This window comes from Bifidobacterium sp. A11 (assembly GCF_000499185.1).
Lineage (GTDB): Bacteria > Actinomycetota > Actinomycetes > Actinomycetales > Bifidobacteriaceae > Bombiscardovia > Bombiscardovia mizhiensis.
The window spans coordinates 57,672-99,999 of record NZ_AWUO01000007.1 but is presented as its reverse complement, the minus strand read 5'-3'; the positions used below and the strand labels follow the sequence as shown (position 1 = coordinate 99,999).

The following is a 42,328-nucleotide window of genomic DNA, read 5'->3' as shown; positions in this document are numbered from 1 at the left end:
GGTGCCCTTGGTCTCGGGAACCTTCGTATCACCGTCCACATACTTATAGGCTTTGCCCGCCACCTGGAAGACATCGTAACGCTCCAGGGACAGCGTGGTGGGCGTAATGTCGACTTTCCACTCAATGGATGCCGGACCCGAGCGGATGTTCATCGGATTAACCATTTCAACGCGGAAATCATACGTCTGTGTGTCGTCGCCCCCGTTATAGCCGGTGAATCTGCCGGCGGGTATGTTCAGCGTCCAGGACCATGTGGATGCCGTTGTCTTGTTCAGGCCCAGCGTGAGGCCCGTCACGGAATCCGTGACGGAAGATGCGGTGTTGACCGCCGCACCCCTCTGGAAAGTGTTGGCAGGAGTGGTCACCAAGGGCGTCCAGTCCGAGGCAGTCTTCTGTTTCATCGAAACAGCCATCCTGGAATCCGTCATCCCCAGACCCCCCGAGGACCAGGCGAGATAAGTAGGTGATACTTCACCCTTGAATGTGACGGCTGAACCTGCGGGCAGGCTCCCGTTGACCGTATGAGGCACCGTGACCGAGAACTTGCTCGCGTCCGGAACGTTCTCCCCCGAGACGAAATACGCCGTCCCGATATTCGAGAAGAATGAAGTCAGGCCGAACCCGGAGATAGACTCGACCACCCAGGCATGGTACCGCCTATACCCGCTGTACCTGTTACCCGGGTCCGGAGACTGGTATTGCTTGTTCGTGTCCTGTATCTGCCAAGATCCTCCCTGCTTGCTCTTGGGATCGACCTCGCACGCAGCCTCGCCCAGCCTGAACCCCCACGTGTCCGCGGCTTTCACCAGATCCCCGCCATTTGAACCCTGACCGCCATCAATCGGATTGGCAGGATCCTCCCCATAGAGAACAACCTTGTTGGGACGCGCAGCATCCTTGGAAGGCGTGCACTCACCACTGACCACCGGATCAAGCTTAGAAGTATACACACTTCCCGAAGCATCCAAACCGGCATCCCCATCATTCTCGATCTTCGTGATCGTCGGATCCTTAGGACGGGGCACATCATACTTATAAAACGCCGTATTAATCGTCCAGCCCGCAGACAGATTTCGGTCTATATCCGAGCTGTTCATGCCGTCACGTATGCCGACGAGACCCTTCTTATCAGGGTTGTACACTTCAGGACTGACAGTACAAGTGTTGGCAGTGCCGGTGTCATTCAGATTCTTGGTCACAGGCCAGGTAACAAATTTGAAGTAGCCATCAAGATCCTGCTTCTCCTTGGCCTCTTTGAAATTGATGGAGCCGTCCGAATTCTGGGCAGGCATCAGATTGCCGTTCTTATCGGTCGCAAAAAGCACATTGGGGTTATTGAGATACCTCGGGTCCTTTGGACTCACGTTGAAAGCCGAATACCTGCTGACTTGATATTGCTTGCCGGTCGTTGTCGTTACCGAATTAGGAGACGGCTGCTGGCCTGTCACCAGGACCGGCTCAGGTGTCAACTCATCAACAGGCACCCACTCGCTATCCTTCAGAGCCACCCACTGGTAATAATAGGAATTGGTCTCGGAACATATGCCATCAGGGTTATAGATGGTACTGCCACGCGGATTCAGCCAGTACGCGAAGAAAGACCGCGATGGGGCTGTGCCCGGATCGGTGCCACTGATACTTCCAACACTGTTGTCAGAATAGGCCGGAAAGCCATAATCGGTCACCAAGCCCCAGTTAGACTGATTGCCTCCATAAAGATCTGGCTGGTCATCCCATCCAATCCAAGAGTACGGTCCACTGCACTGAAGATCATCGCCCTTGCCCACGCAGTCGCCCATATACAACTTAAAATTCTTTCCGTTCGCCGTTAAGGATGAAGTAATATTGGATGTCCTATCCGGCGCGTTGATCATCGTATCTGGCTTAAAGTTGCTGCAATCGCCAATATTCCAGCCCCAGGATAAGCCACCGCAAGACAGCGCGCCTTTCTGCTGTCCAACGACAGCAAAGACATTCAAGGGCTCGTCGGCACCACCTGGTTTATAATATGACGTATCGCTGGAGGTATCCCTGAGGTTCAGATCGCCCTCGATGGAAATGGTCAGATAGTCATATAAACCAGAATTGATGATCGTGTGAACGGTGAAATACTCGTCCCTGTTCTGCGCCCACTTCATGGCCCCGGTCCAAGGCGCATCCGAGGATGACTTTGAAGCAAAGGTGTTCAGATACTTCACCCTGCGATAGTATGACTGATTTGTTGAACCAAAGTATGGGTATACGAAGGATAAGTTGCAAGCACCCCTGGTATCGACGCCACTGGTGGCATTGGCGCAAGAAGGATCGAAATCGTTGTGTTTCACGCGCAGGATGAAGTCCATACGCAGCTCATCCTGGTAAGAATCAATCTTATCATTGTAGGCCAACATCCGATAAAGCAAAGGTTTTCTACTGGCCGTCTCGTCCTGTCCGTTGACGGCATTGGCCTGACTGGCCGACAGAGCGCTCAGCCCAAGCGGAATAACTATGGCCAGCGTCGCCATGAGGGTCACCAGAACGGCTATGACCTGACGCCTCATATGCTGTGGACGCTTGGCGCCTCGTTCCTGCATACGCTTCAATACAATACCCCCCCACCCAAAACCACGATGAAATCAAGCTCTAGACCAGATCGACTTTGCTTTTGACTTATCCCCAATTAAGCCAACTGTACATAGAGCACAAAAATGCAGTTTCATTTTTTATTACGCATCCCAAGAGTACAGAAATTAGAAGCATTATCTGGGATTCAGATAGAATATTCTATAATCGGCGTTTCGCGACCGTCCACGGTCTTGATTCTGGCTGGTCTGGATTGGGGGCTGGACCATTTTGGTTTAATTGACAGAGCGTCTGATTGGTAATGAGAAGATCCACTGTTCGATGCTGTCAAGCAGCTCTTTCACCAACCGTCTTTGGCAACGACAGGACACACCGTGGCACGAATGGTGTATTGGCACCCGCATGGAAGTTAAAAAACCAGGACCTGCCCTCACTTCCTAATTCCTAGGAGGTGAGGGCAGGTCCTGGCTTATGCTTTCGGGATCAGTGCCGGCTTTCCTGCTTGTTCCTCAAGCAGGCCACGAAGCCCACCAGGCCCAGGGCTATCAGCAGCATGATCTTGAGCATCGAAAGCGGCCAGCCGCCGGTAAGCGGCAGAGAGGATGTCGAAGGCCGGAACTCCAGCTCCTGCGACACCGAAGCCGACTGGTTCCCGCCCTGGAACCTGCCCTGCGAATCAGGGCCCTCGGCATCATCGGAAAGCACCTGGACCGCGACATCCCCCTGCTTCATCCCCTCAGGAGGAACCGCCTGCCATATGCCCTGATCCCCCACAGCCACATCCGTGCCGGTATTATCAGGCCAGGTCACATGCACCATGGTCCCCTTGGTCTCAGGAACCTTCGTATCCCCGTCCACATACTTATAGGCCCTGCCCGCCACCTGGAAGACATCATGACGATCAAAGGTCAGCGTGGTAGGCGTCATGTCGACCTTCCGCTCGACAGAGGCTGGGCCCGAACGAAGGTTCATCGGGTTGACCATCTCAACGTGGAAGGTATAGGTTTGCGTCTCGTCGCTGCCATCGTAGCCAGTGAACCTGTCAGCGGGTATGTTCAGCAACCAGGACCAAGTAGAAGCCGCCGTCTTGGTCAGGCTAAGCGTGAGGCCGGTCGTAGAATCTGAAATGGAAGATGCGGTGCCGACCGCTGCATCCCTCTGGAAAGTGTTGGCCGGAGTAGTTACCAAGCTGGTCCAGTCCGAGGCAGTGTTCTGCTTCATGGAAATGGCCATCTTGGAATCAGTCATCCCCAGCTTCCCCGACGACCAGGCCGTATACACAGGCGACACCTCGCCCTTGAATGTGACCACCGAATCCGCAGGCAGGCTCCCATTGACCGTATGGGGCACTGTGACCGAGAACTTGCTCGCATCCGGTACATTCTCCCCCGAGACGAAATAGGCCGTGCCAATATTCGAGAAGAACGATGTCAAACCGAACCCTGACGTGGACTCAACCACCCAGGCGTGATAGCGCCTGTAACCGTTGTACTTGTTGCCAGGATCCGGCGATGGATACTGCTTATTGGTATCCTGAATTCGCCAGGACCCTCCCTGTTTACTGCCAGTGTCGGCCTCGCAAACAGCTTCACCCAGCCTGAACCCCCACGTGTCCGAGCTTTTCACTAGGTCATCGCCATTTGTGCCCTGCCCCTCCGCAATCGGATTGCTGGGATCCTCGCCATACAGAACAACCGTATTAGGATGCTTCTCATCCTTGGAGGGCGTGCACTCACCACTGACCACTGGATCAAGCTTCGATGTATACACGCTCCCAGAAGCATCCAAACCGGCATCCGCATCATTCTCGATCTTGTTAATCGTCGGATCATCAGGACGCGGCACATCATACTTATAAAAAGCAGTATCAATCGTCCAACCCGCAGAGAGATTCGTATCCTTTTGCGCGGCAGACATGTTATCATTGATTCCCACAAGACCGGCACTCTTGGGGCTGTATACCTCTGGGCTGACGGCTGTACATTCCGTGCCATCAGAATTCCTGGTGTCAGGCCAGGTCACCAATTTGAAATAGCCGTCAAGACCCTGCTTCTCCTTGGCCTCCTTGAAATCAATCCCGCCATCAGCCTTCTGAGCAGGCATAGGATTGCCATCCTTGTCGGTCGCAAAAAGCACGTTGGTGGTATTTGCATACTTTGGGTCAGTCGGATTGACGTTATAAGCGGCATTGGTATTGACCATACCCTGCAGTCCGTAGGTGGTAGTCAAAGTATTAGGACTTGGCTGCTGGCCTGTCACCAGAACCGGTTCAGGAGTCAGCTCCTTAACAGGCACCCACTGGCTGTCCTTCAGAGCCACCCACTGATAGTAATAGGAACTGGTCTCAGAACATATGCCATTGGTTTTGTTGCCTGGACCACGCAAGTTCATCCAGTACACAAAGAAAGACCGTGCCGGAGCCGTGCCCGGGGCCGTGGCATTTATATTTCCAACCGTACCATCGCTATAAGCCGGAAAACCATAATCAGTCACCATGCCCCAGTTGGCCTGGTACATGTTATAAAGTTGTGGCCAATAGTCCCATCCAACCCAAGAATATGGGCCACTGCATTTCAGGTCATCTCCTCCGCTACCCAAGCAGTCACCCATATACACTTTCATCTGTTTATCCTTCGATAAACTCGCGGTGATATTTGAATATCTATCCTGCAAGTTGCTCATGGAGGCTGGATCGAAAGTTGAGCAGGTGGGGGTACCCCATGCCCACGAAGAGCTACCACAGGACAGGGCATCATTCTGTTCACCAACGATGGCAAAGACATTCAAGGGCTCAGGGTGACCGCCAGCCACGAATTTTGCGGGATCTGTAGACTTATCCGCAATGTTCATATCACCCTCAATGGATACGGCCAAGTAGTCATATAAACCTGAATTGATTATCTTATGAACAGTAAAGCGCTCCACATGATTCCCAGCCCATGCTACAGCTCCGTCATATGTATGCCCGTTTTTGTTATTTTCAAGGTAATTATCCGGAGTTATACTATTTATATATCTTATACGATAGTAATTTGCAGGGTTATCAGAACCAACATACTGATATATAAAAGATAAATTACATTTCGCCTTACCACCGGTGTCCGACTTGCCGAGGTCGACGCAATCCGGCTTGAACTCGTTGTGCTTCACACGCAGGATGAAGTCCATTCGCAGCTCATCCTGCCAGGAATCAATCTTGTCGTTGAAGGCCAACATCCTATAGAGCAGCGGCTTCCTGCTCGCTGTCTCGTCCTGTCCATCAACGGCATTGGCCTGATTGGCCGACAAAGCGCTCAACCCTAGCGGAACAACCATGGCCAGAGTAGCCAGAAGGGTTACCAGAACGGCGATGATCGAACGGTTCACATGCAGCGATCCCTTATTGTTCCGTTCTTGCAATTGCTTCAATACGAAACCCCCAAGTCTCGATAGAATCGTGCGCTATAACAAACTGACTCTGTTTAGTTCCTCCCCAATACCGCCGACTGTATCACAGAGATAAAAAAATCGCACCTTCGCGTTTTCTTTACATAATTCAAGCTTAACCGGGCACTCAGGGCATGATTATCGATGTTTCGCGACCGTTAACCGTACGGAATCTATAAGGATTTATCAGCCTCTAATATGGCCATCGCCCAGCACCCAGCTGACAAGAATCGGCATGATGGCCGCCAGGGCCTTGCCCCTGTGTGAAATGGCGTTCTTTTCATCCGAGGTCATTTCCGCCGAGGTCAACGGCTGCCGGTCGCTGGCACGCCGAGGCTGATCACGGGGCACGAAGATCGGGTCGTAACCGAACCCATTGTCCCCTCGTGCCTGACGGATGATGCTTCCAGGCATCTCGCCGACCCTGGTCACTTGAGATCCCCGGACTGCGTACCCCGGCACATCCGGAACGACTAGGGCGGCAGCACAGACAAACCGACCTCCCCTGTGGTCGTCGGGAATGTCGTTCAGCTGGTTCAGCAAGAGCTCCAAGTTGGCCTGATCGTCGCCGTGGCGGCCACTCCACCTTGCTGAAAGAATCCCCGGAGCGGCGCCCATCACATCAACGACCAGCCCCGAGTCGTCCGCCAACGCAGGTAGACCGGACTCCCGAGCGGCCTGCCCAGCCTTAAGAAGGGCGTTCTCCTGAAAAGTGGTGCCGGTCTCTACCGGATCGGACAGTCCCAGCTGCCCCGCCGAAACCAGCTCAATCTTCTGACCTCCATCGGCCAGGAAACCGTCGAGTATGCGACGAAGCTCAGCTAGTTTGCCCTCGTTGTGCGTGGCCACAACCACTCTTCTGGCCTGCCCCATACCGATCCTCCTCGCTGAAAATGCCTACCGTGGGCGTCAGTCAGATGCCAGAGCCTTGCGCTGAGCGGCCTGAAGCTCCTTGTTTCCTTTGGATGCCAGATCCAGCAAGATGCCAAGCTCCTGACGATTGAAGGGACGATGCTCCGCCGTTCCCTGTATTTCTATGAAATCGCCGGAGCCGGTCATGGACACGTTCATATCGGTCATGGCCCTGCTGTCCTCCAGATAGGGAAGGTCAAGCATGGGCTTGCCATCAATGATGCCCACCGAGACGGCCGAGACGCAATCCTTGGTCACCTTGTCGGCACTGCGGATGTGATGGTGGTCCTGGGCCCATCTGAGGGCATCGACCATGGCAACGTAAGCACCGGTGACCGAGGCTGTACGGGTGCCGCCATCGGCCTGAAGCACATCGCAGTCAAGCTGGATCTGATTCTCACCTAGGGCCTTCATATCCACCACACCGCGCAGGCAACGGCCTATCAGCCGACTGATCTCCTGGGTGCGGCCGCCGACCTTTCCCCGGACCGACTCGCGTGCAGTGCGGTCGCTGGTGGCCCTGGGGAGCATGGCGTACTCGGCCGTGACCCAGCCCAGCCCGGAGTCCTTGCGCCAGCGGGGCAGCGTCGGCGTGAAGGAAGCCGTGCACATGACTCTGGTCTTGCCGCACTCGATCAGCACCGACCCCTCGGGAGCCTCCGTCCAATGCCTGGTGATGACGACCGGCCGAAGCTCATCAGCCGCCCTGCCGTCAGGCCGCAGCACGGCACCCTCCTGAAGCATGTCCTTGATAGCAACCATCAGTGATGATCCTTTCCGTTCCGCCCAGGCTCCCCTGGTCTGGTCCCTATTATTCCGTCAGCCGTCTACCGATCAATGGTCAGCGGTGTCTTGGCCGGCAGGATGCGATCAATCAGGAAGATGACCAGCGACAGGGCAAAGAAAACGACCAGGTACTCAGCCAGGTTGACCGTCAATTGGGCCCAGCCCAGGTGCCCGAGATCCAAGAAGGCATAGGGGTAGGGATTACCGCCCGGCTCCGGTCCCGAATGAGGCCAGATGGCGGCCCGAATCAACACAAAAGCTACGTAGAAGGGGAAGTAGATCAGCCAGGTCAGCACGTTGTGCCAGTGGAAGCGACGATGAGGGTCGAACAAGAGGAAGTCCACCGTTGCCAGGATGGGGCTGATGACGTGAATCATCCATGTGGTCCGGATGCCCAGGACCAGCTTGTAGTCCGTGCTATTCAGCCCCAGAACCAGGATGGCCACCAGCCCGGTGATGACGATGTAGAGCGTCAGGCAGCCTTTGAGCCAGGCGGGAGGCTGAATGCCCTTGAGCAGGGTGGCCGCTCCGGCCCAGAGCATGACCAGACCTAGGGCGATATTGGTCTGGAAGGTAAAATAGACCCACTTGTTGCCGATCCCCAGCAGCCAGGCCTCGTAGGTGCCGCCCAGGCAGAAAAAGGCGATCAGCAATCGGTAGATGCCCACGACGAATCTCATGCGGACCAGCTTAGCCCGACCTTGGGAGGGCAGGGCGAGCCAAGTGGTCAGAGGATTAGACTGGGTGCCAACCAAGGGCTTTTCCACCCACAAAGGGGAAGATATGAACGCAGAAAACAATAGTAAGGACACCGGAACCTCGACGGCTCTGATGACCGACATGTATGAATACACCATGCTGGATGCCGCCCTGCAGGACGGTACGGCCGGGCGACGATCCGTCTTCGAGGTCTACACCAGACACCTGCCGGCAGGGCGCCGCTACGGAGTGGTAGCAGGCACCGGACGGATTCTGGATGCGCTGGCGGATTTCCACCCCAGCGAGGACGAGCTGCGCTTCCTGTCCGACCGTCACATCGTTAGCCAGACCACCATCGACTGGTTGGAACACTTCCACTTCACCGGAACCATCCGCGGCTACCGGGAGGGCGAGATATTCTTCCCCGACTCCCCCATTCTGCAGATCGAAGGCAATTTCGGCGAGTGCACCCTGCTGGAAACGCTGATCCTTTCCATACTCAACTACGACTCGGCTGTGGCATCGGCCGCCTCCCGCATGGTCACCGCGGCCAAGGGCCGGCCCTGCATGGACATGGGCGCACGCCGGGCCAACGAATATGCGGCCGTGGCAGCGGCCAGAGCGGCCATAGTCGGCGGATTCCAGGGGACATCAAACCTGCTGGCAGCCAAGCGATACGGCTTCAAGGCCATCGGAACCGCAGCCCACTCATTCACCCTCCTTCATGACAATGAACGTGAGGCCTTCCAAGGACAGATTCAGGCCCTAGGCAAGGGGACCACCCTGCTGACCGACACCTACTCCATCGAGGAGGCTGTCAGGACAGCCGTCGAGGTTGCCGGACCCGAGCTGGGCGGGGTTCGTATCGACTCCGGAGACCTGGGCTCGCTGGCCCAGCAGGTCCGCGCCCAGTTGGACTCCCTGGGAGCCACCAAGGCCACCATCACCGTCACCAACGATCTGGACGAGTACGCCATCGCCTCCCTGCAGGACGCCCCGGTGGACTCCTACGGGGTGGGCACCATGCTGGTCACCGGTTCGGGGGCCCCCACCTGCGCCATGGTCTACAAGCTGACCGAGCGAGAGAATTCCGACGGAGTTATGCAGGCCGTCGCCAAGAAGTCGGTGGGCAAGGCCTCAGTGCCGGGACGCAAGCTGGCCTACCGCTCCTACCACAACGGAGTGGCCGATGCTGAGCACGTCATCTCGGGCGCTGAGGATGCGCTGGCAGCCTATGCGCCCGAGCAGGACTGGCGGGATCTGCTGGTCACCTACGTGGATCATGGCCAGGGCAGGCCAGAGTTCCAGGGAGAGCAAGCCGTGTTGGACGCCCGGGAGCACCGGGCCAAGGCCCTTAAGGAGCTGCCCATCAACGCCCTGAGCCTGATGAAGGGCGAGCCGGTCCTGCCCACCGTAGTGAGGACCATCTGATGAGCACACAATCCGAAACCTACCAGCCCGACCCGAGCCGGTACGATTCCACAACCTACCGGCCCTGTGGCGACAGCGGTCTGAAACTGCCACCCATCTGCCTGGGCTGCTGGCACAACTTCGGCGACACCACGCCCCTGGATCGTATGCAGGAGCTGTGCACGACGGCCTTCGACCACGGCATTACCCACTTCGATCTGGCCGACAACTACGGGCCGGAACCGGGCGCCGCCGAACGCAACATGGGGATCATCCTGCGGCGATGCTTCAGCCACCACCGTCAGGAGCTGGTCATCTCCACCAAGGCTGGTTATGAAATGTGGCCCGGCCCTTACGGAAACCTTGGCTCACGCAAGCATCTGCTGTCCGGACTGGACCAGAGCCTGAAGCGGCTGGGGCTTGACTATGTGGACATCTTCTACCACCATCGCCCCGATCCGGACACACCCCTAGAAGAGACCATGGGCGCCCTGGCTCAGGCGGTCACCAGCGGCAAGGCCCTCTACCTGGGACTATCCAACTACGACGGGCCGACCATGACACGGGCTGCGGCCATCCTGACTGAGATGCACGTCCCCTTCGTCATCAACCAGAACCGCTATTCCATCTTCGACAGAACCATCGAGGACAACGGGCTCAAAGAAGCCGTGATGAAAGAGAAGAAGGGACTGATCACCTTCAGCCCGCTGGCCCAGGGGCTGCTGACCGACCGCTACCTGCACGGGATTCCCGAGGACAGCCGCATTCGGTCCGACGGTCGCTTCCTCAAGGAGTCTGCGCTGACCCCTCAGCGGCTAAAGCAGATTCAGAAGTTGAACGACCTGGCCCGTCAACGCGGCCAGAGTCTGGCAGAGATGGCCCTGGCCTGGTTGCTCAGGGACCCGGCTGTCACCTCGGTGCTCATCGGCGCCTCCAAGCCCGAGCAAATCCTGGACAATCTCAAGGCTGTCCAGTCAGCCGACTTCAGCCGGGAGGAGCTGGAGATGATCGACCGGATCGCCTTGGACAAGCAGTCCTGAAGCAGCCTGGGCCGCTCAGCAGTCCTCAGTGGCTGCCACCGGTCATCTGCTCGTAGATGCGCTTGCAGTCCGGGCAGACCGGGTACTGGGAGGGGTCGTGCTTGGGTACCCAGACCTTGCCGCAGAGAGCCACGACCGGTCGGCCGGTCAGCTTGGATTCGGCGATGCGCTCACGGGAGACGTAGTGGGCGAACCGGTCCGCATCGCCCTGGTCGTTCAGCCGGGTTTTCTCGGCGGTCTCGGTGTCCGGACGGTCCAGCACGGCCGTGCCAGTGCCCTGGTCGGGGTTCTGCTCCCGCTCCGGATCCTCCATGCGAATGCTCTTGCTTGCAGTCATGACATCTATGGTACGGCGGCGAGCTACACGTTCGCTCCCTATGACGCGCTACGCTGAGAATCATGACTATCGCTGTATGCCCTGGCTCATATGATCCGGTCACCTCCGGCCACATGGATGTGATCGAACGTTGCGCCTGCTTCTTTGAGACGGTCCACGTGGTTGTGGCCGTCAATGCCGCCAAGACCCCCATGTTCAGCGAACAGGAGCGGGTGGCCATGATCCGCCGGGCCCTGGATGAGGACGGATACCCGAACATCACCGTAGCCTCTACCGATGGCCTGATCACCGACTACTGCCGCAAGGTGGGCGCCTCGGTCATCGTCAAGGGACTGAGGCAGAACGGGGACTATGAAGCCGAGCTGGGCATGGCCCTGGTCAATCGCAAGCTGTCCGGGGTGGAAACGCTCTTCCTGCCAGCCGATCCGGTGAGGGAACACATCTCCAGCACCATCGTCAAGGATGTGGCCAGGCATGGAGGGGACATCACCGGCATGGTCCCCGACAGCGTCGTGGATGCACTGATAGACACCTTGCACAGGGACACACAGCACACGGAAAAGAGCCAATGATGAACGAGCAGACCCAGGAAAGGGACGATGACGAGCCTATCGACGACTCGACCAGAGCGAGCGCTCCCAGGTCCGCAGTCGACATGAAGGACCTGCCCGACCTGCAGGAGGATCGAAGCGAGAGCGGGAACCCCCGATCGGAATTCACCACCGTCTATGACATCATCGACAGGATCCAGGCCATGCTGGACGAGGCCAAGGCCCCCATTTTCAGCCCGGGACTGGTCAAGGTGGACCGGGACGAGCTGGCCGACGACCTCAACGAACTCAAAAAAATGCTGCCAGTGCAGTTGGAGCGGGCCTCGGCGCTCATGAGGGAGGCGGAACGCCGGCTGAATACGGCGCAGACCCAGGCCAACGCCACCATATCCGACGCTCAGAGCCGAGCTGCAGACATCGTCAAGGAGGCTGGCGAGCAGGCCCGCTTCCTGGCCGGTCAGGAGAACGTGGTGGCCATAGCCCGGCAGAATGCCCAGACCATCATTGACACGGCCCAGGCCCAAGCAGACCGTCTGGTCCAAGGGGCCGATGGGTATGCCGCCCAGGTCATGGGCGAGCTTGACACCCAGCTGGGCAAGATGAGTCAGGATGTGCGTGCCGGTCTGGAGGTTCTCCACCAGCGTGAGCAGGAGGCAGCGCGTAGCATGAACGCGTCAGTCTCGGATCAGGGAAAGGAGACGCAGGGATGAGCAGACCAGAGGATTCCCCCTGGGCGGTTTCAGTGGCCCAGGTGTCGACGCGGGCAGGGCAGAGCACCCAGCTGGATCGCGATTTTCCAGCCCCTGAGGGCATTGGCGACCAGGTAGTGGGCATCCCGGCAGGAACACCCGTGCACGTGAAGGGCGACATCGACTCTCTTGTGGACGGACTCTTATTGCAGGCCCACATCAGCGCGCCCCTGAAGACCGAATGCACCCGCTGCCTGAGACCCGTGGATACCAGTATCCAGGACGATCCGGTGGTCTTCTTCCCCTACAAGGAGCCCGAACCGGAGCCGACCCACGGCAAGGAGGAGATCCTGGCCGAACAGGAGGAGGCCAGCGGCCAGACCTATCCTCTGGCCAGCGGAGGCGCCTTCATGGATCTGGAGGCCCTGCTGCGCGACACACTTGTGGAGGCCCTCCCCCTGCAGCCCCTGTGCCGACCAGACTGCCGGGGTCTGTGCCCCCAGTGCGGCATGGATCTGAACGACCATCCCGATCACCACCACGAGATAATGGACGACCGCTGGGCAGCCCTGGCGGGACTCAAACAGCGCTTGGAGCAGGAGGAGAACCCCGGCAACGACGGCCAGGCTGGCGAATGACCGGAGGTTGCGGTAGACTGCACTACGCTTAAGCTCGAAGTATTCGATCGAAACAGAGGACAATATGGCACTGCCAAAGTACAAGACCTCGCGCGCCAACACCCATTCCCGGCGCGCCAACTGGAAGACCCAGGCCGCCGCTACGGTGACCTGCCCCAACTGCGGAGCCCCTGCGTTGCCGCACATGGCATGCCCCAGCTGCGGCATGTACCGCGGGCGCGTCTACCGCGACGCCATTCGCTCGCAGTTCAGCAAGTGAGCCAATCGGCGAACGATACACAATGAGAGAACCCCGGCCATCGACGGGTGGCAGGGGTTTTTCCATATCATCAGACGGCAAGGCTGAGAAAGCGAGAAAGGCCATGCAGACAGAGCAGTCCAGAAAGGATCAGGAAGACCATATGCAGCAGGAGGAACAGGAGCAAGTGGACCCCGGCAACCAGGCGGCTGAGGAGCTCTTCCAGGCCCTGGGTGGCAGGATCAGCCCGGAACTGCTGGTGCACGCCCTGACCCATCGCTCCTTCGCCCATGAGCACCCCGGCATGCCCAACAATGAACGACTGGAGTTCCTGGGCGACGCGGTTCTGGAACTGGTGGCCACCGAGACCCTATACAAGGTTCATCCAGACATGACCGAGGGCCAGCTGGCCAAAATGCGGGCCAAGGCGGTCTCCGAAGAGGCGCTGTCGGCCATCGCCCGGAAGAAACTGCACTTGGGGCAGTATATTCTTCTGGGCCATGGCGAGAGCGAAAACGGCGGGGCCGACAAGGACTCCATACTCTGCGACACCGTCGAATCGTTGATCGGGTCGGTCTTTGTGGAACACGGCATCGAGGGGGCCAGGACCACCGTCCATACCCTTCTTGACGACACCCTGGCCGAGGTAGCCACCGAGGGGCCGGCACTGGATTGGAAAACCTCGATCACCGTCAAGGCACACAAGCTGGGCTTGGGCGAGCCCCGGTACGCCATGGCGGTCTCCGGACCGGAATACGCCCAGGTCTTTACCGCCGAACTGCGCCTAGAGGACGGCGGGACCGTGATCGGCAAGGGCCGGGCCAGTAGCAAGCGGAAGGCCCAGCTGGCTGCTGCCGCCGAGGGGTGGAAGCGGCTGGACGACCAGGATCTGCTGGCGACCCTGCGCGCCGAGCAATCCTCCTGAGTATCCAACTGGAATTCCGGCATGCGGTACTGCGCCAACGCCCCGACCAGACCCCTGTTTAGACTATGGGCATAACCCGGAAGCACGCCGTCACGAACGGCACAGGTGCCTCCTCCTGATCGGGATTCGTCCGCCCACCCCGCCGACGCTCCGACAGGTTCGTATTTCGACATGCACGGCCGCAGGTCGGCGCGCAGTCTGGAGGTCGAGAGGAAACATGAGTCTGCCGACACCTCTGCAAGCATTCAGCTCGGTACCCAAGAACTGGGACCATGACGACAAGGATGTCCCCGCCCAAGGCGAGCCCATGACGGGAGCCCAGGCGCTGATTCGGTCCCTGGAGGATCTGGGGGTCACCCAGGTCTTCGGCGTTCCTGGAGGCGCTATTCTGCCCGCCTACGACGCCATTGACGAGCAGGTGCGCTTCAACTTCACACTAACCCGCCACGAGCAGGCAGCCGGCCACGCAGCCGAGGGCTACGCCGTCTCCACAGGCAAGGTCGGGGTCTGCCTGGTGACCTCCGGACCCGGAGCCACCAACATGGTCACCCCCATAGCCGATGCCATGATGGACTCAGTTCCCCTGGTAGTGGTGACCGGCCAGGTGGGTGTGGACTCCATCGGCACCGACGCCTTCCAAGAGGCCGACATCGTGGGCATCACCTACCCGGTGGCCAAACACTCCTATCTGGTGACCAAGGCCCAGGACATCCCCCGGGTCATGACCGAGGCCTACCACATCGCCTGCTCGGGAAGGCCCGGCCCGGTGGTGGTGGACCTGAGCAAGACGGCCCAAAACGGCAAAATGCTCTACTCCTGGCCCCAGGAGATGATCCTGCCTGGCTATAACCCGGTCACGCGAGCACACGGTCACGTCCTGGATGATGCCGCCCGGCTCCTGGTCCAGTCGCACAGGCCTGTCCTCTATGTGGGCGGCGGCGCAGTCCGGTCCGATGCCCGTCGGCAGGTCCAGGAACTCGTGCGAGCCACCGGTGCTCCCATGGTCACCACCCTGCCTGCACGAGGCATCGTACCTGACTCCGATCCTGCAGTACTGGGCATGCCCGGCATGCACGGCACAGTGGCCGCCAACGGCGCCATCCAGCACTCCGACCTGCTGGTGGCCATAGGCACACGCTTCGACGACCGGGTGACCGGCAGCCTTGAGGACTTCGCCCCTGTGGCCAGGGTCATCCACATCGACATCGACCCGGCCGAAATCGGCAAGAACCGGCAGGCTGATGTACCCATCGTCGGGGATGTGGGCCAGGTGCTGGACGACCTGATCCCGGCACTCAAGGCAGCCCAACGCACCTGGGGCAAGCCCGACCTCAAGCCCTGGTGGCGACTGATCGACGGCTGGCGGCACGACTACCCCACCACCTTTGAGCCCAGCCCGGACGGCACCCTGGCCCCCCAGTGGGTGGTCCAAACCCTGAGCAACAAGGCCGATCCCAACACCATCTGGGTATCCGGCGTGGGTCAGCACCAGATGTGGGCCAGCCAGTTCATCGACTTCGAACGCACCCGCTCCTGGGTCTCCTCCTGCGGACTGGGAACCATGGGCTACGGCCTGCCCGCCGCCATCGGCACAGCCATCGGCACCAGGGAACAGGAAGATCCGCGGCCCGTCTGGCTGATCGACGGGGACGGCTCCTTCCAGATGACCTCCGAGGAGCTGGCCACGGCCGGTCAGGCGGGACTGCCCATCCGCATCGCCATACTCAACAACTCGGTCTACGGCATGGTGCGTCAGTGGCAGACCCTCTTCTACGGCAGCCATTACTCCCAGACCAACCTGGAGGACGGCGGCGCCAAGCCCACAGACGGCAACGGCATCCCCGACTTCGTCAAACTGGCCGAGGCCTATGGCTGCCTGGGACTGCGTGCCTTTACCCAGGAGCAGGCCCTGGAGGCCATCGATAAGGCCAACGCAGTGACTGACCGGCCGGTCCTGATCGACTTCCGCGTCTGGAAGGATGCCATGGTATGGCCCATGGTCCCTGCAGGCGCCTCCAATGACACCATCATCTACAAGCCTGGCGTGCAGCCCCTGGCCGGCATCCGTCCGGAGCAGGAGCAGACCGAGCCGCATGAGCAGACCGGAGCCGACCGGGCAGCCATGGCCAGCGACGCCGCCGGTCGCATGAACAAGTAGGAAAGGGGCACCACATGGCCAATTATCCAGCATCCAAGCCCGGTTCCGAACGGCACACCCTTTCCGTCCTGGTCGAGAACCGCCCCGGCGTCCTGGCCAGGGTGGCCGGCCTGTTCGCCAGGCGCGCCTTCAACATCAACTCCCTGTCCGTCTCGTCCACCGAGCGAGACGACATTTCCCGGATCACGGTCACGGCAGACGTGGAGGCCGTCCCCCTGGAGCAGATCATCAAGCAGCTCAACAAGCTGCTGCATGTGCTCAAAATTGTCGAGCTCAAGGGCGACGAGGCCGTGGAGCGCGAGCTGGTCATGATCAAGGTCAAGGCCAACGAACGCAACCGCTCCGACGTGCTGGAGATCGTCAAACTCTTCCGCGTGCGCGTAGTCGACGTCCATCCCGAGTCCTTGACCATTGAGGCTACGGGGGCAGAGGGCAAACTGGAGGCCCTGCTGCGGCTGCTGCGGCCCTTCGGCATCATCGAACTGGTCCGGTCGGGCGCCGTGGCTGTTACCCGGGGTCCCCGGGCTCTGAGCGAGAAGGTGCTGGGCTCCCAGATCACCGGCCGCTGATTCCTCCTGTAATCCTGGAAGGTGGTGCGCATGGCTGACGATGTGACGGCGGGAATGAGCAGGACCGGCCGAATCGAATGGGAGCGGATGGTATCCGGTCAGGTCTATCAAGACACCCATCCCGACATCGATCGCCAAAGGGAACGTGCCGAAAACCTCTTCCTGGAGTACAACAGGACCGGCCCTGGGCAGAAGCAGGAACGGCGACGGATTCTGGAAGACCTGCTGGGCCAGGTGGGACAGGATGTCGTCATCAATCCGGACTTCAGATGCGAAGTCGGTTGCAACATACGGATTGGCAGTCAGACGCTGATCAATTACGGCGCCGTCATGCTGGACAACGCTCCGATCACCATAGGCAGGAACGTGTGGATAGGCCCCGGCGCAGGGCTCTTCTGCACCAACCATGCCCTGGACTATGAGGAGCGGAAGGCTGGCGCCTGCCAGGCCCGACCCATCGAAATCTGCCAGGGAGCCTGGCTGGGCGGCCATGTAGTCGTCCTGGGAGGAGTGCGGATCGGCCGTGGAGCCGTCATCGGAGCGGGGTCTGTCGTCACCCATGACATACCGGATCAGGTAGTTGCGGTCGGCAACCCCTGCGCTGTCCTGCGACCTATCACCGAAGCAGACAAAACCGGTTACCTGGACAGAATTCATCAGCGTGACCAGGAGAACGACTAGGACCAATAATCCCTCTCCCTCTGAAAAGCCCACAGCTCATTCCATCCAAGGCTGGCGGTAGATTGGGGAATCATGCCCATCTATGATCTCGGTCTGGAACACGTCGCTCTATCTTTCGCCACCAAAACCATCTTTACGGACGTGACGCAGGGTATTTTCGAGGGCGATCGGATCGGCATCGTGGGCCGAAACGGTGACGGCAAATCCACACTGCTGCATCTGCTGAAAGGCACCCAGGAACCCGATCAGGGCCGGGTGACCATGCGCAATGGACTCACCTTCGGCATGCTGGACCAACGTGATCCCCTGAAGGACGAGGACACGGTCCGCAAGGCAGCCTTGGAGAATCGACAAGACTACGAGTGGGCTGCCGACCCCAGATCCCGCGAAATCGTGGAGTCCCTCCTAGGTGGCATGGAGCTGGAGGCCAAGGTGGGTACCCTGTCCGGCGGTCAGCGCCGCAGGGTGGACCTGGCCCGGCTGCTGCTCCGGGATTGGGACATCCTGGCCCTGGATGAGCCAACCAATCATCTGGATCTGCTCACCATCCACTGGCTGGCCGAGCACCTGAAGAACCGCTGGGCCAAGAACTCCGGAGCCCTCCTGCTGGTCACCCACGACCGCTGGTTCCTGGACGAGGTCTGCACCTCAATGTGGGAGGTGCATGACGGAACCATCGACCCCTTCGAGGGTGGCTACAGCGCTTACATGCTCCAGCGGGTGGAGCGCGAGCGCCAGGCGGATCTGGCCGAGACCAAGCGCCGCAACCTGGCCCGCAAGGAACTGGCCTGGCTGACCCGAGGCGCCCGGGCCCGCTCGACCAAGCAGAAGTTCCATGTCAAGGCCGCGCAGGAACTGATCGCCGACGTGCCACCCATGCGCAACAGCCTGGAACTCAAGCGGATGGCCACCTCCCGACTGGGCAAGCAGGTGGTGGACCTGGTCGACGTGACCAAGATCTATCCAGGTGCCGACCCCGATACCGACGGAGACAAGGATGACCGGGTCCCCTCCCCTCACGCCGAGCGTCCGCTGATGGGCTCAGTGACCGTGGCTGCCGACCCCGACAAGAGTGGTGAGGACGGCCAGGACCGTCCGGGCACTGCAGCAGCCGACACCCTCACCATCAGCGGTCACAAGGTCCTGGACGACGTGACCTGGTTGATCGGCCCTGGCGACCGATTCGGCATCGTAGGTGCAAATGGAGCAGGCAAGTCCACCCTGCTGGGTCTGATTGACGGCAGCGTGGCTCCCACAGCAGGACACGTCAAAGTAGGTAAGACGGTCCGCTTTGCGGTGCTGACCCAACGTCTGGACGAGCTGGAGAAACTGGGCCGCTATCGGATCAAGGAGGTCCTCAGCCGCTACAAGCCCACCTATCTGGTGGAGGGCAAGGAGGTATCCCCTAGCCAATTGATGGAGCGCCTAGGCTTCGAAAACTCCCAGCTGATGACCAGGATCAGTGACCTGTCAGGCGGACAGAAGCGCCGCATGCAGCTCCTGCTCATCCTGCTGGACGAGCCCAACGCACTGATCATGGATGAGCCAGGCAACGACCTGGATACCGACATGCTGGCCGTCATGGAAGACATGCTGGACTCATGGCCGGGCACCCTGATCGTGGTCTCCCACGACCGCTACCTGCTGGAGCGGGTGACCGACCAGCAGTTCGCGCTGATCAACGGCAAGGTGGTTCATCTGCCCGGCGGTGTCCAGGACTACCTGGACATGGTCGAGTCGGCCGACCGTGAGGCTACGGATGCACCGGGCCAGGCATCAGCCAAGGAGACCGGGAATCACAATCAGGCCAAGGCCGAACGTGTTGCCAGGCGAAATCTGAGCAAGCAGGCCTCCGCCATTGAACGCAAGCTGGCCAAGCTGGCTGATCAACGCAAAGATCTTGAACGACAGATGGCTGAGCACGACCCTGGCGACTACCAAGGTCTCAACGAGCTCAACAGCAAGCTCAAGGATCTGACCGGACAGTCGGACCAGTTGGAAGAGGAGTGGCTGACCATCGGAGAGGAGCTGGAATAGCCTCAGTCGGCGGCCAGCTGAGCGGCCTGGGTCGAACACCTGGCCGCAAAGGCAGAAAAGATGGCATCGGCCAAGGGCTGCATCTGTGGCATCCCTTTGATAAAATCGTCGCGCATTTTAGCGATCTTGGACTTCTTCATCGTGCCGACCATGCTCGGCACCTGCATCCATTCCTCGAAGATGGGCGCCGTCACCTCCAGGTGGAACTGCAGGCCCAAGGCTGATCCAAGTCGAAAAGCCTGAACCTTGGTTGCCTGGGAGCGGGCCAGAAGCTTGGCCCCCGGAGGCAGAGTGACCTGGTCGGCATGCCAGTGCAGCACATCCGTGTTCTTGCTCCACATGGCCACATCGTCGTCCTGCCCCACCCAGCGGATGGGCCCCATGCCGTATTCGGGCTCCTGGTCCCGCATCAGGGTGCCTCCCAGGGCTCGCGCCAGAATCTGATGACCCAGGCAAATCCCCAGAATGGGCTTGTTGGCAGCCATCGCAGCCTTGGCCAGCTTGGTCTCCGCCTTGAGTCCGGGGTGATGCGCGTAGTCGTCAGCCGACATGGGCCCGCCCATCATGACCAGTCCCGCCAACTCCCGCGAGCGCGGCAGCTTGGGCTTCTTCTCGTCCACGATATTGGTGATCTCGGTATCCAGCCCGCACTCCTGGAGGTTGTCGAGAATGCGACCTGGCTTCTCCCAATCCACATGCTGGAGCACCAGCACCCTAGGTTTCGCCATGATTCCATTCTTGCACACATGCCGTCGGACCGGGTCTGCAGGCTCGGCATTTCCTCTTGGACGGTCAGCAAGCCTTGGTAGGCTCAAGGGTATGGATACGAGTTCGCAACCGCATGATTCCAAGGCTTCAGTCAGCCTGGCCGCAGCTGGTCTGCGTCTGTATGACACAGCTGATCACCAGGTGACCCCCTTCAGACCCATCGAACCGGGCAAGGTTGGCATCTACGTGTGCGGGGCCACGGTGCAGAGCTCGCCCCACTTGGGCCATATCAGGACCACCTTGGCCTTCGACGTGATCAGGCGCTGGCTGCTCAGACTGGGCTACCAGGTGACCCTGATCCGCAACGTGACCGACATTGACGACAAGATCCTGACCAAGGCGGCGGCCAACGGCCAGCGCTGGTGGGAGCGGGCCTACATCTACGAGCGCGAATTCACCCATGCCTATGAGACCATGGGAGTCCTGCCACCCACCTACGAGCCCCGAGCCACCGGGCATATCCCCGAGATGATCGACCTGATCCAGCGCATCATCGACCGCGGCCACGCCTATGTGGTGCCCGACGAACAGGGCCGCCCATCAGGCAATGTCTACTTCGACGTGGCCTCCTGGCCTGAGTATGGTGCCCTGACCCACCAGCAGACCGGCACCCAGCCCGCTGACGAGCAGGCCGCCGCCAACGACCGGCTAGGGCCCAGCATCGACACTGATGACCAGGCTGCCGATACCGATGAGGAGCCCGGCAAGCGAGACCCCCGCGACTTCGCACTTTGGAAGGCACCCAAGCCTACAGACCCGCCCACAGCTCGCTGGCAAACCCCCTTCGGCACAGGTCGGCCGGGCTGGCATCTGGAATGCTCAGCCATGAGTCACCGCTATCTGGGTGCGGATTTCGACATCCACGGAGGCGGCCTGGACCTGCGCTTCCCCCACCACGAGAATGAGATGGCCCAGTCGCACGCAGCTGGCTGGGGGTTCGCCCATCGATGGATGCACACGGCCTGGGTGACCCAGAAGGGCGAGAAGATGAGCAAGTCCCTGGGCAACGGACTGTCCGTGGAACAGGTATTGTCTCAGCATCCGGCCTGGGTGGTGCGCTACGCGCTGGTCTCGGTGCAGTACCGGTCCATGCTGGAGTGGTCCGACCAGTCCCTGCAGGAGGCCGAGGGCGCCTACGAGCGCATCAGCAATTTCGTGGACCGTGCCGGGCGGATCCTGGGCGCGCAACCCGAGCGTGACCGTGTGGCGGGACTGAGTGCGGACGATCTGCCAGAGGACTTCGTACAAGCCATGAATGACGACATCAACGTCTCAGGCGGTCTGGCCGCCCTCTATGCGCTGATTCGTCAAGCCAACGCAGCCATGGATGCGGACCCGGAGGCTCTGGACCGGCAATGGCTGGCCAATTCCCTGCTCCAGGTCAGAGCCATGCTGGATGTCTTCGGACTTGATCCCCTTGATCCTCACTGGGCAGGAGTCGCAACCGACCGTGACGATCGAGCCATGAACACTCTGGATACCTTGGTACGCCAGCAGTTGCAGGAACGTGATCAAGCACGGAAAGATCACGACTTCGCCCGGGCCGATATTATTCGGGATCAGCTGGCGGCGGCCGGCGTGACCGTGGCGGACACACCCGCTGGCAGCACCTGGGACCTTAGCCGCTGAACCCATGTCCGACATACGCGACGTCGCCAGAAGGGCCGGGGTCTCGGTCAGCACAGTCTCCTATGCCTTCTCCGGTAAACGTCCCGTCTCTCCGGAAACCTACCAGCGGATCATGCAGGCCGCTGACGAACTGGACTACGCCGCTGATGCCGGAGCCCGGATGCTGCGAGCCAAGCGCAATCAGATCGTCGCCCTAAGCGCCCCGCTGCGCCCCGGGCAGAACCGGGCCTCCTACGCAGATTACTTCATCGAGATGGCCAGCTGCGAGCATGCTCGTGGCTACGACTCCCTGCTGCTGACCGCTGAGAACGGCGTCGAAGATATCCGACGGGTCACCCGTAGCAATCTGGCAGACGGGGTGGTCCTGATGGATCTGGTGGACGATGATATCCGTGCCGCCCAGGCCGCCTCATACAGACGCCCCTGCGTGGCCCTGGGAGTGCCTCGGCAGCACGCGGCCTGCGCTTGTGTGGATTTGGACTTTGATCTGATGGGCCGCATGGCGGTGGAAGCCATGGCCCGAGCGGGACGCAAACGCCTGCTCTTTCTGGAGGATCTGGAGGGCGAATACCGGCGTGGGTCTGGTTTCCGCCTTATCCTGCTACGCAGTCTCAAGACCTGGGCCCGCCGCCTGGGCATGGATCTGCAGCTTCAGCCGGGACCTACCGGCAGCGATCTGGCCTACACCCAGCAGGTGCTGGATGTCATCCATCACGGCCACATCGATGGCCTGATTGGCCAGATCCGCCCCTCCCTGCTGGACACCGTGGTGATCCGCATGCGCTCGGACGGCGTGAGCATTCCCGACGACGTGGCCGTTCTGTCCTGCGCTGCAGGCAAGGTCAGCCCTACTCTTGAGCTTCAAGGAATCTCTGAGATTCCCCTTACACCCCGTTCACTGTGTGCCAAGGCTGCGGAGTTGCTGACCCAGGCTGTGGAGGAGGGAGCCTCCCTGGCCGGTCGAGTCCAACTGGAGCGACCAAGGCTGATCGACCGCTCTTCCATCAGCCGGTAGAAGCTGGAGGCCCCCAGAGTCGCTCAGCGAGGCCGACGATCCCGCTCTCCTGTCTCCAGCACATGTTGCGGGAAGGGCTGGTGGGGCTCCTGCTGGTACCAGTAGGCCACGCTGGCCAGGTCGTCCTGACGCTCGAAGTAGCCCTGTTCGTCCACGCCTATCTGCTGCAGGGTCACTTTGATATCGCTGGCGAAAATAATGGGGTCGGGGATGTGCCAGCGGTAGAACCCCCTGGTCACCGGGGTGTCGGCATCCCAGTACTGGGATTCGCGGTTGTCCAACTGCCTGGAGTGGAAGGGAAATCCCATGTAGGCCCCGCTGTAGGTGACCTCGTGCATGCGACCATCCGCGTCCTGCCCGGCAAAGCTCCAGGCGCCGCCGAAGTAGTCCTCACTGCCTGTGGAGCACCAGGTGGGATAGTCCTTGTCTCCGTCAAGGTAGACCTTGACCTCGCCCTCGCCCCACCAGCGGCTCTCCAGGGCAGTCAGAGCCAGATAGGTGCCCACGTAGGAGCCCCGGCCATGCACCCCGTCCAGGATCACGTAGTCCTGGCCCAGTTCGGTGACCCGCTGACGACGCCACTGGGCGTGGAAGGTCATGACCTCCTTGGGCAGCTCATCCTTCTCCACATAGTCGATCTGGTAGAAGAAGGCCTCGATGGGCTCGTTGTGGCGGTTGCGCAGGACGATCCTGGCCCCGTCATGGAAGGGCATGGGCCAGTAGCAGTTGAAGCCCCGGCGCGGGTAGACGGCCACAGGCACGGACTCCACCCGGCAGGCCTGGGCGTGGCCACAGCAGAAGAAGTCGCCCAAAGGCACGCAGACGGAGGGCGTCTGCTCGCCATCCCAGTAGCATTCCAGAATCAGATTGCGCAGGACGTTGGGCCCGGTGGGCGAGGTGGCATCGGTAACGGTCATCCAGATGTGACGGATCTCGCCCGCACCGGACAGGTCGGCCAGGACCATGTCCTGCCCGGGAGGAATGTTCCTCAGGCAGGGGGTCCCTTTTCTGGATGGACCGAGATTGCTGGCGGTCATGGCCGCCCTGCCCTTGCCTCCCCGAGGGTTCTCGGCGTTGATGCAGCGGGTGCGGTCTGTGGATGGGCGGGTCAGCGCCTCAAGAGCGTTGGTGATGTTCGGCATGGTCATACCCATGGTTGTGGTTGCCTTTCATATTCGGGCCGTCCGCTCCCCTCCCCTGCCTTCTTGCAGCGGACGGCCATGTTCAGTGTACTTGTCAACGGCGGTTTACTTGACAGCGCCAGCCACTATTCCCTGCGAGAGCTTCCGCTGGAAGAAGATGAAGAAGATGATGGTTGGAATGATGCTGAGCAAGGAGGCAGAGGCCAGGTCGGTAGCAGCCATGGTGTGCTGCCCCTGCATGGTTGCCAAGGCCAGCGGAATGGTCTGCGTTTTCTCGCTCATCAGGAAGGCCATGGGGATCATGTATTCGTTCCAGGTCCAGATGAAGAAGAAGACGAAGAGGACGCTGATGGTCGACCAGGACACCGGCAGCACGATCTTGCGCAGAATCTGCCAGCGCGAGGCTCCGTCGACGGTGGCCGCCTCCAGGATGGCCTGGGGGAAGGTCCCGTAGACCGAGGAGAGCAAATAGGTACCGTAGGCGCTCTGGATGATGGTGAAGATGATGATGATGGACCACTGGGAGTTATAGAAGCCCATCCACTTGAACATGACGTAGAGCGGATAGAGCAGGGCCTCCTGGGGGACCATGTTAGCCAGCATGATGAACAGGAGGATGACCGTGTTGCCCTTGACTCTGCCGATGCCCAAGGCGAAGGAATTGAGGACCGAAAGCAGGACCCCGACCACGGCGACCACCAGGGAGATCAGCAGAGAGTTGCCCAGCTTGAGCGGGAAATTGCTCTTGTTCCAGAAGGAGATGATGCCGTCCATGCTGAAGTGGGCAGGCACGGACAGGGGGCCTGTGGCGTTGTAGTCAGCAGTGGTCTTGAAGGCGTTCAGGACCAGAATCAGCAGGGGGAAGAGCATGATTACGGCTCCGGCGATCAACAGAATCAGACCGGCCCAGTCCCCCCAGGTGCGGATTTTATGGGCGTGCCGGGAGGACACCCGGGCGTCAGCTTGCAGTGTGGCTTGATTATTCATGATGTGCTTCCTAGCCTTCCTCAGGCGATGCTCTTTTGCACGCGCTTTTGCACGATGGTGAAGACGATGGAGAAGATGACGATGACCACTGTCAGGGATGTCGAGATGGCGGCGCCGTAACCCACCTGCTGCACCTGGAAGAACTGGTTGTAGGAGTAGTAGGAGGGAACCATGGTGGAGGTCCCGGGCCCGCCCTTGGTCAACAGATAGACCGGGGCGAAGGTCTTCAGGGCACCGATGGTGGAGGTGAGAATGACCACCAGCAGCTCGGGAATGATGGAGGGGAGGGTGATGACACGGAACTTCTGCCACCAGTTGGCCCCATCCAGGCTGGCGGCCTCGTAGAGCTCGGGGTCTACCCGCTGCAGTCCGGACATGAAGATGACGATGGGATAGCCCAGCTGGATCCAGATCAGGATGACCATGAGGATGGGCAGGGCCGTGGTGGTCGAACCCAGCCAGTTATGGGCCAATCCGCCCAGGCCGATCTTGGTCAGCAGGTCGTTGACCGCACCGTCTTCAGGCCGGAAGATCCAGCCCATGATGATGGTGGCCACGGCCACAGGCAGAACCTGGGGAAGGTAGTAGAGGGCCCGCAGGGTCGAGGAGGTGTGGGGGCCGAACTTCTTCTGGATCACGTCAGTCAGGGCCGAAGAGATCAGCAGCCCCAGGACGGTGGGAATGATGACGATGGCCACGATGATCCAGAGGGTGTGCCCAAAGGAAACCCAGAAGGTCGAGTCGCCCATGAGCCGTCGCCAGTTGCGCAGACCAACCCATTTGGTCGGCCCCACTCCCCTCCAACGTGTGAAGCTCAGGTAGATGTTCCAAAAGATGGGCACGATGACGATAGCCACGATGCCTATCAGACCGGGAATCAGATAAGGGACGAACCGCGAGGGCGCACTGCCCGGGATGCGGGACTGCGCCTTCTTCCTGCTATGTGTGTCAGACATGCTTCTACTCTCCTTGGCGGATTGACGCAGCTCAGTCGTCATCCAGATCGAGCTGGGCGACACCGTCGTCGTAGTTCTTATGCAGAGTGTCCAGAACCTGGTCGGGGCTCTTGGTGCCGTTGACCAGCTCTTGGAAGGCGGCCGGCATGGCGTCGGTCAAGTTGGGCGCAGGGTAGTCGGGATAGTAACTCATCCGGCTGGCGTCCGAGGCTTTGGTGTATTCATTGACCAGGTCACGACTCTTGGGGTTGGTGATGGCTGCCGTATCGGCCGCCACTGGCACGCCGCCCTTGTTGCCGATGTAGTTCTGAACCTCTTTGGACAGGACCACGTTGATATAGCGGGCTGCGGCATCCTTGTGCCGTGACTTCTGCGGGATGACCAGCAGGTTGCCCGCGCAGCCCTCGACCATCTTGGCCCCTGGGAAGATGGATGCCGTCCAGTCGAAGGCCTTCACCTGCTCCATGAAGCGGGTCTGGTTCCAGGTGCCGGTCTGGTAGATGGGATAGGTCCCCTTGATGAATGCTGTGGTCGTATCCTCGGCCTTCATGCCGGTGGCGTTCTTGGAGATATAACCCTTGTCGATCCAGTCGCGGATGGTGTTGGTGGCGAAGGTCAGCGGCTTGCTGCGCCAGTTGACTGGATGCTTGTAGAGTTGCCAGTCGTCAACGAATTGGGCATCGGCCTTGGTCATGGCCAGCTGCCACCAGAGCCAAAGCACCCCGTACTCCTGGGCATCGGCCGCTATGGGCGTGACCCCGTGGCTCTTGAAGGCTTTGAGGGCAGCCACGAACTGGTCAAAGGTTTGCGGAATGGGGATCTTGTACTTGGCAAAGAGGTCCTTGTTGTAGTAGACCCGCTGCATTTCCGCGTAGGAGGAAACCCCGTACCAAGTGTTCCCGTCCATGACGCCACGCTTGTCGTACTTGCCCACTGCTGCTGCCTGGCCACGCACCTTCTTGTCCCAGCCGTACTTCTGCACATAGGGCTTCAGGTCGGTCAGCAGCTGCAGGGTGGACAGGACCCCGGCCGAACCGTTGCCGCGATTGGACTCCATGACATCCGGGGCGTCGTCCGAGTTGAGGAACTGGCTGCCATTCTGGGCGATCTGAGTGAAAGACTTAACCTCGAAATCCACCTTGATGCCAGTCTGTCGGGTAAAGATATCGGCAGCCTTCAGCCAACCCCGGGCCTGACCGCTGCTGGGCTCCTCGTAGTACCAGATCTTGATGCTGGACGGGTGGGCTTCCTGGGGAGCATCACCCCCCGATCCGCAGGCCGCCAGCGGCAGGATCGACATGGCCAGGGCCAGGGCCGCCCCGATCCCTTTTCTGATCTTCATGATGGCTCCTAACTTCCTTGCATCCTTGCATCCATCTATAGCGATTCAATATGTCGAAAGGTTTCGACTTCGGGTGTATTGCAGGGCTCAAACCATCTCCGTCGATGCACTCAAGATATCGAATCGTTTCGACTCAGTATAGAAGCCAGTCGGGGATCATGTCAAGAAGACACAAAGTGGACTCATGTCTTTCTTTTGTGTAGCTACTCAGATCCTCTCGCTCCCCTCGTCATGATCCACATACCGATGTTCAATCAATGTTCCCGAACTTCTCAAGGGTAAAAGCACTACAACTGTTAGCCCAGCAATATCGAATTCTTCTGAACTGCCTATGTTTGTTTGGTCGGCTCTGGGCACGGGCCTTACGGAGCAACCGGCCAATCTCCCGGCTGACAGGTAGACTTGGGGCATTATGGCAGCATTTTCATCTTTGACCGATCGGCTCTCCCAGGCCTTCACCCATCTGCGTTCCAAGGGGAAGCTGACCGAGGCCGATATCGACGGCACAATCCGCGAGATCCGCCGCGCCCTCCTGGATGCCGATGTCTCCCTGGATGTGGTGCGATCCTTTACCGGACGCATCCGGGAACGTGCCCTGGGCGAGGAGGTCTCCAAGGCTCTGAACCCAGCCCAGCAGGTGGTCTCCATCGTCTACGACGAACTGACTGACATCCTGGGCGCGGGAGTGGACCGGCCGCTCAATTTCGCCAAGAACCCGCCCACGGTCATCATGCTGGCTGGCCTGCAGGGTGCCGGCAAGACCACGTTGGCCGGCAAGCTGGGCTACTGGCTCAAGGATGCCGGTCACACCCCCCTGCTGGTGGCGGCCGACCTGCAGCGGCCCAATGCGGTCACCCAGCTCCAGGTTGTCGGTGAACGCGCAGAAGTACCGGTCTACGCCCCCGAGCCGGGCGTGCAGACCAGCGGATCCGAGCTGGCGGCCCCGGGGCAGGTCACGGGCGATCCGGTCAAGGTGGCGGCCGACTCAATAAGGGTAGCTAAAGACAAGCTCTACGATGTGGTCATTATCGATACGGCCGGTCGGCTGGGCGTGGATCAGGAGCTGATGGAGCAGGCCCGCAATATCCGCGATGCCGTCCACCCCGACGAGATCCTCTTCGTCATCGATGCCATGATCGGCCAGGACGCGGTCGCCACAGCCAAAGCCTTCGACCAAGGTGTTGACTTCACCGGCGTGGTCCTGTCCAAGCTGGACGGCGATGCGCGCGGCGGCGCGGCCCTGTCGGTGGCCTCGGTGACTGGCAAGCCCATCCTCTTCGACTCCAACGGCGAGGGCCTCAAGGACTTCGAGGTCTTCCACCCCGACCGTATGGCCTCCCGCATTCTGGACATGGGCGACATCCTGACCTTGATCGAGCAGGCGCAGCGCCAGTTCGACGAGGAGGAGGCCCGCAAGGCCGCCGGGAAGATGTCTGAGGGCAGCTTCGGTCTGGACGACTTTCTGGAGCAGCTCCAGCAGGTTCGCAAGCTGGGCTCCTTCAAGAGCATCCTGGGCATGATCCCGGGCATGGCCCAGCACCGCAAGGAACTTGAACAGTTCGATGAGAAGGAAGTGGATCGAACGCAGGCCATCATCCAGTCGATGACTCCTCAGGAACGACGCGACCCCAGCATCATCGACGGCTCACGACGGGCCCGAATCGCCTATGGCGCCGGCACTACAGTCTCGGCTGTCAACGGCCTGCTGCAGCGGTTCGAGCAAGCGGCCAAGATGATGAAGCGCATGACCAATGGCAGCCGCTCGATCCCAGGCATGGGCGGCATGGGCGCTGGCGGCGGCAAGAAGGGCAAAAAGGGCAAGAAAGGCCGCAAGGGTTCCCGTTCAGGCAATCCCATGAAGCGTGAGGCCGAAGAGAAGGCTTTACGCGAGCGCCTGTCCGGCAAGGGCAAATCCTCCGGCGGCTCCGCCTTCGCAAAGCGCCCGGAGACTCCGCAGATGCCTGAAGGCCTGCCGGACCTGCCCCCCAATCTTGGCGGCGGACTGGGCGGTCTCTTCGGCGGCCGCTAAACCCCTCCCTCCTGCAGGAGACAATGGCACGTGAACACCCTTCTCTGGATTCTCCTGGGGCTCATCGCCTTATGGATGGCTCTGCGCTTCCTGCCTGCCGGAGCTGACTGGCATCGCCCTCTGGTGGAGCTGATCGCTCTGATCGACCTGTTGGCCGTTCCCCTGTTGGCCATCTTGGTCTGCGCCATTGTGATCCAGGCCTGGCCACAGTCCGCCCTGGCCCTGATTGAGCTGGCCCTGGTCACCTTGTGGAGACTTCAATACAGATTTCATTTGCCTTCTCCCATAGGCTCGGGGCACAGAAATAAGCTGCTTGATACAAGGAATCAAGCAGAGGCTGATGCGGACATTCACGAATCGCATCAGTTCAGTCGGGATATAACTGATCCTGCGCTCAGCCTGAAAGTCATGACGCTAAACTGCCGCTATGGCATGGCAGATGCACAGTCCATCATGAAGCAGGTTCAAAGCCATGATGTTGACGTTTTAGCCCTGCAGGAGGTGAACTCGACGCTGCTGACCCATCTTCAGAAAGCAGGGATGAGGCGGATCATGCCATACCTGGTGGAGGGACCACAGACCCAGAATGACAATGGCGGAAGGAACGCCCTCTTCTCTCGTCAGGAGCCCATTTGGTCTCAACCGGCAGGCCTTGATTTGGAAGCGTCAGCCGTCCCACTAATGCATTTGCATACCCTAGCTGGAATTGTCCGGGTGGCTTCAGTCCATCCGAAGTCGCCCCAACGCGGCGCCAGACAATGGGGCCTAGGCATCAGGCGTCTGGCTCTATTGAACGGCGAAAAGATGACGGCCGTCCCAGACGTGGAATCGCCTGCTTTTACCATCATCATGGGCGACTGCAACGCCAACCTGCACCATCCCACCTTTCGTGCCATGCTGCACTCCGGCAGGTTGCGTGATGCCTCCCTTTTTCTAGGCTGCGGGCCGCACCCGACCTTTCCGCATTGCCAGGCACTTCTGCCACCACTGATCGAAATCGACCATATCCTGGTCAGCCAGGGCATCAGGGTCGAATCGATGAAGGTGATTAAAGTCCCGCACACCGACCACTGTGGCCTTTTGGCTCAACTGCGTCTGTGAGGAGCAGGGGCTGCTCACTTAGGATCACCATGCAGGTAAGGGCCTGGTCCGGTGGACTGTCTACTGATTACCCTGAAAGGCAGAAAACGCGAACTCGGCTTGTCTGCGGACAGAAGGGCCTTGACCCCTTCCACCCCCATACGGTGAAAGGCCTGAGTAACGCTGGTTATGGTGGGCCTGACCATATCTACAATGTCCGTTCCGTCAAAGCTCATGACGCTCACGTCACCGGGCACATCCAACCCCTGGTCCCTAGCCTGATTGATGGCACCCATAGCCACCAGGTCGCTGGCACCGATAAGGGCAGTGATCTGTTCTTTCGACTTTAGACAGTGCTTCATGGCGGCTATCCCATCCTGGTACAGACATCCCCCACGGAAAACCAGACTTTCCCTATAAGGAATGCTGTTGTCCTCCAGACACTGCCGGTACCCACTGATACGCAGAGTTATTGACCCATGTTGAGGAATGCCAGCCAGCCCGATCCGTCGGTGACCCTGGTCAATCAAAAACTGCGTGGCCTTATACCCCATCTGATAGTCATCTGAAGTAATACAGGGCAGCCGTCCACCACCCACGAAGGATGAGAGTGATATGCAGTCCATCCCCACCTGTTCTATGGTGGCTATCAATGACTCCTGGAGCTCGAGGGAGACCAGAATAATTCCTCTGACAGCACGCTCTACAGCAGTGGTGATGGCCCGCCGCTGAGCTTGCAGATCAGCGTTGCCCGCATGCAGGATCAGAACATCCAGGTTCCGTTCCGCAGCTGATTGTTCGATCCCCTCGATGATTGAAGAATCGAAATTGGTCTTGGTGTTGGAGAGGATGACAGCCAAAGCATGGCTCTTACCCTGTACGAGGTCGGCCGCTGCTGTGTTGCGGATATACCCCATCTCCTTGGCGGTCTCCTTGACCAAACGTACGGTCTGATCCCTGTGTTCACCGGTGTCGGAAAGGGAACGAGAAACAGTGGCCGTCGACAGCCCCAACCGCTGTGCTATGTCCTTTAAGGTCACTCTGGAAGCTTCAGCCATGACCTCCATCTTTCCTTCTGGCGAGCCCATGCCGGGCCCAGTTTCTACGTCATCGGCCATCATAGCCACACGCCCGGGCATGATAAGAGATGAACAAAGCTGTATACTCATACCGTAAACGTTTACAGTAATTGTTTACAAAAGATCAAAGGAGATACCTTGAGCGCACCTCAAATGACGAGTGATGCCTCTATCAAGAAACGGCATTCGCTACCGGATATCACCATGAAGACCATGTTCGCCATTACTTTCGGCTACTGCGGCGTCAACATGGCCTTCTCCCTGCAGACCTCGCAGATGAGTCGCATATTCCAGACTCTGGGTGCCGACCCCAGCAAGCTTGGATTCTTTTTCATACTGCCGCCCCTGATCGGAATGATCATTCAACCAATTCTGGGACGCTTTTCCGACGGCCACTGGTCTCCACGGTTCGGCCGCCGGATGCCTATCCTGCTCTGGGCCGCTCCCCTGGCTGCCATCGTCATGGTCCTGCTGCCAAATTCCGGTTCCTTCGGATTCGGTTACGGATCCCTGACTGCTCTATGCTTCGGGGCAGCAGCCATCGTCCTTATGGATTTGTCCAACAACGCCTGCATGCAACCCTTCCGCATGATCATCGGCGACATGGTGAACGAGAAACAGAAGGACCAGGCCTGGTCCTGGCAACAGTCCTTCAGCAATCTGGGAGGCGTTCTGGCCAACCTCTGCCCCTTCCTCCTGACCGGACTGGGTATAGCCAACATCGATAAGAAGGGAGTGGTCCCCATGTCTGTGCGACTCTCCTTCTACATCGCCGCGGCTGTCCTTCTGGCCACCTCCATCTACACCATCCTCTCGGTCAAAGAATACGATCCTAAGACCTATGCCCAATACCACAACTTCGAATATGAGGAGAAGAAGCCTCAGAAGTCCTACTGGACACTTCTCAAGGAGGCCCCCAGCACTTTCTGGCAGGTTGCAGTCATCCAGTTCTTCGCCTACTTCGGTGTCCAGTACCTCTGGACCTACACCACCGGAGCCATAGCTCAAAACGTCTGGTACACCGCCGACTCTTCCTCAGCTGGATTCCAGGCCGCCGGCAATTGGTATGGCATCCTCACCTTCGTCCAGTCCATCGTGGGCATCATCTACGGATTCCTGGTTCTGTCCAGGACCAGCCAGTACAAGCGCAAGTTCTGGTACCGGATTGGACTGCTCTGCGGCGGCCTGGGAATGATCTGGACCGCTTTCACTCACAACCAGTACGCCCTGATCGGCTCCTTTACACTGATCGGCATCTGCTTCCTGACCATGCATGCCGAACCTTTCGCTATTTTCACTACGGAAACCGACGGGGCCAATGATGGAGCCTACATGGGACTCTTCAACATCTTCATCTGCCTGCCGCAGATAATCGCATCGGTCAGCAGCTTCGCGATCTTCCCGCTGGTAGGCAGATCGATGCCGACCATGCTCCTGATCGGAGGCATCTCCTGGCTGATTGGCGCAGCCCTGATGGACATCATCAAGAGCCGGAAACCCGAATCCAACGAGGCTTAAGAAACTTTACGAAAGGAATACGTCTGCCATGACGAACCTGCATTACACCGCGAAAGATCAGACCATCACCCTGAGTTCCGACCAGGGAGCATTGATCCTGACCGTGCTGACGGACCAAATCATCCGCGTCTTTCAGGACCGGGGACGCCACACCAACTCCTATGCCATCGAAGGCGAAAAGAAGGTAGAGACTCCCTTCGATCTGAAAGAGGTCAACGACCATCTGGAACTGTCTACGGAACAACTGACCGTCAAGGTCGGACCTGACCTGCTCTTAGACGTCTTCGACGCTCAAGGCAATCCGTTGATCCTGGACTACCGCGGCAAGAGACGTCCCATCGCTAAGACGATTGATGCCGCCCACCAGAGCATCATGCGGGCCGAAGGCCACGAAGTTTCCGGCGTGAGCCAGACTGAGGATCACTACTACCAGGTAGTCAAGGTCTTGGATCCGGACGAGCAATTCTACGGACTGGGCGACAAGACCGGGTATCTGAACAAGCGGTCCTATCAATATGACAACTGGAATTATGATGAGCCACGACCGCACATCGAAACCTTCACCAATCTCTATAAGTCCGTCCCGGTCCTCTTCGGACTGAAAAAAGGCCACCCTTGGGGTATCTTCTTCGACAACACCTACCGGAGCCATCTTGACCTGGGCAGGGAGAACGCCGACTACTACTTCTACTCGGCCGTCGACGGAAACCTGGACTATTACATACTGGGCGGATCCTCCTTGAAGGAGGTAGTCTCCAACTACACCTATCTGACCGGTCGGGTCCCTCTCCCCCAGCGTTGGATGCTGGGCTATCAGCAGTCTCGTTGGGGCTACAGCATGAGCCAGGACCGGGTGGAGCAGATCGTCGACACCTTTGCCAAGTATCACCTCCCCCTGGAAGCCGTCCACTTCGACATCGACTACATGGACGGCTACCGCGTCTTCACCTGGAACAAGAGCATCTTCAAGGATCCCGTCGGGTTCCTGGCGGATATGAAAAAACGGGGAGTTAGGGTCATTCCCATCCTGGATCCTGGAGTCAAAGAGGATCCCGACTACCCGATCTATCAGGAGGGTCTGGATAAGGGATACTTCGCAACCAACCCGGACGGTAGCGTCTATGTCAACAGGGTCTGGCCCGGCAAGTCCGTATTCCCTGACTTTGGCCGACCTGAGGTCCGCGACTGGTGGGCCGGGCATTGCCGTTTCCTGGTTGACAGCGGGGCAGCCGGCATCTGGACAGACATGAACGAACCCGCCGTATTCGACGGAGAGATACCGGAGGACACTGTCTTCAGCGATGAAGATCAGCAGTCCGATCTTGCCAGGATGAACAATGTCTACGGCCACAACATGGCCAAGGCCACCTATCAGGGCCTGAAAAAAGCCACCGGCAGACGGCCCTACGTCATCACACGCGCGGCCTACGCGGGAACGCAGAAGTATGCGACGGTCTGGACCGGAGACAACCAAAGCCTCTGGCCACATCTGCAGATGTCAATCCCTCAGCTCTGCAATATGGGGATGAGCGGATTCAGCTTCGCCGGGGCCGACATCGGTGGATTCAGCGCCGATACGACCCCGGAGCTGCTGACTCGATGGATCGAAGCAGGCATTTTCAGCCCGCTTCTGCGCAACCATTCCGCCCTCCAGGCACGAGACCAGGAACCTTGGGTCTTTGGCCCCGAGGTCTTGGACATCTACCGACACTTCCTGCATCTGCGATATCGCTTCATCCCCTACCTCTACGATTGCTTCGCCAAGCAAATGAACGATGGCCTGCCGGTTATGCGTCCCCTGGTCCTGAATTACCCGGAGGATGCGCGCACACGGAACTTGAACGACGAATACATGATCGGCGACCAAGTTCTGGTAGCACCCGTGGTAGAGCAAGGGCAGGTCTCCCGAATGGTCTATCTGCCCGAGGGCGACTGGGTGGATCTACGCACCATGGTCACTTTCGGTGGCCACCGAGATATTTTGGTTGAGGCTCCTCTGGACCAGCTGCCCATCTTTGTCAGGGCCGACTCCATGCTACCTTGGGGTCGACTGGTGGAGCATATGGACGACCAGCCCGAGGAGTCCATGACGTTCAGGCTCTTCGGCCAGCATGGCGACTACACCCACTACCAGGATGACGGATACAGCTTCGACTACGAGCAGGGGGCCTACAACCTCTATCAGATCCATATGGATAACCAGGGTCAGTGCTCGGTTACTGTACCCCATCATGGATTCAAGCCTCTCTATCGAAGGATCCACCTGGTTCTGCCTGAACAAACCCTGACCCTAAGCCTGGATGACAAGAGCCAGGCCCCGGTCTACAGGGAGACCGAAGCTTAGACCTCGGTCAAAACTGGTTGGAGCAAAACCGAACCAAGGGCCTGTTGGGGCGTATGCCACAGCAGACCCTTAATCCTAAGGTTGAGGTATACTTTTGCTGTTATTCATGTCCGGAGGAGCCCTCTCATTCCGACGGCCATGAGGAACACGCCAGGAGCGCCACCATGCCCCACATGGAGACGTCGCCGGGCACACCAAGTACCAAGGAGAGCCGTTTTGGCAACCAGAATTCGTCTGAAGAGAATGGGCAAGAAGTTCTACCCCTTCTACCGCGTGGTCGTGGTCGATTCCCGCAAGAAGCGCGATGGCAAGGTCATTGAGGAGATCGGCACCTACGATCCCAACACCCAGCCCTCTTCAATCAAGATCGACTCCGAGCGCGCCCAGTACTGGCTGGGTGTGGGCGCTCAGCCCAGCGACCCTGTCTTCAACCTTCTGAAGATCACCGGCGACTGGCAGAAGTTCAAGGATCTGCCCGGCAAGGAGGGCACCCTTAAGGTGCCGCAGGCCGAGGTGGACGCCCAGGCTCGCATCGAGCAGGCACAGAACGAAGCCCAGAAGCTCAAGGCCGCCAAGTCCGAGGCTGATGCCAAGGCCAAGGCTCAGGCGGAGAAGGAAGCTCCCAAGGCCGAGCAGGCAGCTGAGTAAGGCACATTCATCAAGGATTGGAAGGACCGGCTAACATGCTTGCACAGGCCGTTGAGCACCTGATCAGAAACATCGTGGACTTTCCCGATGACGTGTCGGTCAAGTCCCACGAGAACTCTCGCGGAGAGCTTTTGAGGGTGCGGGTCAACCCCGAGGATATCGGCCGTGTGATCGGCAGGGGCGGCAGGACCGCCAACGCCATCCGCACCGTAATCCAGGCACTTGCCGACCACAAGGTGCGCGTCGACATCATGGACGTGCGCCGGTGAGCCCCAGCCGGTCCACCAATCACGACCCGCAGGGTCCGGACCCTCAGCAGCCAAGGTTGCTGAGGGTCTGCCGTATCGGCCGCGCCCAGGGACTCAAGGGCGAGGTCAACGTATATGCTTACACCGACGAGCCTGAGCGGCGATTCGCCCCAGGTTCCCAGTTACAAACCAAGGACGGACAGGTTTTCACGGTAGCCTCCTCCCGCCGCTTCAAACAGCGTTGGATTGTCCTCTTCAAAGGGGTGGAAGACAGGAACGCCTCCGAAGCACTGAACGGCATCGAACTGTATGTCCAGGCTGATCCAGCCGAGGAGCTGGCACAGGAGGATGCCTGGTACCCCGAGGATCTGATCGGGCTCGAGGTTCGCATGGCCCCAGGCAACTCACTGGGTGAGCCTGCCGGACGAGTGGTCGGCCAAGTCAGCGACGTGCTGGACGGTGTAGCCCAGCAGCAGCTGCAGATCCGCATGACTACTGAAGAAAGCGACGACGATGCGGAAGGGCTGATACCCTTTGTCGAAGCCCTGGTGCCCCAAGTCGACATTGAAAACGGGTACGTGGCCATCGATCCGCCTGGAGGACTTCTGCCCGGTCTGGGCTGAGTCCATCTTTCAACAAAACCGTAAGTGGGGAGTCAACGCCCCTTTTCGAGCCGCTGACTCCCCACTTACGGGAATGCGCCTGCCTAAGCAGGAAATCTTATTGAGCTACATGTCTTCGACCACCAGATATGTCATATCCAGGGGGCCATGTACGCCCACCACGATCACCATCTCGATGTCACCCGTGTTGGAGGGGCCGGTGATGAAGTTGATGTTGGAGGTCTTGAGCTCGCCCGAGACCAGTGCTGGATCATAGTAGTCCATGGCCTGCCGAGTACGAGGTAGGATCTTCGATTTGCGGATGATGCTCAGATAGTGCACCGGCAGGAAGTGGAAGGCACGACCCTGACCCGGGGTGGTAGCCACGGTGATGGTGCCGGACTCGGCCAACAGGAAGTCCGCAAAGGCGATGGCCGTACCGGACTCGTCGGCGGTCTTGATGTTCTCTTCGCGGCTGGCTCCCGGCTTCCAAAAAGTAGCGGGCGGGTTCAGGCCGTCCCTCCACTCCTCCAGTCCGAAGTCTGCGAACAGGTCGGAGGTGGGCAGCATCACATGGTCACTGTCATCCTTGCGTGAATCGATGAACTCATCCAGAGCAGTGGGCAGGCCAGCCTTGGTGCAGGTGCGGAAGTCCACATGGACAGCCTCGCTGCTCTTCCGGGCGATCTCCAGCAGCTCATCCTGGGTGTGGCCAGACAGGGTGGTCTCCGGCAGATCGTTGACCGGCACCAGAGGATGATCCTTGAGCTGGTGGCGGGGCCGTCCGCTCTTCTTGGCCAGGTAATCCAGGAATACCTCACGATCGGTCATGCCTGCTGCTCCTTCTTGTGATGAGCGAACCAACTGCGGAAGTTCTGCCCGTGCTTGGGCGGATCCGGCAGATCACGAACCTTGGTCCATCCGCCGAAGACGAAGGGCATCCATTCCACGTGCCGATCACTGGCGAAGAGGTTCTTGGCTGTCTCCGGCTGCTTCTTGGATATGGGCGTCAGCATGGTGTGATCCACCCCTAGGGCGGTGCGGAAGAGCGAGGAATGGCCGGTGCCCAGGCCCATGACCCTCATGACTGTGTCGTCGATCAGATTGGCCTGGGACTGATCATCCATCATGATCCGCCTGTGCTCAATCATAAGCTGATGCAGGGGGATCTTGACCGGGCAGGTGGCCGTGCATGCCGCGCATAGGCTGCAGGCGTAGGGCAGGTCCCCGAAGTCGTCGTAGCCACCGTCTAGCACCGGCGAAAGCACCGAGCCCACAGGACCGGGATAGATGGATCCGTAGCCGTGACCGCCGATGTGCCGGTAAATTGGGCAGACGTTCAAGCAGGAGGCGCAACGAATGCACTGGAGAATGGGCTCGAAAACCGTTCCCAGAGCGTTGGAGCGCCCATTGTCCAGAATGACCACATAGACATCGTCCGGTCCGTCCGACTCCTGGCCGGTGCGCGGCGCAGTGTAGGTCAGATAGGAGGTCAGCTTCTGGCCGACAGCGGACCGGGCCAGCATGTTGTCCATGGTCTCGGCCTCTTTCATGGTCGGCACCAGACGCTCCATGCCCATGACCACCACCTGGGTCTTGGGAATGCACATGGCCAGGTCGGCGTTGCCCTCGTTGGTCACCAGGTTGATCATGCCCGTGTCAGCCACAGCGAAGTTGCAGCCGGTGATGCCCATGTCGGCCTCGAGGAAGTGCTTGCGCAGAACCTTGCGCGAGAAGCGAGCCATGTGCTGAGGGTCGTTGTCGCCCTTGTAACCCAGCTTCTTCTCGAAAACCTGACGAACCTGTTCGCGGTTCTTGTGCAAGGCAGGGAAGACCAGATGGGTGGGCTGGTCCCAGTCGTCCTCTTCCAGGATGAACTCGGCCAGGTCGGTCTCCAGCACCTCCAGGCCGGGCACCGTCATCAGCGTAGGATCCAAGTTGATCTCACTGGTCACCATGGACTTGCTCTTGACGACGTGCTTGGCCTTCTTCTCGATGGCGATCTGCTTGATGTACTGGGCAGCCTCATCGTCGGTCTGAGCGAAGAAGACATGACCACCGCGTTTCTCCACGTTGTCGGAGAACTCCTCCAGGTAGTCAGGCAGGTAGCGGATGACGTGCTGGCGAATCTGCTCGCCAAGGTCGCGCCACTGTTCCCAGTTGCCCAGTTCCTGGCGGGCGGCCTCACGCTTGACCCACTGCGCATCCTGGGCCTTGGCCACTGCCTGTTGAGCGAATTGGTCTTGCTCGGACTCTTTGACCCTGGTCAGGAAGGGAGCCTTGCTGGTCCGCAGATATTGTGCGGCCTTCTTGCCATTGACCATGCTGCTCATACCAAAGCCCCCTCTTCCTTGGCAGCCCTGACGGAACCCACGGCCCCATCGCCAGCAGAGCGGCCTTCTACATACTTGACGCGGCTCATGTCCACGTTGTGATTGAGCACCTCAGCCAGATGCATGATGGTGATCTTCTCGCCACGCCGATTGAAACGGCCGCCGATGTTCATCAGGCAGCCTGGATCGCAGGAGATGAGGACGCTGGCCTTGGTGCTGAGCACGTCATTGACTTTCTCGTCCACCATCTGCTTGGAGATCTCAGGCTCCTTCATGGAGAACATGCCGCCGAACCCGCAGCAATTCTCGATATGCGGCAGGGGAACCATGGTCAGACCCTTGACGTGGTCAAGCAGAACGAATGGGCTGGTCCGCTCCCCAAGTAGCCGTGTCATGTGGCAGGAACGATGGTAGGTGGCTACGGCGTTGAGTTCGGCGCCCGCATCCAGCACACCCAGCACACGATAGAGGAACTGCGAAAACTCATAGGTCTTGTCAGCCATGGTCTGAGCCTTGGCGGCATAGACCGGGTCGTTCTTGAGATGGAAGGGCAGCTCCTTGAGCATATTCACGCAGGAGCCCGCCGGACCCACGATGTAATCGGCATCTACGCTCAGCAGGGCATCGACCTCGTTGCGCATGACCTGCATGCTCTCCTTGACATACCCGCTGTTGAAGGTGGGCTGGGCGCAGCAGATCTGCTCCTTTGGAAGGTAGGTGTCGCAGCCGAACCGCTCCAACACTTCCACCATGGCCTTCCCCACGTTTGGAAACATGAGGTCCACCACGCAGGTGGAGAATATTACTACTTTCATTACCACACCTCTCTACAGCCTTGCACGCCAGGTCCGAACCATCTCCGGATCGCAGAGAAACCCAACATCACTTGAACCCCTAATCCTTCCAACGCATCGCTGCCTTGCGATCGACCACGCCCATGCGGACACCGATGTGCAATCCTGAAAGGACCCATCATTATCATGGTCTCGACCTGGAATTCGCACCGTCGGGAATCGCCCACCCTCAGCTTTTGAACGTGTGAGATTTACCACATATATGCTACCACGGCAGGCTGGGAAGCGGTGGCATGTCAAGGACGAGCGGCGACTCATCCATTCGCTACAGTGGAATACAACCCTGCCAGTTCGTCCTCGGGAAGGGGAATCACGGCATGACCAACTACTTCCAGCTCCTCCTGCTCTATGCACCCGCCATCATCTTCGGCCTGCTCTTCCTCTGGGACCTGCACAAGGAGCCACGGCAGTTCCGCAATGCCATCTGGTTCCTGCTCCTGCTGCTGACCCTGGGCGGAGCGCTTCTTCTGCAGTTCGGGATGCGCTGGCTGATCCTGCCCCTGGTCATCCTGCTCATTGCCTCTCCCCTGCTGGTGATCTGCTTCCTGCTTGCCAACACGGTCATCGTCATCCGACACGAGGGGATCTCCCTGACCACTCTGTTGCCTGGACTGCTGGCACTGGCCGTGGTGGCCTACATGATTCTTTCGCCCCTCCTAGCAGGGTTTGGCGCTCCCTCATGGTTGCAGAAGCTGGCTGGGCTGATCGACCTGGAAGCCACTTGGTTCTTCTTCTCCTTCCTGGCCCTGCTGCTCTATTCCAGCTTTTACAGGCTGCTGCCCCGCAAGCGTCGCTACGACTACATCATCATCCACGGAGCAGGTCTGCGCGGCGAAGAACCCACGCCTCTGCTCCGGGGACGGCTGGACAAGGCTGTAGACCTCTGGAAGCGGCAGGGACGCCTGGGGCGCTTCGTGGTCTCCGGCGGGCAAGGCCCCGACGAGGTCATCAGCGAGGCAAGGGCCATGGCTCAGTATTTACGCAACTCCTGTGGAGTGCCAGCCGAGGCCATCATCATGGAGGACAGGTCGACCACAACCCTGGAGAACCTGCGTTACTCCAAGCAGATCCTGGATGACCGCTACGAGATGGGCACCGGGCCTGAGCATTACCGGGTGGCCCTGGTCACCAGCGACTACCACGTCTTCCGGGCCAGCGAATACGCCAGCAAGGTGGGACTGAATGCCGACGGGATCGGCTCACACACCAAGGGCTACTACTGGCCGACTGCTTTCATCCGGGAGTTCGTAGCCATCACCCGCATGCACTGGTGGCCCTACCTGGTCCTTGCACTAGGCTGGGCCGTCTGGGTCGGTATCTCATTGCTGAATTAAAACCACGGGCCTTCCAGAAGGAATCAGAGGTCATACAACCTGAACCGCACCCTTATCCTGACTGGCCAGGCTGTGCTCCAGGAACCAGGCCACCAGGAGGATGACCAGGACGATGAGCAAGACGAAAACGAAAGCCCAAACGGCTCCGAACTGGAAGGCCTGAGCGCCGGCATGAATCCCTCTGGCCTTGGGCATGCCCGTGATGATGGCGGCCAGCACGCCGGTCGAGGCGGCGCCTGAATACTGCTGAAGGGTGTTGAAGAGTGCGTTGCCGTCAGGCACCAGTTTGGGTGGGATATGCTGCAGTCCAACCGTGAGCAGGTTGTTGAAGACGCAAGCCTGACCGACCATATAGCAGGCATAGAGAAGCACCATCAGGGGGACGGACAAGTGCCGGCTGAGGACCAGGAAGCCTAAGGCCGAAAGGAAGAAGGCAGTGCTTCCCACAGCGAGCAGTCCACGCAGGCCATGGCCATCCAGATAGCCGCCTGTGACGGGCTGGCAGAGTGCAGAGAGCAGGCTCCCCGGCAGCAGAAGCAGGCCGGCGACGGTAGAGGTCTCTCCCAGGACGGATTGGGCCATGTTGGGCAGGATGAACGTCAGGCCAATCTGAACGAACTGGACCAGGAAGTAGAGGATCAGGGCAAGGGTGAAGGTACGGTTCCGGAAGACCACGATGTTGATCAGCCTGGTGCGCTGATGCGTAAGGGTCCACATCCCTGCAACCAGGGCCAGAACACCGATGAACAGGGACAGCCAGG

General features: G+C 59.5%; 37 protein-coding genes (1 of these 37 running past the window's edge). 21 read left to right on the top strand and 16 right to left on the bottom strand.

From position 1 onward, the window contains the following. The 5 genes from P273_RS0106550 to P273_RS0106530 all read right to left on the bottom strand — a co-directional run. Positions 1-2,343, bottom strand: a 2,343-nt coding sequence (locus tag P273_RS0106550) for a hypothetical protein (RefSeq protein ID WP_253269590.1), incomplete at its 3' end; no start/stop codon positions are given. A gap of 703 nt (positions 2,344-3,046) precedes the next feature. Further along, the gene (locus P273_RS0106545) at positions 3,047-4,948 is read right to left on the bottom strand and encodes a hypothetical protein (protein WP_253269589.1); all 1,902 of its coding nucleotides are present in this window, start codon (positions 4,946-4,948) and stop codon (positions 3,047-3,049) included. Positions 4,949-6,175: 1,227 nt separating this feature from the next. Next, positions 6,176-6,862 carry an RdgB/HAM1 family non-canonical purine NTP pyrophosphatase gene (gene rdgB, locus P273_RS0106540; RefSeq protein ID WP_024627657.1) on the bottom strand — a complete coding sequence of 229 codons (687 nt, stop codon included), beginning with the start codon at positions 6,860-6,862 and terminating at the stop codon, positions 6,176-6,178. Between the two features lie 36 nt (positions 6,863-6,898). Then, positions 6,899-7,663, bottom strand: coding sequence for a ribonuclease PH (gene rph, locus P273_RS0106535; RefSeq protein ID WP_024627656.1), 765 nt, complete (start codon positions 7,661-7,663; stop codon positions 6,899-6,901). 65 nt (positions 7,664-7,728) lie between these two features. Continuing rightward, positions 7,729-8,367: a Pr6Pr family membrane protein gene (locus P273_RS0106530; protein ID WP_024627655.1), complete on the bottom strand. Its 639-nt coding sequence runs from the start codon at positions 8,365-8,367 to the stop codon at positions 7,729-7,731. Positions 8,368-8,470: 103 nt separating this feature from the next. Here P273_RS0106530 and P273_RS0106525 point away from each other — a divergent pair, with 103 nt between their 5' ends. Together P273_RS0106525 and P273_RS0106520 are read left to right on the top strand one after the other, a co-directional pair. After that, positions 8,471-9,817 (top strand): nicotinate phosphoribosyltransferase, encoded by a 1,347-nt coding sequence (locus P273_RS0106525; RefSeq protein ID WP_024627654.1) that lies wholly within the window; start codon positions 8,471-8,473, stop codon positions 9,815-9,817. After that, on the top strand, positions 9,817-10,836 hold the full coding sequence (locus P273_RS0106520; protein ID WP_024627653.1) for an aldo/keto reductase: 1,020 nt from the start codon (positions 9,817-9,819) through the stop codon (positions 10,834-10,836). Before P273_RS0106525 ends, P273_RS0106520 begins: the two co-directional genes overlap by 1 nt. Before the next feature lie 25 nt (positions 10,837-10,861). On the opposite strand, the gene P273_RS0106515 is transcribed toward P273_RS0106520, so the two are convergent. Further along, the gene (locus tag P273_RS0106515; protein ID WP_024627652.1) at positions 10,862-11,173 is read right to left on the bottom strand and encodes a DUF3039 domain-containing protein; all 312 of its coding nucleotides are present in this window, start codon (positions 11,171-11,173) and stop codon (positions 10,862-10,864) included. 62 nt (positions 11,174-11,235) lie between these two features. Between P273_RS0106515 and coaD the strand changes: the two genes are divergently transcribed. The 9 genes from coaD (at position 11,236) to P273_RS0106470 (ending at position 19,659) form a co-directional block, all read left to right on the top strand. Beyond that, positions 11,236-11,745 (top strand): pantetheine-phosphate adenylyltransferase, encoded by a 510-nt coding sequence (gene coaD, locus P273_RS0106510; protein WP_024627651.1) that lies wholly within the window; start codon positions 11,236-11,238, stop codon positions 11,743-11,745. Continuing rightward, positions 11,742-12,434, top strand: coding sequence for a cell division protein (locus P273_RS0106505; RefSeq protein WP_024627650.1), 693 nt, complete (start codon positions 11,742-11,744; stop codon positions 12,432-12,434). The genes coaD and P273_RS0106505 overlap by 4 nt, the downstream gene beginning before the upstream one ends. Next, positions 12,431-13,051 (top strand): DUF177 domain-containing protein, encoded by a 621-nt coding sequence (locus P273_RS0106500; protein WP_024627649.1) that lies wholly within the window; start codon positions 12,431-12,433, stop codon positions 13,049-13,051. The genes P273_RS0106505 and P273_RS0106500 overlap by 4 nt, the downstream gene beginning before the upstream one ends. Before the next feature lie 64 nt (positions 13,052-13,115). Then, positions 13,116-13,310: a 50S ribosomal protein L32 gene (gene rpmF, locus P273_RS0106495; RefSeq protein WP_015021378.1), complete on the top strand. Its 195-nt coding sequence runs from the start codon at positions 13,116-13,118 to the stop codon at positions 13,308-13,310. A gap of 142 nt (positions 13,311-13,452) precedes the next feature. Beyond that, positions 13,453-14,214, top strand: coding sequence for a ribonuclease III (rnc, locus tag P273_RS0106490; protein ID WP_024627648.1), 762 nt, complete (start codon positions 13,453-13,455; stop codon positions 14,212-14,214). A gap of 217 nt (positions 14,215-14,431) precedes the next feature. Then, positions 14,432-16,372: an acetolactate synthase large subunit gene (locus tag P273_RS0106485; RefSeq protein WP_024627647.1), complete on the top strand. Its 1,941-nt coding sequence runs from the start codon at positions 14,432-14,434 to the stop codon at positions 16,370-16,372. Positions 16,373-16,386: 14 nt separating this feature from the next. Next, positions 16,387-16,941 (top strand): acetolactate synthase small subunit, encoded by a 555-nt coding sequence (gene ilvN / locus P273_RS0106480; RefSeq protein WP_015021375.1) that lies wholly within the window; start codon positions 16,387-16,389, stop codon positions 16,939-16,941. A 30-nt stretch (positions 16,942-16,971) separates the two neighbouring features. Then, entirely contained in the window at positions 16,972-17,622 is a 651-nt protein-coding gene (locus P273_RS0106475) for a sugar O-acetyltransferase (protein WP_051354158.1), read from the top strand. 72 nt (positions 17,623-17,694) lie between these two features. Further along, positions 17,695-19,659, top strand: a complete 1,965-nt coding sequence (locus tag P273_RS0106470) for an ABC-F family ATP-binding cassette domain-containing protein (RefSeq protein WP_024627645.1) — start codon at positions 17,695-17,697, stop codon at positions 19,657-19,659. 2 nt (positions 19,660-19,661) lie between these two features. On the opposite strand, the gene P273_RS0106465 is transcribed toward P273_RS0106470, so the two are convergent. Then, complete coding sequence (locus tag P273_RS0106465) at positions 19,662-20,387, bottom strand: type 1 glutamine amidotransferase (RefSeq protein WP_024627644.1); 726 nt, start codon at positions 20,385-20,387, stop codon at positions 19,662-19,664. Between the two features lie 91 nt (positions 20,388-20,478). Here P273_RS0106465 and cysS point away from each other — a divergent pair, with 91 nt between their 5' ends. Beyond that, positions 20,479-22,056 carry a cysteine--tRNA ligase gene (cysS, locus tag P273_RS0106460; protein WP_024627643.1) on the top strand — a complete coding sequence of 526 codons (1,578 nt, stop codon included), beginning with the start codon at positions 20,479-20,481 and terminating at the stop codon, positions 22,054-22,056. A gap of 4 nt (positions 22,057-22,060) precedes the next feature. Continuing rightward, complete coding sequence (locus P273_RS0106455) at positions 22,061-23,071, top strand: LacI family DNA-binding transcriptional regulator (RefSeq protein WP_024627642.1); 1,011 nt, start codon at positions 22,061-22,063, stop codon at positions 23,069-23,071. 23 nt (positions 23,072-23,094) lie between these two features. Here P273_RS0106455 and P273_RS0106450 read toward each other — a convergent pair whose 3' ends face one another. The 4 genes from P273_RS0106450 to P273_RS0106435 form a co-directional block, all read right to left on the bottom strand. Continuing rightward, positions 23,095-24,225, bottom strand: coding sequence for a glycoside hydrolase family 172 protein (locus tag P273_RS0106450; protein ID WP_024627641.1), 1,131 nt, complete (start codon positions 24,223-24,225; stop codon positions 23,095-23,097). Between the two features lie 93 nt (positions 24,226-24,318). Further along, positions 24,319-25,200, bottom strand: coding sequence for a carbohydrate ABC transporter permease (locus tag P273_RS0106445; protein WP_024627640.1), 882 nt, complete (start codon positions 25,198-25,200; stop codon positions 24,319-24,321). A gap of 20 nt (positions 25,201-25,220) precedes the next feature. Next, entirely contained in the window at positions 25,221-26,156 is a 936-nt protein-coding gene (locus P273_RS0106440) for a carbohydrate ABC transporter permease (RefSeq protein WP_024627639.1), read from the bottom strand. 31 nt (positions 26,157-26,187) lie between these two features. Beyond that, entirely contained in the window at positions 26,188-27,498 is a 1,311-nt protein-coding gene (locus tag P273_RS0106435; protein ID WP_024627638.1) for an ABC transporter substrate-binding protein, read from the bottom strand. A gap of 412 nt (positions 27,499-27,910) precedes the next feature. On the opposite strand from P273_RS0106435, the gene ffh reads away from it, so the two are divergent. After that, complete coding sequence (ffh, locus tag P273_RS0106430) at positions 27,911-29,527, top strand: signal recognition particle protein (protein ID WP_029676245.1); 1,617 nt, start codon at positions 27,911-27,913, stop codon at positions 29,525-29,527. A 123-nt stretch (positions 29,528-29,650) separates the two neighbouring features. Then, entirely contained in the window at positions 29,651-30,628 is a 978-nt protein-coding gene (locus P273_RS0106425; protein WP_172637255.1) for an endonuclease/exonuclease/phosphatase family protein, read from the top strand. Positions 30,629-30,642: 14 nt separating this feature from the next. Here P273_RS0106425 and P273_RS0106420 read toward each other — a convergent pair whose 3' ends face one another. Continuing rightward, entirely contained in the window at positions 30,643-31,665 is a 1,023-nt protein-coding gene (locus P273_RS0106420) for a LacI family DNA-binding transcriptional regulator (protein WP_034524932.1), read from the bottom strand. A 159-nt stretch (positions 31,666-31,824) separates the two neighbouring features. Between P273_RS0106420 and P273_RS0106415 the strand changes: the two genes are divergently transcribed. From P273_RS0106415 to rimM, 5 genes are all read left to right on the top strand, one after another. Next, complete coding sequence (locus P273_RS0106415) at positions 31,825-33,204, top strand: SLC45 family MFS transporter (RefSeq protein WP_216476361.1); 1,380 nt, start codon at positions 31,825-31,827, stop codon at positions 33,202-33,204. Between the two features lie 28 nt (positions 33,205-33,232). Next, a complete protein-coding gene (locus P273_RS0106410) occupies positions 33,233-35,548 on the top strand; it encodes a glycoside hydrolase family 31 protein (RefSeq protein WP_024627633.1) in 2,316 nt (771 codons plus the stop codon). Positions 35,549-35,764: 216 nt separating this feature from the next. Further along, the gene (gene rpsP, locus P273_RS0106405; RefSeq protein WP_024627632.1) at positions 35,765-36,196 is read left to right on the top strand and encodes a 30S ribosomal protein S16; all 432 of its coding nucleotides are present in this window, start codon (positions 35,765-35,767) and stop codon (positions 36,194-36,196) included. 35 nt (positions 36,197-36,231) lie between these two features. Further along, the gene (locus tag P273_RS0106400) at positions 36,232-36,465 is read left to right on the top strand and encodes an RNA-binding protein (RefSeq protein WP_015021362.1); all 234 of its coding nucleotides are present in this window, start codon (positions 36,232-36,234) and stop codon (positions 36,463-36,465) included. Further along, entirely contained in the window at positions 36,462-37,067 is a 606-nt protein-coding gene (gene rimM / locus P273_RS0106395) for a ribosome maturation factor RimM (RefSeq protein WP_024627631.1), read from the top strand. Before P273_RS0106400 ends, rimM begins: the two co-directional genes overlap by 4 nt. A 105-nt stretch (positions 37,068-37,172) precedes the next feature. Here rimM and P273_RS0106390 read toward each other — a convergent pair whose 3' ends face one another. Genes P273_RS0106390 through P273_RS0106380 form a run of 3 tightly spaced genes read right to left on the bottom strand, consistent with a single transcriptional unit; the run spans position 37,173 to position 40,194 of the window. Further along, entirely contained in the window at positions 37,173-37,877 is a 705-nt protein-coding gene (locus P273_RS0106390; protein ID WP_024627630.1) for a lactate utilization protein C, read from the bottom strand. Beyond that, the gene (locus tag P273_RS0106385; RefSeq protein WP_081709296.1) at positions 37,874-39,379 is read right to left on the bottom strand and encodes a LutB/LldF family L-lactate oxidation iron-sulfur protein; all 1,506 of its coding nucleotides are present in this window, start codon (positions 39,377-39,379) and stop codon (positions 37,874-37,876) included. The genes P273_RS0106390 and P273_RS0106385 overlap by 4 nt, the downstream gene beginning before the upstream one ends. Then, positions 39,376-40,194 (bottom strand): (Fe-S)-binding protein, encoded by an 819-nt coding sequence (locus P273_RS0106380; protein ID WP_024627628.1) that lies wholly within the window; start codon positions 40,192-40,194, stop codon positions 39,376-39,378. Before P273_RS0106380 ends, P273_RS0106385 begins: the two co-directional genes overlap by 4 nt. 356 nt (positions 40,195-40,550) lie before the next feature. Between P273_RS0106380 and P273_RS0106375 the strand changes: the two genes are divergently transcribed. After that, positions 40,551-41,567, top strand: a complete 1,017-nt coding sequence (locus tag P273_RS0106375; RefSeq protein WP_024627627.1) for a YdcF family protein — start codon at positions 40,551-40,553, stop codon at positions 41,565-41,567. Between the two features lie 30 nt (positions 41,568-41,597). On the opposite strand, the gene P273_RS0106370 is transcribed toward P273_RS0106375, so the two are convergent. Further along, a protein-coding gene (locus P273_RS0106370; RefSeq protein WP_034524927.1) for an MFS transporter crosses the window boundary here: on the bottom strand, positions 41,598-42,328 show its 3' portion. The gene runs 673 nt beyond the window's last position; 731 of the gene's 1,404 nt are visible here — the last part of the coding sequence; its start codon lies beyond the right edge, outside the window; it ends in the stop codon at positions 41,598-41,600.

Excerpts from the sequence above, each read along its gene's own strand:
- rdgB (WP_024627657.1), bottom strand. The coding sequence starts at position 6,862 with ATGGGGCAGGCCAGAAGAGTGGTTGTGGCCACGCACAACGAGGGCAAA.
- rph (WP_024627656.1), bottom strand. The coding sequence starts at position 7,663 with ATGGTTGCTATCAAGGACATGCTTCAGGAGGGTGCCGTGCTGCGGCCT.
- P273_RS0106530 (WP_024627655.1), bottom strand. The coding sequence starts at position 8,367 with ATGAGATTCGTCGTGGGCATCTACCGATTGCTGATCGCCTTTTTCTGC.
- P273_RS0106525 (WP_024627654.1), top strand. The coding sequence starts at position 8,471 with ATGAACGCAGAAAACAATAGTAAGGACACCGGAACCTCGACGGCTCTG.
- P273_RS0106520 (WP_024627653.1), top strand. The coding sequence starts at position 9,817 with ATGAGCACACAATCCGAAACCTACCAGCCCGACCCGAGCCGGTACGAT.
- P273_RS0106515 (WP_024627652.1), bottom strand. The coding sequence starts at position 11,173 with ATGACTGCAAGCAAGAGCATTCGCATGGAGGATCCGGAGCGGGAGCAG.
- coaD (WP_024627651.1), top strand. The coding sequence starts at position 11,236 with ATGACTATCGCTGTATGCCCTGGCTCATATGATCCGGTCACCTCCGGC.
- P273_RS0106505 (WP_024627650.1), top strand. The coding sequence starts at position 11,742 with ATGATGAACGAGCAGACCCAGGAAAGGGACGATGACGAGCCTATCGAC.
- P273_RS0106500 (WP_024627649.1), top strand. The coding sequence starts at position 12,431 with ATGAGCAGACCAGAGGATTCCCCCTGGGCGGTTTCAGTGGCCCAGGTG.
- rpmF (WP_015021378.1), top strand. The coding sequence starts at position 13,116 with ATGGCACTGCCAAAGTACAAGACCTCGCGCGCCAACACCCATTCCCGG.
- rnc (WP_024627648.1), top strand. The coding sequence starts at position 13,453 with ATGCAGCAGGAGGAACAGGAGCAAGTGGACCCCGGCAACCAGGCGGCT.
- P273_RS0106485 (WP_024627647.1), top strand. The coding sequence starts at position 14,432 with ATGAGTCTGCCGACACCTCTGCAAGCATTCAGCTCGGTACCCAAGAAC.
- ilvN (WP_015021375.1), top strand. The coding sequence starts at position 16,387 with ATGGCCAATTATCCAGCATCCAAGCCCGGTTCCGAACGGCACACCCTT.
- P273_RS0106475 (WP_051354158.1), top strand. The coding sequence starts at position 16,972 with ATGGCTGACGATGTGACGGCGGGAATGAGCAGGACCGGCCGAATCGAA.
- P273_RS0106470 (WP_024627645.1), top strand. The coding sequence starts at position 17,695 with ATGCCCATCTATGATCTCGGTCTGGAACACGTCGCTCTATCTTTCGCC.
- P273_RS0106465 (WP_024627644.1), bottom strand. The coding sequence starts at position 20,387 with ATGGCGAAACCTAGGGTGCTGGTGCTCCAGCATGTGGATTGGGAGAAG.
- cysS (WP_024627643.1), top strand. The coding sequence starts at position 20,479 with ATGGATACGAGTTCGCAACCGCATGATTCCAAGGCTTCAGTCAGCCTG.
- P273_RS0106455 (WP_024627642.1), top strand. The coding sequence starts at position 22,061 with ATGTCCGACATACGCGACGTCGCCAGAAGGGCCGGGGTCTCGGTCAGC.
- P273_RS0106450 (WP_024627641.1), bottom strand. The coding sequence starts at position 24,225 with ATGGGTATGACCATGCCGAACATCACCAACGCTCTTGAGGCGCTGACC.
- P273_RS0106445 (WP_024627640.1), bottom strand. The coding sequence starts at position 25,200 with ATGAATAATCAAGCCACACTGCAAGCTGACGCCCGGGTGTCCTCCCGG.
- P273_RS0106440 (WP_024627639.1), bottom strand. The coding sequence starts at position 26,156 with ATGTCTGACACACATAGCAGGAAGAAGGCGCAGTCCCGCATCCCGGGC.
- P273_RS0106435 (WP_024627638.1), bottom strand. The coding sequence starts at position 27,498 with ATGAAGATCAGAAAAGGGATCGGGGCGGCCCTGGCCCTGGCCATGTCG.
- ffh (WP_029676245.1), top strand. The coding sequence starts at position 27,911 with ATGGCAGCATTTTCATCTTTGACCGATCGGCTCTCCCAGGCCTTCACC.
- P273_RS0106420 (WP_034524932.1), bottom strand. The coding sequence starts at position 31,665 with ATGGCTGAAGCTTCCAGAGTGACCTTAAAGGACATAGCACAGCGGTTG.
- P273_RS0106410 (WP_024627633.1), top strand. The coding sequence starts at position 33,233 with ATGACGAACCTGCATTACACCGCGAAAGATCAGACCATCACCCTGAGT.
- P273_RS0106400 (WP_015021362.1), top strand. The coding sequence starts at position 36,232 with ATGCTTGCACAGGCCGTTGAGCACCTGATCAGAAACATCGTGGACTTT.
- P273_RS0106390 (WP_024627630.1), bottom strand. The coding sequence starts at position 37,877 with ATGACCGATCGTGAGGTATTCCTGGATTACCTGGCCAAGAAGAGCGGA.
- P273_RS0106385 (WP_081709296.1), bottom strand. The coding sequence starts at position 39,379 with ATGAGCAGCATGGTCAATGGCAAGAAGGCCGCACAATATCTGCGGACC.
- P273_RS0106380 (WP_024627628.1), bottom strand. The coding sequence starts at position 40,194 with ATGAAAGTAGTAATATTCTCCACCTGCGTGGTGGACCTCATGTTTCCA.
- P273_RS0106375 (WP_024627627.1), top strand. The coding sequence starts at position 40,551 with ATGACCAACTACTTCCAGCTCCTCCTGCTCTATGCACCCGCCATCATC.